This is a genomic window from Streptomyces flavusporus (assembly GCF_046267975.1).
GTDB classification, from domain to species: domain Bacteria; phylum Actinomycetota; class Actinomycetes; order Streptomycetales; family Streptomycetaceae; genus Streptomyces; species Streptomyces flavusporus.
The window spans coordinates 7,267,643-7,325,313 of sequence record NZ_CP176503.1 but is presented as its reverse complement, the minus strand read 5'-3'; the positions used below and the strand labels follow the sequence as shown (position 1 = coordinate 7,325,313).

Below are 57,671 nucleotides of genomic sequence, written 5' to 3'. Positions count from 1 at the left end.
GACGTCAACGTCCGCCATGGGGAGCACTGTTGCCGTTCACTCTGAGTCACGCGGCAGCCGTGCTGCCCGCGGTACGTACCGACGGTACCGGCCGTGGCCTGCTGGTGCCGGCCGTCCTTGTGGCGGGCTCCTTCGCGCCCGACATGACCTATTACGCGGCGAGTGTGCTGCCCGATGCGATGGAGTTCGGCGAGGTGACGCACTCCTTCCCGGGCGTGTTCACGGTCGACGTGCTGGTCGCCTGGGTGCTGGTGGGACTGTGGCTGCTCGTCCGCGAACCGCTGGTGGCTCTGCTGCCGCGGGGGTGGCGGCCACGGGTGGCCACGCTCCTGCGCTGCGGGGCGCCACGCACGCGCGTGCGGCCGGTTTCGGTGGCGTGGTGGTACGTGTCCGCGGCGCTCGGAGCGCTCACGCATGTCGTGTGGGACGCGTTCACCCATCTCGACCGGTGGGGGATGCGGCTGTTTCCCGTCCTGGGGCAGGAGGTGGCGGGGTCACCGCTGTACTGGTACCTGCAGTACGGGGGTTCGGCTCTGGCCGCGGCCGTCATCGCCGCGTTCGTGGCCTACTCGCTGCGGCGCGTGTCCGCGGCCCAGCCGGTGGGTGTGCCCTCGCTGTCGGTACGGGACCGCTGGTGGGCCGGTGCCGTGATCGGCGGCTGTGCGCTGGTCGCGGCAGTGCACCGGGCGGCGCGGTGGTGGCAGTACTGGGGATCCGTCGCCAAGCCGTGGGAACTGATTCCGACGCTGTGCTTCGGAGCCGGGGCGGGACTCGTCCTGGGGGTGCTGTTGTACGCCGTGGGGGTGCGGCTCCGGCGGCCGGCTCGGGTCGCCTCTAGTGTCTTGTGATCCTGTTCATGGAACCTGAGGCGTCTGTGATCGTTGAGTCTGGTATGGATCTCTCCTCTGAACAGATTGCTGAGCTGCGGGAGTTGGCGGGTTCGCGGCATGTGCCGGCTGTCGTGGCGCTTCGCGCGCGGGTCGTGTTGTGGTCGGCCGAAGGGCGGCGGCGAAAGGACATCGCCGAGCTCGCCGGTGTGGCACCGCTGACGGTGGACCGGTGCAAGTCCCGCTATGCCGAGCGTGGTGTTGCCGGGCTGGAGGACAAACGCCGGGGCGGGCCGCGAACTCAGGTGCCGCCTCGGGTGCGGGCGCGGGTGATCGCCTTGACGAGGATGTCCCCGCCGGCGGATTCCGGGCTCTCGCACTGGTCGACGCGATCGCTGGCCGACCACTTGAAGCGGCGCGAGGGCATCTCGGTGTCCTGGCACTACGTTGCCCGCATCTGGCGTGAGGAGAATCTGAAACCGCACCGCTCGGGCACCTTCAAGATCTCGAAAGACCCGGCGTTCGCGGAGAAGGTCGCCGACATCGTCGGCCTGTACCTGGCCCCGCCCGGTGGCGCCGTAGTGCTGTCGGTCGACGAGAAGACGCAGGTGCAGGCGCTGGACCGGACCCAGCCGGTGCTGCCGGTGGCCTTCGCGGCCACCGAGCAGCGCACCCATGACTACGTCCGGCACGGCACCACGAACCTGTTCGCCGCGCTGAACGTCGCGACCGGAGAAGTGCTGGGCGAGTGCAAGCCGAGCCGGAACGGCGCGAACTTCCTGGCGTTTTTGAAGAAGGCCGTCAAGCCGCACGCGGGGAAGGAGATCCATGTCGTCCTGGACAACCTCTCCACGCACACCACCCCGGGCGTGAAGGCGTGGCTGGCGAAAAACCCGCACGTCCACTTCCATTTCACTCCCGTCGGGTCCTCGTGGCTGAACCAGATCGTGCGACACGAAAGCCGCTTGAGAAGAGCGGACTCACCGAAGGAGGATCGACTGATGTCGAAGGTGTAGCTCCCGAGCCAGTGCACAGGGCTCGTTCCCGCCTCAGCGTGCGTCGTGAGTAATCGCGGGGTGCGAAGCCTGGGGAAATGCCCAAGGATCCTCGTTCCATCCGGGGGTTACAGGCTGGGAAATGCCGGACGGGTGAATGCGAATGAACCCTTGATGATGCCTCGTCATGAGCACTCTCGCCGATGGGTCGTTTCAGCGAGAGATAGGGACTGGCCGCTGGAAATCGGCAGGCGCCGACTGGGGAAATCTGGCCAGTCGGGAGTGCACCGCCGTCCCCGGGGTGCAGAGGGCCCCCTCACCGGCAGCATCTCTCTCATGCGGAACGTGACAACCCCGATGGAGTCCAGGCAATGCAATTCTGACCTGGTAAGCCAACCGCAAGGAAGGCCCAACTCTCCAGCGGGCGCAGGAAGACCCAGCAAGCGAATGCCGGTCGCCGAAAGGCAACAGGAAACCGGGAACCATGCGCTGACACCTCCGTCGGTGGTCCCCGCATAACTGGCCGGATAGGGGCCGATGTCCCGGCCTGAAAGGGCGCTGACGTGGGTCTGGTGAGCCCGTGAAGAAACGATGACCAAAGACACCTGAACCGAAGGGCAAGTTGGACGCCGTGACGACACACGTGGCTGGGGCGGCGCAAGCCGCTGCGACCGCAGCCGGCATGGCGAACGGACCGGAGGACGAGATCACCGACTGGCCGTCGATCGACTGGCGGACCGTCGAGGACGACGTACGGCGTCTGCGGCAACGCATCTTCACGGCATCGCAGGCAGGAGACCTGGCCAAGGTCAGGAATCTGCAGAAGTTGATGCTCCGCTCCCGCGCCAACACACTCGCGAGTGTGCGGCGGGTCACGGAAGTCAACGCTGGCCGCAAGACGGCGGGCATCGACGGGAAAGTCGTCCTGCTGCCCCAGGGAAAGGCCGAGTTGGCCGACTGGGTCCAGCATGGCGCGGCCCCGTGGAAGCCCAAGCCCGTCAAGCGGGTGTATATAGCCAAGGCGAATGGGAAGCAGCGCCCACTTGGAATTCCTGTGATCGCCGACAGATGCCTTCAAGCTCTGACGCTGAATGCACTGGAGCCCGAGTGGGAGGCACGGCTGGAACCGAAGGTCTACGGTTTCCGTCCAGGCCGTGGCTGTCATGACGCGATCGTTGCCATCCACACGACGGCGAGCGGCAAGAACGCCAAACGCTTGTGGGTGCTCGACGCGGACTTGAAAGCGGCATTCGACCGAATCGACCACGATCACCTGCTCGCGTCATTGGGCTCCTTTCCCGGGAGGGGAATGATCGCCGGATGGCTGAAGGCGGGTGTGGTCGAGAAAGGTTGGTTCACCCCCACGGTGGAGGGAACTCCCCAGGGCGGGGTGATCAGTCCCGCGTTGTTGAACATCGCCTTGCACGGCATGGGAAAGGCTGCTGGAGTCCGCTACCAGAATCTCGGCAGTGATGCCACGATTCTGGCGCGCGATTCTCCGGTTCTGGTCGTCTACGCCGACGACCTTCTCGCCCTGTGTCATTCTCGGGAACAGGCCGAGCAGGTCAAGGCGCGGCTGACTGTGTGGCTCGCGCCCCGGGGCCTGGCCTTCAACGAGGACAAGACGCGCATTGTCCACCTCGATGAGGGCTGCGACTTCCTGGGGTTCAACATCCGACGCTACCGCAGCAAGCTGCTGACCAAACCGAGCAACGCGGCCTTGCGGCGGATCCGGGAACGGCTTGCCGCCGAGGTGCTGGCCCTGCGAGGGGCCAACGCCGACGCGGTGATCGCCAAGCTCAACCCGATCATCAAGGGCTGGGCTGCCTACTACCGGATCGGGGTGTCCAAGCGGGCGTTCAACTCGCTGGACGCCTACGTGTGGAGACTGGTCTACAAGTGGGCCAAGTTCTCCCACCCGAACAAGCCGATGCGCTGGGTGACTGCCCGGTACTTCGCCATGTTCAACCCGTTCAGGCAGGACACATGGGTATTCGGGGACCGCACCAGCGGTTTCTACCTCTACAAGTTCGCCTGGACGCCGATCGTCCGGCACCGGATGGTGCCAGGGAGGGCGTCAACCGACGATCCCGCCCTGGCCGACTTCTGGGCCAAGCGGTGCCGCCGCGGCAAACTCCCGCTGGGCAAGGGCACCTTGCATCTGTTGCAGATGCAAGACGGCCGATGTCCGCTCTGCGGAGGGCTGCTGCTGCACGCCGACCACGAGCCGCAAACTCCCGACCAGTGGGAGCAGTGGCTCAAGGTCACCCGCATCGCGATCCGCAAACACGCGGTCACCGCCGAAGCGGGCAACGGCAAGCCGGACAAACCCGCCGCCTCACGCCTGATACACACCCACTGCCGGCGTCGGCTGGCCACTGGCCCCGGCCGGTGACCAGCACTTCTGTTCGCCCGCGAGCCCAAGGGGCTTGCTTGAGCCGGTTGCCTGGAAAGCGGGCACGGCCGGTTCTGAGGGGGGACCGCTGCAGCAATGCAGCGGTCCTACCCGACGAGATCTGGTTCGGGATCATCACCCGGCAGTCCATCCGCCGTGGCACGTTCTCCAGCGTCAACGTCCTGGTCAAACAGATCCGCGACTACATCAACTCCTGGAACGAGAACGCGAAACCCTTCACCTGGACCGCCACCGCCGACGAGATCCTCGCCAAGGTCCGCCTCGTCCAGACCAGCGTGAAGAAACTCGTCAACAACAACTCGAAGTAACACAATCAGGATCACGAGACACTAGTGATTCCAGAGGGGCCGGCAGGGAGCGGGACCGGAGCCGTCAGGGGGCTTGATGGCTGGGACGGTGGGGAGGGTCGCGGTGAACACGGTGAGTGTGTGCGTCGGGCGCGGCGGCCGGGGCAGCTGGGCGAGGAGCAGGGCCAGGTAGCCGCGGGCCAGGCCGGCCCACAGGCGCCAGACGGCGGTGTCTCTGGCGCGTACGACGGCGGGTTTCCGGAATTCCCGGTGAGCGAGGCGGCGGCGTAGCTCCGCGGCGGCGTGTCTCAGGGCCGTCACCGGGTCGGTGGGGATGCGGGCGGTGCTTGCGCCGACCGCGTGGGTCGGGGCCGGCGGGATCGCCGTCCGGCGGTTGAGCATGCGTATACCCATGGCCGCATCTTGACCGGCGGGGGCGGCGGGGGGCTTTTCCGCGGGGGCCACGCGGGTGACGGGTCCCTCCGGGGGTGGGCCGGGTGCCTCGCGTTTGCCTGGTCGCGGCGGGTCTTGGGGCTGCGGGTGGTCCGTGGCTGGTCGCTCCCCCACTCTCGGCTCCTCCCCCACTCTCGGCTTCGCTCGAGCGGGGGGATCCCCATGAGCGGGGGGATCCCCCATCGCGGCGGAGCCGCATATCGACGCAGCCCCGCGCCCCTGAGGGCGCTGCAGTCCCGCCCCGCAAAGCGCCACGGGATGCCGGGCCGGTTGGGAACCTGGCCCGGCATCGAGACGTGGCCCGCCCTGCGGCGGCTAGTGCGCTGCCGACTCCCAGTCGGGGCCCACGCCCACCGAGACGTCCAGGGGAGCCCTGAGGTGGACGGCGTCGGCCATTTCACGGCGGACGATCTCCTCGGCCGCCGTTCGCTCGCCGGGGGCGATCTCCAGGACGATTTCGTCGTGGACCTGGAGGAGCATGCGGGACTTGAGGTCCGCCTCCCGCAGGGCCCGGTCCACGTTCAGCATGGCGATCTTGACGATGTCCGCCGCCGTGCCCTGGATGGGTGCGTTGAGGGCCATGCGCTCGGCCGCCTCGCGGCGCTGGCGGTTGTCGCTGTTGAGGTCGGGGAGGTAGCGGCGGCGCCCGAAGAGCGTCGCCGTGTAGCCCGTCGCCCGGGCCTCGTCGACCGCCCGGCGCAGATACTCCCGTACGCCGCCGAAGCGCTCGAAGTACGCGTCCATCAGGGTGCGGGCCTCGGCCGCCTCGATGTTCAGCTGCTGGGACAGGCCGAACGCCGACAGCCCGTACGCCAGGCCGTACGACATCGCCTTGATCTTGCGGCGCATCTCGGCGTCCACCGCGGAGGGGGCGACACCGAACACCTGCGCGGCAGCCGTGGTGTGCAGGTCCTCGCCGGACGTGAACGCCTCGATCAGACCCGCGTCCTCGGAGAGGTGGGCCATGACGCGCAGCTCGATCTGGCTGTAGTCCGCCGTCATCAGCGACTCGAAGCCCTCGCCGACCACGAAGCCGCGGCGGATCCCCCGGCCCTCGTCGGTGCGGACCGGGATGTTCTGCAGGTTCGGGTCCGTGGAGGACAGGCGGCCGGTGGCGGCGACGGTCTGGTTGAAGGTGGTGTGGATACGGCCGTCCGTCGCGATGGTCTTGATCAGGCCCTCGACGGTGACCCGCAGCTTCGCCTGCTCGCGGTGGCGGAGCATGATCACGGGCAGTTCGTTGTCGGTCTGGGTGGCCAGCCACGCCAGGGCGTCGGCGTCGGTGGTGTAGCCGGTCTTGGTCTTCTTGGTCTTCGGCAGGGCCAGCTCACCGAAGAGGACTTCCTGCAGCTGCTTGGGCGAGCCCAGGTTGAACTCGTGCCCGGCGGCCGCATGGGCCTCCTTCACGGCCTGCTGCACGGCACCGGCGAACATCTGCTCCATGGCTTCGAGGTGGGCGCGGTCCGCCGCGATGCCGTGCCGCTCCATCCGGGCCAGCAGCGCCGACGTGGGCAGTTCCACATCCCGCAGCAGATCTGCGGCGCCGACCTCCTGCAGCCGGCCCTCGAAGGCCTGGCCCAGGTCGAGGATGGCGCGAGCCTGGATCATCAGCGCCTCGGCCTCGGCGCCGTCGTCCGCGCCGAAGGCCAGCTGTCCGTCGGCCGCGGCGGCGGGGGCGAGCTCGCGGTGCAGGTACTCCAGGGACAGCGCGTCCAGGTCGAAGGAGCGGCGGCCGGGCTTGACCAGGTACGCGGCGAGCGCGGTGTCCATGGTGACGCCGGCGACGGTCCAGCCGTGCTCGGCGAAGACCCGCATCGCGCCCTTGGCGTTGTGGAAGACCTTGGGCCGGGCGGCGTCGGCCAGCCAGGCCGCGAACGCCTTCTCATCGGCCTCGTCCAGCTGGGACGGGTCGAACCAGGCGGCCGGTCCCGACAGTGTGGCGAGCGCGACCTCGGCGACCGCGCCCGCGCCGAGCGCCCACGTGTCCACCGTGGCGACACCCAGCGGGCCCGCGCCGTGTTCGGCGAGCCAGGGCGCCAGCTCGCCCGTGCCCACCACCGTGCCGTCCAGCTCCACGCCGTCGGCCACGAGCGGGGTGACCTCGGCCTCCTCGGCGCCCGGGTCGACGCCGAAGAGCCGTTCGCGCAGCGAGGGGTTCCTGATCTCCAGGGTGTCCAGCACCATGGTGACGGCCTTGCGGTCGTACGGCGCGCGGGCCAGGTCGGCGACCGTCCTGGGCAGTTCCACCTGGCGCTCCAGCTCGGTGAGCCGGCGGTTCAGCTTCACCGCCTCCAGGTGGTCGCGCAGGTTCTGCCCGGCCTTGCCCTTGACCTCGTCGACACGCTCGACCAGGTCGGCGAACGAGCCGAACTGGTTGATCCACTTCGCGGCCGTCTTCTCGCCGACGCCCGGGATGCCCGGCAGGTTGTCCGACGGGTCGCCGCGCAGGGCAGCGAAGTCGGGGTACTGCGCGGGCGTCAACCCGTACTTCTCGAAAACCTTCTCCGGCGTGAACCGGGTCAGCTCCGAGACGCCCTTCGTGGGGTAGAGCACCGTGGTGTGCTCGGAGACCAGTTGGAAGGAGTCGCGGTCGCCGGTGACGATCAGCACCTCGAAGCCCTCGGCCTCGGCCTGCGTGGCGAGCGTGGCGATCACATCGTCCGCCTCGTACCCCTCGACCGCGAAGCGCTGGGCGTGCATCGCGTCGAGCAGCTCGCCGATCAGCTCCACCTGGCCCTTGAACTCGTCCGGAGTCTTGGAGCGGTTCGCCTTGTACTCCGTGAACTCCTGGGAACGCCAGGTCTTGCGGGAGACGTCGAAGGCCACCGCGAAGTGCGTGGGCTCCTCGTCGCGGAGCGTGTTGGCCAACATCGACGCGAAGCCGTAGATCGCGTTCGTCGGCTGGCCCGTCGCGGTCGTGAAGTTCTCCGCGGGCAGCGCGAAGAACGCGCGGTAGGCCAGCGAGTGCCCGTCCATGAGCATCAGGCGCGGACGGGTACCGCCGGGGGCGTTGTCGGTCTTCTTCGATGCTGTCTCTGCCACGCCCCCGATCCTGCCACGACCCACTGACAGTCAGCCCCGGGCGCCGTCCACGGTCCTCGGCGCAGGCATTGCTCACGCCCTCCACACGCCCGCACCGTCAACGTTGTCACCGGCACGTGCGAGGATCGGAGACGTATCTCACACACGCACTCGAAGGAGAGCGGGCGATGGCAACGAAGCCGCCCAACGCCGACCCGGTTCAGGACGCCCCTGAGGTCGCCGAGCCGCAGCACGCGGCGGCCGGGCTGCCGGCCATCGGGCACACCCTGCGCGTCGCCCAGCAGCAGATGGGCGTGAAGCGCACCGCGCTGACGCTGCTGCGGGTGAACCAGAAGGACGGCTTCGACTGCCCCGGCTGCGCCTGGCCGGAACCGGACCACCGGCACAAGGCGGAGTTCTGTGAGAACGGCGCGAAGGCGGTCGCAGAGGAGGCCACCCTGCGCCGGGTCACCCCGGAGTTCTTCGCCGCGCACCCGGTCGCCGACCTCGCCGGCCGCAGCGGCTACTGGCTCGGCCAGCAGGGGCGGCTGACGCACCCCATGTATCTGCCCGAGGGCGGCGAGCACTACGAGCCGGTCACCTGGGAGCGCGCCTTCGATCTCATCGCCGAGGAGATCAACGCCCTCGGCTCCCCCGACGAGGCCGTCTTCTACACCTCGGGGCGTACGAGCAACGAGGCCGCGTTCCTCTACCAGCTCTTCGCCCGCGAGCTCGGCACGAACAACCTGCCCGACTGCTCGAACATGTGCCACGAGTCGTCCGGCTCGGCGCTGTCCGAGACGATCGGCATCGGCAAGGGCAGCGTCCTGCTGGAGGACCTCCACAAGGCCGACCTGATCATCGTCGCCGGCCAGAACCCCGGCACGAACCACCCGCGGATGCTCTCCGCGCTGGAGAAGGCCAAGGCGGGCGGCGCGAAGATCATCAGCGTCAATCCGCTGCCCGAGGCCGGCCTGGAACGCTTCAAGAACCCGCAGACACCGAAGGGGCTGACCGCCGGGGCCTCGCTCACCGACCTGTTCCTGCAGATCCGCATCGGCGGCGACCAGGCCCTCTTCCGTCTCCTCAACAAGCTCGTCCTCGAGGCCGAGGGCGCCGTCGACGAGGACTTCGTGCGCGAGCACACCCACGGCTACGAGGAGTTCGCGGCGGCCGCCCGCGCCGCCGACTGGGACGAGACGCTCACCGCGACGGGCCTCACGCGCGCGGAGATCGAGCAGGCCCTGCGGATGGTCCTCGCCTCCGAGCGCACCATCGTCTGCTGGGCGATGGGCCTCACCCAGCACAAGCACTCCGTGCCGACCATCCGCGAGGTGGTCAACTTCCTCCTCCTGCGCGGCAACATCGGCCGCCCCGGCGCGGGCGTGTGCCCGGTGCGCGGCCACTCGAACGTGCAGGGCGACCGCACCATGGGCATCTTCGAACGGCCGGCACCCGCCTTCCTGGACGCCCTGGAGAAGGAGTTCGGCTTCGCGCCCCCGCGGGAGCACGGCTACGACGTCGTACGCGCCATCCGCGCCCTGCGGGACGGCGAGGCGAAGGTGTTCTTCGCGATGGGCGGCAACTTCGTCTCCGCGTCCCCCGACACGGACGTCACCGAGGCGGCGATGCGACGCGCCCGGCTCACCGTGCACGTGTCGACGAAGCTCAACCGCAGCCACGTCATCACCGGCGCGCGAGCACTGATCCTGCCCACCCTGGGCCGCACCGAGCGCGATCTTCAGGGCAGCGGCGAGCAGTTCGTGACCGTCGAGGACTCCATGGGCATGGTGCACGCCTCCCGCGGCCGACTGGAGCCCGCGAGCCCGCATCTGCTGTCCGAGCCGGCGATCGTCTGCCGTATGGCACGCCGCGTGCTCGGCGAGGACAGCACGGTGCCGTGGGAGGAGTTCGAGAAGGACTACGCCACCGTCCGCGACCGCATCGCGCGTGTGATCCCCGGCTTCGAGGACTTCAACGCGCGCGTGGCCCGGCCCGGCGGCTTCACGCTCCCTCACGCCCCGCGCGACGAGCGCCGCTTCCCCACGGCCACCGGCAAGGCCAACTTCACGGCGGCGCCCGTGGAGTACCCGAGGCTGCCCGAGGGGCGGCTGCTGCTGCAGACGCTGCGCTCGCACGACCAGTACAACACCACGATCTACGGCCTCGACGACCGCTACCGGGGCATCAAAAACGGCCGTCGGATCGTCCTCGTCAACCCCGAGGACGCGCGGGAGCTCAAGGTCGCGGACGGGTCGTACGTCGACCTGGTCAGCGAGTGGACGGACGGCGTGCAGCGGCGGGCGCCCGGTTTCCGGGTCGTGCACTACCCCACGGCACGGGGCTGTGCGGCCGCCTACTACCCGGAGACCAACGTCCTCGTCCCGCTGGACGCCACCGCCGACGTCAGCAACACCCCGGCCAGCAAGTCCGTCGTCGTCCGTCTGGAACAATCTGCGACCGACTGAGCGTTTGCTCAGCCAGATGCGTTCGAGTTCGACGAGACGACAACGAAACGGAGCCGGGCCACATGGGCGAGCAGCAGACCGTGAAGTTCCCGCAAGAGGTCATCGACGAGTACGCGGCGCTCGGCGTCGACCTGCCCGCCCTGTTCTCCGCCGGGCACCTCGGCACGCGCATGGGCGTGCAGATCGTTCAGGCCTCGGCGGACCGTGTCGTCGGCACGATGCCGGTCGAGGGCAACACCCAGCCGTACGGGCTGCTGCACGGCGGCGCGTCCGCGGTGCTCGCCGAGACGCTGGGCTCGATCGGCTCCATGCTGCACGGCGGCACCTCAAAGATCGCCGTGGGCGTCGACCTGAACTGCACCCACCACCGCGGCGTCCGCTCCGGCCTGGTGACCGGCGTGGCCACACCCGTGCACCGGGGCCGGTCCACGGCGACGTACGAGATCGTGATCAGCGACGAGCAGGACCGACGTGTGTGCACCGCCCGCCTGACCTGCCTGCTGCGGGATGTGAACCCGGGCGACGGGGACCACGTGCGCGCGGCGGGCTGATCCGGACACAGGGCCGGGCGCGCAGGGTGGTTGACCCGCGTCAGTCGCACCGCACCTCAGCCAGGACGGCGGGGCCCCGCGGTCCGGCCCCGCACGTCGCTTTTGCGGAAAAGTGCCACGGAACGACGCACTCTTTTTCCCGCCTGTAACTCTATGTAATACGCGCGCAATTGAGGACTCCACTTTCAGCCGGGATCCAGTGCAGGGGCGACGCCCCACAAGCAACACCAGGTAGCCTGCAGCAACCACTCCCCGCCATTACCAAAACCAAAAACACTGCTGATCACAGCAGGCGAATCCTGCGGGTCTCAACATACGGACAGGGCGAATCGGTTGGAATTCCGCGCTTCCACCCGCCTAGTACCGCTCTGCATTACGTCGTGTCATAACAAGAGCGTCACAGCCTTGGTCAGACACTCCTCCACGGTTCCCGCACACGCTTAGAGTCACGGCCAGTCACCGCTCCAACGGGAGTTCGGTACCAGCGCAGCACCCGCTATCCCCCCGCAGGGGGTGGCCGAGCCTGCCGAAAGGACTGATTGTGCGACAGCGTTCTTTGGTGATCCTTACCTCCGTCCTCACGACCGGAGCTCTGACGCTCACCGCCTGCGGCTCCCGAGACGACAACGGCGGCGGCGACAGCGGCGGCGGGGACACCACCACCCTGACCATCGGCGTGGACGCCCCGCTGTCCGGCGAGAACTCCCAGACCGGCCTCGGTATCCAGTACGGCGCCCAGATCGCCGCCGACGACGCCAACGAGAAGAACCTGGTCCCCGGCGTCAAGTTCAAGATCAAGGCCCTGGACGACAAGGCGCAGCCCGCCACCGGCCAGTCCAACGCCACCGACCTGACAGGTGACCAGAGCGTCGTCGGCGCCGTCGGCCCGCTGAACTCCGGTGTCGCCCAGTCGATGCTGCAGGTGTTCTCCGCGGCCAACATGGTCCAGATCTCCCCGGCCAACACCAACCCGGAGCTGACCCAGGGCAAGAACTGGCAGACGGACAAGAAGCGGCCGTACAAGACCTACTTCCGGACCTCCACCACCGACGAACTGCAGGGCAGCTACGCCGCCGACTACGCCTTCAACGGCCTCAAGAAGAAGGACGCCTTCGTCGTCGACGACAAGCAGACCTACGGCGCCGGCCTGGCGAAGATCTTCAACGAGCAGTACAAGAAGCTCGGCGGCAAGGTGGTCGGCACCGACCACGTCAACACCGGTGACAAGGACTTCGGTTCGCTCGTCACCAAGATCAAGAACTCCAAGGCCGACCTGCTCTACTACGGCGGCCAGTACGACGAGGCCCAGCTGATCACCAAGCAGCTCAAGGACGCCGGGGTCAAGATCCCGCTGTTCGCCGGTGACGGCACGTTCTCCACCACGTACATCGAGACGGCCGGCGCGGCCGCCGAGGGCGACCTCGTCACCGCGATCGGCGTCCCGGCGGACACCCTGCCCGCCGCCAAGGACTTCATCGCCGAGTACAAGGCCAAGGGCTACAAGGGCGACTACGGCGCCTACGGCACCTACGCCTACGACGCCACCACCGCCATCATCAACGCCGTGAAGGCCGTCGTGGACGCCAACGACGGCAAGCTGCCCGAGATGAACGAGCTGCGTCCGAAGGTCGTCGACGAGGTCCAGAAGTCCGACTTCGAAGGCCTCACCGGCAAGGTCTCCTTCGACGAGTACGGCGACACCACCAACAAGCAGCTGACGGTCTACCAGGTCGAAAAGGGCGAGTGGAAGGCCGTCAAGACCGGCACCGCCGACCTCGGCTGACCCAGGCCCCCCAAGCACGCCACACGGGCCGCGCGGAAGGAGGACCCCGACCGCGCGGCCCGTTTCCACACCCAGACCACCCCCCGGCACGCAACCAGTGCACACGACCACCAGCGACATGGAGGCCACGCGGTGAACACCCTGCCGCAGCAGCTGGCCAACGGGCTGCTCCTAGGCTCGATGTACGGGCTGATCGCCATCGGCTACACGATGGTGTACGGCATCGTCCAGCTCATCAACTTCGCGCACGGCGAGATCTTCATGACCGGGGCCTTCGGCGCCCTCACGGTCTACTTCTACATCCTGCCCGACGGCACCTCGATGGCGATCGCCGTCCCCCTGATGCTGCTCGGCGGCGCCATCGTCGCCATCCTCATCGCGGTCGGAGCGGAACGGTTCGCCTACCGACCACTGCGCGGAGCACCACGCCTGGCACCACTCATCACGGCCATCGGCCTCTCCCTGGCCCTCCAGGAAGTCGTCCGCAACTTCTACCCCGAGGCCGACGGCGCCCGCCCCTTCCCCGGCCTCGACACCACCCACGACATCGGCTCCGTCACCATCAAGGACGCCGACATCTTCCTGATCGTCGCCGCGATCCTCTGCATGTCCGCCCTCGCCTGGTTCGTCCGCAAGTCCCGCACCGGCCGCGCCATGCAGGCCACCGCCCAGGACCCCGACACCGCGCAGCTCATGGGCATCGACACCAACCGCATCATCGTCATCGCCTTCGCCATCGGCGGCTTCTTCGCCGCCGTCGCCGCACTCGCCTACGGCCTCAAGTACGGCAACGTCGACTACCGCATGGGCTTCCTCATGGGCCTCAAGGCCTTCACCGCGGCCGTCCTCGGCGGCATCGGCAACATCTACGGCGCCATGCTCGGCGGCATCGTCCTCGGCATCGCCGAAACGCTCGCCTCCGCCTACATCGACGAAATCCCCGGCATGCAGCAGCTCGGCGGCCAGAGCTGGGCCAACGTCTGGGCCTTCTGCCTCCTCATCCTCGTACTCCTCGTCCGGCCCCAAGGCCTGCTCGGCGAGCGTGTAGCGGACAGGGCGTGATCACGTGACCGACATCGACAAGACCACGCCGGCCACCCCGGCCGCCCCCGCCCCCGCGGCACGCGGCCTGCTGCCGCTGCCCGTCCCGGCCGCCCGCGCCCTCCTGCTCGCCGGCGGCATAGCCACCGCCGCCTCCGCCTTCCTCGCCTGGACCTGGACCGCAGAATTCCCCGGCGACCTCACCATCAACGGCTACCCCGGCGGCCTGCAGTGGCTGACCTTCACCGCCGGCGTCATCACCGCGCTGTTCGCCCTCGCGTCGTACGGCATCCGCGGCCTCGGCTGGCTGCTGCCCGCGGGCAACAACGCACCCCTCGTGCTGAGCGCCGTCAGCGGCTTCGCCACCACCTGGTTCACCATCATCGCGATCAGCGTCGAACTCGGCGGACTCGCCAACCTCGAACCCGGAGGCTGGATCGCGGCCGTCGCCGCCCTCCTCCCCCTCCTCGGCGCCCTCGCCCTCCCCGAGAAGAGCACCGGCGACGCCAAGGACACCCTCAAGGCCTACATCACCAAGGCCGACAAGATCCCCGCGCCGACCCCCGTCGCGCCCTGGGTCGAACGGCTCCTCCTCACCCTCATCACGATGATCGGCCTCGGTGTCTTCACCTACGGCATCGACACCGAGTACGGCGAACTCTTCATCGGCTACCTCATCGTGGTCGCCTTCACCGCCTGGACCCTGCACACCGCGGGACTCCTCGACCGGCTCTCCCGGCTCGTCGCCCACAACCGCAGCTTCACGCTCGCCATGGGCTTCGTCGCCGCCATCGCATTCCCCTTCACCCAGACCAACGACCACTACGCCAACATCGGCGTCAACATCCTGATCTTCGGAACCGTCGCCCTCGGCCTCAACATCGTCGTCGGCCTCGCCGGACTCCTCGACCTCGGATACGTCGCCTTCCTCGGCGTCGGCGCCTACACCGCCGCCCTGGTCTCCGGCTCCGAGTTCTCCCGGTTCTCCGGCGTCCAATTCCCCTTCTGGGCCTCCGCCCTGACCGGTGCCGCCGCATCGCTCGTCTTCGGTGTCCTCATCGGCGCCCCCACCCTGCGCCTGCGCGGCGACTACCTCGCCATCGTCACCCTGGGCTTCGGTGAGATCTTCCGCATCGCCATCAACAACATGGACGGCGACTCCGGACCCGACATCACCAACGGCCCCAACGGCATCGCGGCCATCCCCGACCTGAAGATCTTCGGGTTCAACCTCGGCGAGTCCCACGACATCGCCGGATTCACCCTCGGCCGCTTCGCCAACTACTACCTGCTGATGGTCCTCATCATGGCCATCGTCGTCCTCGTCTACACCCGCGCCGCCGACTCCCGAATCGGCCGCTCCTGGATCGCCATCCGCGAGGACGAGACCGCCGCCACCGCCATGGGCATCAACGGCTTCCGCGTCAAGCTCATCGCCTTCGCCCTCGGCGCCGCCCTCGCCGGTCTCGCCGGCACCGTCAGCGCCCACGTCACCTACAGCGTCGTACCGACGCCATACCAGTTCGCCGGATCCACCGCGCCCAACTCGGCCTTCCTGCTGGCCGCCGTCGTCCTCGGCGGCATGGGCACGGTCGCCGGCCCGCTCCTCGGCGCGGCACTGCTCTACCTCATCCCGGAGAAGCTCGTCTTCCTCCAGGAGAAGCAGCTCCTCGCCTTCGGTATCGCGCTCATCCTGCTGATGCGCTTCCGCCCCGAGGGCATCATCGCCAACCGCCGCCGCCAGCTCGAATTCCACGAGACCGGCCAGACCGACGTACCAGAACAAGCAACGCTGACCGACGAACCGGCGGCCGTCACCAAGGCGGGTGCGTGACCACCATGACGACACCAGTACTCCAAGCCCGCAACGTCACCATGCGCTTCGGCGGCCTCACCGCCGTACGCTCCGTGGACTTCACCGTCAACGAGGGCGAGATCGTCGGCCTCATCGGCCCCAACGGCGCCGGCAAGACAACCTTCTTCAACTGCCTGACAGGCCTCTACATCCCCACCGAGGGCACGGTCTCGTACAAGGGCACCGTCCTGCCGCCCAAGCCGCACCTGGTGACCAAAGCGGGCATCGCCCGTACGTTCCAGAACATCCGGCTCTTCGCCAACATGACAGTCCTCGAAAACGTCCTCGTCGGCCGCCACACCCGCACCAAGGAAGGCCTCTGGTCCGCCCTGCTGCGCGGCCCCGGCTTCAAGAAGGCGGAGAAGGCCAGCGAGGAACGAGCCATGGAACTCCTGGAGTTCATCGGCCTCGCCCACAAACGCGACCACCTCGCCCGCAACCTGCCCTACGGCGAGCAGCGCAAGCTCGAGATCGCGCGGGCGCTGGCGAGCGAGCCGGGACTGCTCCTGCTGGACGAGCCCACAGCCGGTATGAACCCCCAGGAGACGCGAGCCACCGAGGAACTGGTCTTCGCCATCCGCGACAAGGGCATCGCCGTACTCGTCATCGAGCACGACATGCGCTTCATCTTCAACCTGTGCGACCGCGTCGCCGTCCTCGTCCAGGGCGAGAAGCTCGTCGAAGGCACCTCGGAAGTCGTCCAGGCCGACGAACGCGTCATCGCGGCCTACCTCGGCGAACCCTTCGAGGGCGACCCCGGCGAGGCGGAGGTCGCGGAGGTGGAGGCCGCCGAGGCTCACGCCGACGCCGCACAGAGCACCACCAGCACCAAGGGAGACGCCCAGTGACCGCACTGCTCGAGGTCGAGGACCTCCGAGTCGCCTACGGCAAGATCGAAGCCGTCAAAGGCATCTCCTTCAGCGTCGAAGCCGGCCAGGTCGTCACCCTCATCGGCACCAACGGCGCCGGCAAGACGACCACGCTGCGCACGCTTTCCGGCCTGCTGAAGCCGACATCCGGGAAAATCGTCTTCGACGGCAAGCCGCTCACCGGCGTCGCCGCCCACAAGATCGTCGCCCTGGGCCTGGCCCACTCCCCCGAGGGCCGGCACATCTTCCCGCGCCTGACCATCTTCGAAAACCTCCAACTCGGCGCCTTCCTCAGGAAGGACAAGGAAGGCATCGAGAAGGACATCCAGCGAGCGTACGACCTGTTCCCCATCCTCGGAGAGCGCCGCAACCAGGCCGCAGGCACCCTCTCCGGCGGAGAGCAGCAGATGCTCGCCATGGGCCGGGCGCTGATGTCCCAGCCCAAGCTGCTGATGCTGGACGAGCCCTCCATGGGCCTGTCCCCCATCATGATGCAGAAGATCATGGCGACGATCGCCGAGCTCAAGTCGCAGGGCACCACAATTCTGCTCGTCGAACAGAACGCCCAGGCGGCCCTGTCACTCGCCGACCAGGGACACGTCATGGAGGTCGGCAACATCGTCCTCTCCGGCACCGGCCAGGACCTGCTCCACGACGAGTCCGTCCGCAAGGCGTACCTCGGCGAGGACTGAGCACCTTCGCAGCTACGACGAGGCCCGCGTCCCCTGCTACCAGGGGACGCGGGCCTCGTCTTGCTCCCGGGGGACTCAGCCCTTGTCGGAGGCCTTGCCCGCCTTCTTCTCGGCCGCATCCTGAATAACGGCCTCGGCCACCTGCTGCATGGACAGACGCCGGTCCATCGAAGTCTTCTGAATCCACCGGAACGCAGCCGGCTCCGTCAGCCCGTACTCCGTCTGCAGAATCGACTTCGCCCGGTCCACCAGCTTCCGCGTCTCCAGCCGCTGGGAGAGGTCCGCGACCTCCTTCTCTAGCTCCTTGAGCTGCGTGTACCGCGACACGGCCATCTCGATCGCCGGGACGACGTCACTCTTGCTGAACGGCTTCACCAGATACGCCATCGCACCGGCGTCCCGAGCCCGCTCCACGAGGTCGCGCTGCGAGAACGCGGTCAGCATCAGCACCGGCGCGATCGACTCCTCGGTGATCTTCTCCGCCGCGGAGATGCCGTCCAGCTTGGGCATCTTCACGTCGAGGATCACGAGATCGGGCTTGTGCTCGCGGGCCAGCTCGACGGCCTGCTCACCGTCACCGGCCTCACCGACGACCGTGTACCCCTCTTCCTCGAGCATCTCCTTGAGGTCGAGCCGGATCAGTGCCTCGTCCTCGGCGATGACGACACGGGTCGTCAGCGGAGGCACGTGCGACTTGTCGTCGTCGGGCGCGTCTACGGGCTGGGGCGACTCGGGGGCGGTCACGGGGGCTCCTTGTTCGGGGCAGGGGTGCTGCTCCACAGAGCCTACCTAGCTCCTGTATGTTTGAGGCACCGAGGGGCTACACTGACCTTCGGTTCGAAGATGCTCCGGTAGTCCAATCGGCAGAGACGATGCCCTCAAAAGGCATTCAGTGTGGGTTCGAGTCCCACCCGGGGCACTTAACCTTCGATTCGAAGGAACCCAATCAAAAGCGGATGTCCACGTTCTCGTGAACATCCGCTTTTTGCTGCACGGGGTCACGATCAGTGACGCAGAGTGTTCGCATGTACGACATGGGTACACGCAAGCGAGCGCTGGCTCTCGTGGCTCAGGGGCGCAGCCTGAACTCCGTCAGCAAAGAGACCGGCATCTCTCGGGCAGCGATCCGCTCCTGGATAACACGGATCGAGCCGCTCCACCGGGCAACTCCCTGCGTGCGGTGCCGCGATGCCCCGGGGAAGCCCGACGAACCTGCTACCTACGCCTACCTTCTGGGCCTGTACCTCGGCGACGGCTGCATCAGCCTCCTCCAGCGAGGCGTGTTCTTCCTCCGCATCGCGTGCGCCGACGCCTGGCCCGGTCTGATCGATGCCTGCGCCGAGGCCATGCAGGTCCTCCGCCCCGCCAACAAGGTCTTCCGCGTTCAGCGCAAGGGCTGCCAGAACGTCACCTGCTACAGCAAACACTGGCCCTGCCTCTTCCCCCAGCACGGCCCCGGCAAAAAGCACCAGCGCACCATCGCCCTCGAACCCTGGCAGCAGGAAATCGTCGACGCCCACCCCTGGGACTTCATCCGCGGCCTCATCCACTCCGACGGCTGCCGCATCACCAACTGGACGACCCGCATGGTCGGCGGCGAGCGCAAGCGCTACGAATACCCCCGGTACTTCTTCACGAACACGTCGACCGACATCGTCCGGCTCTTCACCGACACCCTCGACAAGGTCGGCGTCGAGTGGAAAACGCTCAACCAGAGCCGCGCAGCCGTCACCGTCTCCATCGCCCGCAAAGCCTCCGTCGCCCTCATGGACACCCACGTAGGCCCCAAACACTGAAAAACCGCTTCCTACCTCGTGCTCTCCCCAATGTGATGCACCCGCACCAGGTTCGTCGTCCCCGGCATCCCAGGCGGCGAGCCCGCGGTGATGATCACCGTGTCGCCCTTCTCGCAGCGGCCGTACCTCGTGAGGAGTTCGTCGACCTGGCCGACCATGGCGTCGGTGGAGTCGACGTGCGGCCCCAGGAACGTCTCCACGCCCCACGTCGCGCTGAGCTGGGAGCGTGTCGCCGGCTCCGGGGTGAAGGCCAGCAGCGGGATCGGCGAGCGGTAGCGGGAGAGGCGGCGGGCTGTGTCGCCGGACTGGGTGAAGGCGACCAGGAACTTGGCGCCGAGGAAGTCGCCCATTTCCGCGGCCGCGCGGGCGACGGCGCCGCCCTGGGTGCGGGGCTTGTTGCGTTCGGTCAGGGGTGGGAGGCCCTTGGCGAGGATGTCCTCCTCCGCCGCTTCGACGATTTTCGCCATCGTTCTGACCGTCTCGATGGGGTGCTTTCCGACGCTTGTCTCGCCGGAGAGCATCACGGCGTCCGTGCCGTCGATGACGGCGTTGGCGACGTCGCTGGCCTCGGCGCGAGTCGGGCGGGAGTTCTCGATCATCGAGTCCAGCATCTGCGTCGCCACGATCACCGGCTTGGCATTGCGCTTCGCGAGCTTGATCGCGCGCTTCTGGACGATCGGGACCTGTTCCAGGGGCATTTCGACGCCCAGGTCTCCGCGCGCCACCATGATGCCGTCGAAGGCGGCCACGATGTCGTCGATCGCGTCGACGGCCTGTGGTTTCTCGATCTTGGCGATGACCGGGAGGCGGCGGCCTTCTTCGTCCATGATGCGGTGGACGTCCTTGATGTCGCGTCCGCTGCGGACGAAGGAGAGGGCGATGATGTCGAAGCCGGTGCGCAGGGCCCAGCGGAGGTCGGCTTCGTCCTTGTCGGAGAGGGCGGGGACGGAGACGGCGACGCCGGGGAGGTTGAGGCCTTTGTTGTCGGAGATGACGCCGCCTTCGATGACGGTCGTGTGGACGCGGGGGCCGTCGACCTTGGTGACTTCGAGGCATACCTTGCCGTCGTCGACGAGGATGCGTTCGCCGGTGGTGACGTCGGCTGCGAGTCCGGCGTAGGTGGTACCGCAGGTTTCGCGGTCGCCGGGGGTGCCTTCTTCGACGGTGATGGTGAAGGTGTCGCCGCGTTCAAGGAGTACGGGGCCTTCGGTGAAGCGGCCGAGTCGGATCTTCGGGCCTTGAAGGTCGGCGAGGAGTCCGACGCTGCGGCCGGTTTCGTCGGAGGCCTTGCGTACGCGTTGGTAGCGCTCCTCGTGCTCGGCGTAGCCGCCGTGGCTGAGGTTGAATCGGGCGACGTCCATTCCGGCGTCGACCAGTGCCTTGATCTGGTCGTATGAGTCGGTGGCGGGGCCCAGTGTGCAGACGATCTTTGCTCGGCGCATGGTTTGAGCCTAGGCCTTACCGGCCGGTAGAGAATTGGTCGGGCGCGACTGCTCAACAACCGTTGGGTGAAGGAGCGTTGACAACTGTTGAATTGTGCGGATGGCTGCTCTGATGAGCAATAGCACTCCTGTCACGCATTTGGAGCCGTGCATTCACACTGGCGGATTGTTGAATGTGCGGTCAAAGGCGGGGCGGTGCCATCGTGAATCGGGCGTTGACCTGGGCGTGGACGTGTTGTCGTTGGGGTTCGAGGTCGAGGGGTGCGGCGGTGGCGTCCTCGGCGGAGGCGGCGTGAGCGATGGAGCGCATGCGGCCGCCGGGTGCCTGGGGGTAGGGCAGGGGGTTCTCGGCGCCGGTGTCGGCGAGTTCGACGAGGGCGGTGAGGGTGGTGCCGAGGGCGTCGGCGTATTCGCGGGCGCGTTGGACGGCTTCGTGGACGGCTTGTTGGCGGGCTTGGCGGTGGGCGGGTGAGTCGGGGCGTAGGGCCCACCAGGGGCCGTCGACGCGGGTGAGGTCGAGGTCGGCGAGTCGGGTGGTGAGTTCGCCGAGGGCGGTGAAGTCGGTGAGTTCGGCGGTGATGTGGACGCGGCCGTGGTAGGTGCGGATGCGTTCGGCGCGGCCGTGTTTGGTGAGTTCGGGGGTGATGGAGATGGCGCCGGTTTCGAGGCGTTCGACGGCGTCGCCGTAGGTTTTGATGAGGTCGAGGGCGGTGGTGTTGCGGCGGGTGAGGTCGTCGAGGGCGGTGCGGCGGTCGCGGCCGCGGGCGGTGACGGTGATGCCGATGCGGGCGATTTCGGGGTCGACTTCGAGGTGGGCTTGGCCGTGGACGGCGATGCGGGGGGCGTCGGGGGTGCCGTAGGGGAGGGCGGGTGGTTGGGGTTCGTGGCCGGTGGGTGTGGTCATGGGCCCACTGTGTCAGTTCTCGGTGTGCTGTCACCCGCTTGGTCGGCAGGTTGGGTCATCAGATCGAAACCTGGTGGGTCTGTTGCGGGCGGTCATGTCCGGGTCAGAATCTACGCGCGTTATCTACGCGCGTCATTGGCCGTGGCTGGAGGAGAGCACGAGATGCCGTTGAACCGCCGGAAGTTTCTGAAGAAGTCCGCCGTGACCGGGGCGGGGGTGGCGCTCGCCGGCGCGGCGTCGGCTCCGGCGGCTCAGGCCGCGGAGGTGAGGAAGGGCCCGAGGCCGGCGAAGCGGTACTCGCTGACGGTGATGGGTACGACGGACCTGCACGGGCACATCTTCAACTGGGACTATTTCAAGAACGCGGAGTACACGGACGCGAAGGGCAATGCGCAGGGTCTGGCCCGTATCTCGACGCTGGTCGAACAGGTCCGTGCGGAGAAGGGCCGCCGCAACACGCTGCTGCTGGATGCGGGCGACACGATTCAGGGCACCCCGTTGACGTACTACTACGCGAAGGTCGACCCGATCACGGCCGAGGGCGGGCCGGTGCACCCGATGGCGCAGGCGATGAACGAGATCGGGTATGACGCGGTGGCGCTGGGGAACCACGAGTTCAACTACGGCATCGATACGCTGCGGAAGTTCGAGGAGCAGTGCGACTTCCCGCTGCTGGGTGCGAACGCGCTGGACGCGAAGACGCTGAAGCCCGCGTTCCCGCCGTACTTCATCAAGAAGTTCCATGTGAAGGGCGCCCCACCGGTCAAGGTCGCGGTTCTCGGTCTGACGAATCCCGGTATCGCGATCTGGGACAAGGCGTATGTGCAGGGCAGGATGACGTTCCCCGGTCTGGAGAAGCAGGCGGCGAAGTGGGTGCCCAGGCTGCGTTCGATGGGTGCGGACGTGGTGGTTGTGTCGGCGCACTCCGGGTCGTCCGGCACTTCCTCGTACGGTGACCAGCTGCCGTATATCGAGAACTCGGCGGCGTTGGTGGCGCAGCAGGTGCCGGGGATCGACGCGATTCTGGTGGGTCATGCGCACACGGAGATCGCCGAGTTGAAGGTGACGAACGAGAAGACCGGTAGGACGGTGGTGTTGTCGGAGCCGTTGGCGTATGCGGAGCGGCTGTCGCTGTTCGACTTCGAGTTGGTTTTCGCGAAGGGCCGGTGGAGGGTGGAGTCGGTCGCGGCGACGGTGCGCGACTCGAAGACGGTCGCCGACGACCCGAGGATCACCAAGCTGCTGCAGGACGAGCACGATGTCGTCGTGGCGTATGTCAACCAGGTCGTCGGCACTGCGACGGAGACCCTGACGACCGTCGAGGCGCGTTACAAGGACGCTCCGATCATCGATCTGATCACCAAGGTGCAGGAGGACGTGGTCAAGGCGGCGCTGGCGGGCACGGAGTACGCGTCGTTGCCGGTGATCTCGCAGGCTTCGCCGTTCTCGCGGACTTCGGAGATCCCGGCGGGCGATGTGACCATCCGGGATCTGTCGAGTCTGTATGTGTACGACAACACGCTGGTCGCGAAGCTGATGACGGGCGCGCAGGTCAAGGCGTATCTGGAGTATTCGGCGGAGTATTTCGTGCAGACGGCGGCGGGTGCGGCGGTCGATGTGGAGAAGTTGACCAATGCGGGTGGTCGCCCGGACTACAACTACGACTATGTGTCGGGGTTGTCGTACGAGATCGACATCGCCCGGGCGGCGGGTTCGCGGATCAGGAACCTGACCTACAACGGAGCCGTGCTGGATGACGCCCAGCAGTTCGTGTTCGCGGTGAACAACTACCGCGCGAACGGTGGTGGCGCGTTTCCGCATGTGGCGTCGGCGCAGGAGTTGTGGTCGGAGTCGACGGAGATTCGTACCCGGATCGCGGAGTGGGTGACGGCGAAGGGTGTGCTGGATCCGGAGGATTTCGCGTCGGTGGGCTGGAAGCTGACGCGGGAGGGCACGCCCGTCTTCTGACCGTCTGGGCTGGGGTCTTCAGTTCCCGTCCGTGAGGGGTGTGAGTGTCTTCGGGTGGCGCGCGGGCGGGAGCTGGGACTGGTGTGGTTGCAGGCCGAAGGTGGTGAATGCGGTGCGGTGGGGCAGTGGGTAGGGCTCCTTGCCGGTCAGGGAGTTGAGGATGGTGGCGCTGCGCCAGGCGGCGAGGCCGAGGTCGGGGGTGCCGACGCCGTGGGTGTGGGGTGCGGCGTTCTGGATGTGGATCGCTCCGGTGATGGCGGGGTCGAGGAGGAGGCGGTATTCGTCGTCGATGCGGGGGCGGTTCTGGCTGTCGCGGCGTAGGTGGGGGTCGAGGCCGGCGAGGAGGCGGGTGAGGGGGCGTTCGCGGTAGCCGGTGGCGAGGACGACGGCGTCGGTGGTGAGCCGGGAGCGGGTGTTCTGCTGGGTGTGTTCCAGGTGGAGTTCGATTCTGCTGGTGGCGATACGGCCGGCGGTGCGGACGTGGACGCCGGGGGTGAGGACGGCGTCGGGCCAGCCGCCGTGCAGGGTGCGGCGGTAGAGCTCGTCGTGGATGGCGGCGATGGTGTGGGTGTCGATGCCTTTGTGGAGTTGCCACTGTGCGGCGATGAGGTTGTCGCGGACGGGTTCGGGCAGGGCGTGGAAGTAGCGGGTGTAGTCGGGGGTGAAGTGTTCCAGGCCGAGCTTGGAGTACTCCATGGGGGCGAAGGCTTCGGTGCGGCCGATCCAGTGCAGTTTTTCGCGGCCGGCGGGGCGGTGGCGCAGTAGGTCGAGGAAGACTTCGGCCCCTGACTGTCCGGAGCCGACGACGGTGATGTGGTCGACGGTGAGGAGGGTGTCGCGGTGGTCGAGGTAGTCGGCGGCGTGGATGACGGGTACGCCGGGTGTGTCGACGAGGGGGCGGAGCGGGTCGGGGATGTGGGGTTCGGTGCCGATGCCGAGGACGATGTTCCTGGTGTAGGTGCGGCCGAGGGATGGGGCTTCTGAGTCGGTGTCGAGCTGGGTGAAGTCGACTTCGAAGAGGTCGCGTTCGGGGTTCCAGCGGACGGCGTCGACCTGGTGGCGGAAGTGGAGTCCGGGGAGGTTGTCGGCGACCCAGCGGCAGTAGGCGTCGTATTCGGCCCGTTGGATGTGGAAGTGCTCGGCGAAGTAGAAGGGGAAGAGCCGGTCACGGGTTTTGAGGTAGTTGAGGAAGGTCCAGGGGCTGGTGGGGTCGGCGAGGGTGACCAGGTCGGCGAGGAACGGTACTTGGATGGTGGCGCCGTCGATGAGCAGGCCGGGGTGCCAGTCGAAGGTGGGGCGTTGTTCGTAGAAGACGGCGTCGAGTTCGGCGAGGGGGTGGGCGAGGGCGGCGAGGGAGAGGTTGAAGGGGCCGATGCCGATGCCGACCAGGTCGCGGGGGGCTTGGGCTGTGTGGTGCGGGGTGTGGGGGTTGGTGGGGCGGGTCATCGGGGGGTGTTTCCTTCCACCAGTGTGAGGAGGGCGGCCAGGTCCTGGGGTGTGGTGTGGGGGTTGAGGAGGGTGGCTTTGAGCCAGAGGCGGTCGTCCAGCCGGGCTCGGCCGAGGACGGCGCGGCCGTCGGTGAGGAGGTTTCTGCGTACGGCGGCCACTGTGTCGTCGGTGGCGTTGGTGGGCCGGAACAGGACGGTGCTGATGGTGGGCCGGTCGTGGAGTTCGAGGGCGGGGTGGGTGTCGATGAGGTCGGCGAGGTCGTGGGCGTGTGCGCATACCTGGTCGACGAGTGCGCCGAGCCCGCTGCGGCCCAGGGTTCTGAGGGTGACGGCGATCTTGAGGATGTCGGGTCTGCGGGTGGTGCGCAGGGAGCGGCCGAGGAGGTCGGGGAGGCCGGCTTCGGTGTCGTCGTCGGCGTTGAGGTAGTCGGCGCGCTGGTGGAGGGCGGCGAGGTCGCGGGGGTCGGTGACGGTGAGGAGGCCGGCGGCGATGGGCTGCCAGCCGAGTTTGTGCAGGTCGAGGGTGACGGTGTCGGCGGCTTCCAGGCCGGTGAGTTTGATGCGGTGGCGTTCGCTGAACAGGAGTGCGCCGCCGTATGCGGCGTCGATGTGCAGGCGGGCGCCGTGGGCGCGGCAGCGGGCGGCGATGTCGGGCAGCGGGTCGATGAGTCCGGCGTCGGTGGTGCCGGCGGTGGCTGCGACGAGGAGGGGGCCGCGCAGGCCGGTGAGGGCTTTGTCGAGGGTGGCGGGGTCGAGGGTGCCGGTGGGGGCGGGCAGGACGACGGGGTCGGGCAGGCCCAGCAGCCAGGCGGCGCGGCTGAGGGAGTGGTGGGCGTTCGTGGCGTGGACGAGCTGGATGCGGGGGCCGTGGGTCTCGCGGGCGAGCAGCAGGGCGAGGTGGTTGGATTCGGTGCCGCCGGTGGTGACGAGGGCGTCGGCGGCGCCGACTTCGTGGGCGAGCGCCTGTGTCACGAGGGTTTCCAGGGTGGAGGCGGCCGGGGCCTGGTCCCAGGAGTCGAGGGAGGGGTTGAGGGCGCTGGCGGCGAGGTCGGCGGCGGTGGCGACGGCGAGGGGTGGGCAGTGCAGGTGGGCGGCGCACAGGGGGTGCGCCGGGTCGGCGGAGCCTGCGGCGAGGGTGTGTACGAGGACGTGCAGGGCGTCCGGGTGGCCTTCGTCGGGCAGTACGTCGCCCACCGCGGCCCGGACCTGCGCGGCGACGGCGTCCGGGCCGCCGGCGGGCAGTGGCCCGCCGCGCGCTCGGGTGCCGTCCTGGAGGGCGTGGAGCACGGTGTCGAGCAACGGCCGTAGCGCGCCCGGGCCTTCGGGGCCTGAGGCGAGGGGCGGCGTGGGCATGCTTCCAGCTTGTACGCGGATGGGGCGACGCGCCTGAAACGCCCAGGGATCGGTACCCGAAAGGGGTACGAGGTGGCGTCGGGTGGCGGGCGCGGGCCCGCCACCCCTGTGCCGCGTTGCGGGCCCGCCAACCCTGTGCCGCATTGCGGGCCCCGCCGCCCGGTGCCGCGTTGCGGTGGCGTGCCGGGCGCCGCGGCTGCGGCGTGATCCGCCGGACGGGGCCCTACGCCTTCCGCAGGATCCGCCGGACAGGCCCTACGCCTTCCGCAGGATCCGCCGGACGATCCTACGCCTGCCGTACTCGCAAGGCTCGGGCCAGATCGTCCAGTTGGTCGGCCAGCTTGCGGCGCAGGGCCGGGATGGGGTCGGCGTCGCGCAGGCACTCCTCGCCGAGGCGCAGGGTGTCGGTGTCGACGGCGTGGGTGGGGAAGGCCCAGCGGCCGGCGGCATCGGCGATGGCGGGGCCGCGGCGGGCGGCTACGGCGACGGCGTCCTCGTAGTAGCGCGGCACGTACTCCCGTACGAGGTCGGCCTGTTCGGGCTGCCAGAAGCCCTGGGCGGTGGCGGTGAACAGGTAGTTGGACAGGTCGTCCGTGGCGAACATGGCCTCCCAGGCGGTGTGCTTGGCCGCCGGGTCGGGCAGGGCGGCCCGGCAGCGGGCGGCGCCCTCCTGGCCGGTGGCGCTGGGGTCGCGGTCCAGCTCGGCCGCTATGGCCGTCTCGTCGGTGGCGCCGAGGACGGCGAGGCGGGCGAGGACGCGCCAGCGCAGCTCGGGGTCGAGTTCCGGTCCGCCGGGGACGGTGCCGTCGGCCAGCCAGGCGGCGATGGTGTCGGGCTGGGCGGCGACGTCGATGAAGTGGCGTACGGCGAGCAGACGCAGGCCGGGGTTGTCGCCGTCCTCGGTGCGGCGCAGCAGGTCGCGGCAGAGGGAGGAGATGGTGGTCAGGGCGGCGGGACGGTCCTGGGGGGTGAGGTAGCGGTCAGTGATCTGGGTGGTGGCGAAGCCGAGGACGCCTTGGACGAGGGCGAGGTCCGTCTCGCGCGGGAGGTGGGCGCGGGCGGTCTCCAGGTAGGTGTGGGGCGGGAGTTCGCCGTCGCGGACGGCGTCCCTGAGGGCGTTCCACACGACCGCGCGGGTGAGGGGTTCGGGCAGGCCGGACAGTCCGTCGCGCACGGCGCGGAAGGACTCCGGGTCGAAGCGGACCTTCGCGTAGGTGAGGTCGCTGTCGTTGAGCAGCAGCAGCGCGGGGCGCTTGCCGATGGGCCGGCCGTCGGTCTGCGGGATGTCGAGGTCGAGGCGTTCGCGCAGGGTGAGGCGGCCTTCGTCGGTGAGGTCGGGGTCGTAGAGGCCGACAGCGATGCGGTGCGGGCGGCTGCCGGTGTGTTCGACGGTGAGGGTGTAGGTGCCGTTGTCGCCGGTGACGCGGGGGGTGAGGGTGTCGACGCCGGTGGTGCGCAGCCAGGCGTCGGCCCAGGCGTGGACGTCGCGTTCGGTGGCGGCGGCGAGGGAGTCGATGAAGTCGGCGAGGGTGGCGTTGCCGAACCGGTGCCGGGTGAAGTGGGTGTTGATGCCGGCGAGGAAGTCCTTCTCGCCGAGCCAGGCCACCAGCTGGCGTAGCGCGGAGGCGCCCTTGGCGTAGGAGATGCCGTCGAAGTTGAGCAGGGCGGAGGCGGTGTCGTTGACGGCTTCGGGGGCGACGGGGTGGGTGGAGGGGCGCTGGTCGGCGTCGTAGCCCCAGCCCTTGCGGACGACGCCGAAGTCGGTCCAGGTGTCGGTGAAGCGGGTGGCCTCGGTGAGGGTCTGGTAGCCCATGTACTCGGCGAAGGACTCGTTGAGCCAGATGTCGTCCCACCACTTGAGGGTGACGAGGTCGCCGAACCACATGTGGGCCATCTCGTGGGCGATGACCATGGCGCGGGTCTGCCGCTCGGTGTCGGTGACGGCGGAGCGGTAGACGAACTCGTCGCGGAAGGTGACCAGTCCGGGGTTCTCCATGGCGCCGGCGTTGAACTCGGGGACGAACGCCTGGTCGTAGGAGTCGAAGGGGTACGGTTCCTCGAACTTCTCGTGGTAGCGGTCGTAGCACGCGCGCGTGACGTCGAGGATTTCGTCGGCGTCGGCGTCCAGGTAGGGCGCGAGCGAGCGGCGGCAGTGGATGCCGAAGGGCAGGCCGCGGTGCTCGGTGCGCACCGAGTGCCAGGGGCCGGCGGCGACGGCGACGAGGTAGGTGGAGATCAGCGGGGTGGGCGCGGCCTTCCATACGCCGTCGGTGTGCTCGGTGATGCCGTTGGCGAGGACGGTCCAGCCGTCGGGTGCCTTCACCGACAGTTCGAAGACGGCCTTGAGGTCGGGCTGGTCGAAGGCGGCGAAGACCCGCTGGACGTCGTCCATGAACAGCTGGGTGTAGACGTAGGTCTCGCCGTCGGTGGGGTCGGTGAAGCGGTGCATGCCCTCGCCGGTGTGCGAGTAGCGCATGGCGGCGTCGACGCGCAGTTCGTGGTCGCCGGGTGTGAGGTTCTTCAGGGGCAGGCGGTTCTCGTCCAGGGTCTCCGGGTCGAGGGGCTGTCCGTCGAGGGTGACCGAGCGCAGCTCGGCGGGCTTGAGCTCGACGAAGGTGTCCGTGACGTCCTGGTCCGCGCGGACGGTGAACCTGATCACGGTACGGGAGTCGAAGGTCTCGCCCCCGGTGGTCAGATCTAGGTCGATCGTGTAGCGGCGGACGTCGAGGAGCTGGGCACGGGTCTGCGCTTCGTCGCGCGTGAGTACGGACATGGAGGACATGCTGCCTGATGGCACTGACAGGAGGACAGGGGCGGAGGGGTATACGGGTCTGTGTAGGGGTCCAGCGTCGGTGGCGCGGCCCAGCCGGTGGCCTGGACGACCAAACCGCGCCCGGGCCGCTGACGGGGAGTGCTCGCCGGCTGACGTGGAGTGCACGGCGCGCCGTGCCCGCGTGGGTCCCTGTCCCGTCCTGGGTGAGGTCGGCCGAGGTCAGTCGGCCGGCGACGCGGTTGCGTTCTCGGTGTCCTCGGCGATTCTCTCGTGATGCCGGATGACCTCGGCAATGATGAAGCTGAGGAATTTCTCAGCAAACCCCGGGTCCAGCTTGGCGCTCTCCGCGAGGGCGCGCAGCCGGGCGATCTGCCGTCCCTCGCGGTCCGGGTCGGCGGGCGGCAGCCGGTGCACGGCCTTGAGGTGTCCGACCTGCTGGGTGCACTTGAAGCGCTCGGCGAGCATGTGGACGACGGCCGCGTCGATGTTGTCGATGCTCTCACGCAGCCGGGCGAGCTCCTCGCGGACGGCCGGATCGACGTCACCGGTGGTGGTGTTGCTGGTGGTCATGGGCTCCCACCCTACGGGGCGGCGTCGCGGGCCGCGCCGATCACCTTGGGGAAGGCCACCTCCTCATGCCCGCCGGGCACGCCGGGCACGCGTCCCGTCTCACGGAAGCCGTGCCTGAAGCAGAGGTCGGTTTTCCGGCGGAGCCGCACACCGCGCGGGCGGCTCCGCCGTACGGTGGCTCGCCCTACAGTGCGGACGCCGCCCGGGCTATGTCCTTCGCGAAGTGGCTGACCTCGGTGTAGACACCGGGAACGCCGGTGCGGGCGCAGCCGTCACCCCAGCTGACGATGCCGACCTGGACCCACTTGCCCGCGTCGTCCTTGCGGAACATGGGGCCGCCGGAGTCGCCCTGGCAGGTGTCGACGCTGCCGCTCTGGTAGCCGGCGCACAGTTCCTCCGAGGGCACCAGGCGGTTGCCGTAGTGCCACTTGCACGCGCGGTCGCTGACGAACGGCACGGTGGCCTTCTGGAGCTTGGTCGTGCCGGTCCCCGCGCCCTCCTTCGTGTCGCCCCAGCCGGCGATGGTGAACATGCCGCGGTTGTAGCGGTTGGTGGTGGCGATCTTCAGCGTGGGCTTGTCGATGGGCCGGGCCAGCTTGATCAGCGCCCAGTCCTTGCCCGTGCCGTCGTAGCCCGGTGCCACCTTGACCTTGGTCGACTTGACCTTGATCGCGGCGGAGGAGTTGAGGTCGGCGACACCCGCGGTGACGGTGATGCGGGTGTTGTTGCCGGAGCCCTCCATGCAGTGGGCGGCGGTCAGGACGATGTCCTTCTTGTACAGCGCCCCGCCACAGCCCATGGAGAGGTGGACCATGAAGGGGAACTCGTTCTGTGCGGCGGGCTTTCCGCCGATGACGCGCGTGTCCGCGGCGTGCGCGCTGACCGGCTGGAGGCTGGCGACCGCGAGGGCGACGGCACCGGCTGCCGCGGCTCTCTTCGCCAGGGACAGGCCCGTTCTTCTCGTCGCGATATGGGTCAACGTACTTCCCATCGTGGGGGATTGGGCGGCTCGCAAGTATGAAGATCGGACGGCGTGCATGACAAGGACAGATCTCACGCCCCGGCGGAGGAACCCGACCAGCGAAAATCAGCTCTCACCCCCGTAGAGTGGAATCGGGTTCAAGGCGTCTTGGGGGTACGGGCGTGGCGAACGACGGACCGGTCGAGCACGGTTACCCACACCTGGAGACGGTGCGGGCCGCCATCACCGCGCTGTACAGGCGGCTGTCGTACGACACCGTCCAGACGTTCGCGACCAGCGTGGCCCCGGCCGACGTGGCCTTCTGCGACACCGACGACCTGTATCTGGGCGCCCAGCGGGTGGCCCGCGAGCTGGTGCGGCACTATCGGCTGCCGGACGCCCGCCTGATCGTCAGCTTCCGGGAGATGCAGCACGCGGCGAACGTCGAACTCGCCGCGGGCCCCGAGTACTTCGTGGAGTTGAACGACCGCTTCCGCACCCACCGCCGGGACATCGGCGCGGCGCTGGCGCACGAGGTGATGCATGTGTATCTGCACCGCCTGGGCCTGTCCTTCGACGGCACGCGGGACAACGAGATCCTCACGGACACGGCGACGACGTATCTGGGCGCCGGCTGGCTGCTGCTGGACGCGTACCGGGAGGACTCGGCGTCCAGTCAGAAGCTCGGCTATCTGACCCCGGAGGAGTTCGGGTACGTCCTGGCCAAACGCGCCATGGTGTTCGGGGAGGATCCGTCGACGTGGTTCACCAGCCCGCAGGCGTACACGGCGTTCGTGGAGGGCAGGTCCTTGGCCCGCCGGGACGAGCAGCAGCCTCCGCTCACGGCGGCGGGCTGGGCGGGCCGCCGGCGTTACGCCCGCGACCGGCGGCACGCTCAGGACCGGCACGCCCTGGTCGCGGCGCCGGGCGTGCCGTACGCCTTCACGCCGGACGCGCGCGGGCCGCTGCGGGTGTCGTTTCCCTGCCCGACGTGTCACCAGCGGATCCGGGTGCCGGTGGGGGGGCGTGTGCGGGCGCGCTGTGCGCTGTGCAGGACTGTGCTGGAGTGCGATACGTAGGTGTGGCGGTGGTCGGGTGTTGATGCCGAGGTCAATCCACCTGGCTCCCGTACACCGCCCCCGGAACCTCCGCGGCGTCCAGCAGCCCGCGTACCACACCATCCACTTCAGCCACCTCCCACCGCGCCCCCTTGTCGGTCTCGGGCCCCGCCCGCCACCCCTCCATCACGGCGATCCGGCCCCCTTCCACCTCGAAAACCCGCCCGGTGACCCCTGCACTCGCGGCCGAGCCGAGCCAGACGACGAGCGGGGAGACGTTCTCCGGGGCCATGGCGTCGAATCCGCCGTCCGGGGCAGCCATGGCCGTCGCGAACGTGCGATCCGTCATCCGTGTGCGCGCTGCCGGCGCAATCGCGTTGACCTGGACGCCGTACCGCCCGAGCTCTGCCGCCGCGACCAGGGTCAGCCCCACGATCCCGGCCTTCGCGGCGCTGTAGTTTCCCTGTCCGACGGATCCCAACAGGCCCGCTCCGCTGCTGGTGTTGACGATCCGGGCCGACGGTGTGCGGCTGGCCTTGGCCTCGGCCCGCCAGTGCGCGGCGGCATGTTTCAGCGGCAGGAAGTGGCCCTTGAGATGGACGCGTACGACGGCGTCCCAGTCGTCCTCCCCGAGGTTGACCAGCATCCGGTCGCGCAGGAAGCCGGCGTTGTTGACGAGGGTGTCGAGCCGGCCGTACGTCTCCAGCGCGACCCGGATCAGCGATGTCGCGCCCTCGGTCGTGGCGACGTCCCCGCCGTGCGCGACCGCTTCACCGCCGCGCGCCCGGATCTCCGCGACCACCCGCGCGGCCGGACTGTCGGCCGCGGGTGCCCCGTCCAGCCCGACCCCGAGGTCGTTGACGACGACCCGTGCGCCCTCGGCGGCGAAGGCGAGGGCGTGGGCCCTGCCGAGCCCCCGCCCGGCCCCGGTGACGACGACGACCCGCCCGTCGCAGATTCGGCTCATCTCACCCCTCCTTGTGGGCGGTCGAGGCATCCAGGAACGCGGGCCGCTCCCCGCCCCCGTGCACGAGCAGGCTCGCCCCGCTGATGTACGAGGCGGCGTCGGAGGCGAGGAACACGGTGGCCGCACCGATGTCGGACGGTTCCGCGAGCCGTCCGAGCGGAACCGTGCGCGACACCGCCGCGATCCCGTCCTTGCCCCCGTAGTGGAGGTGGGACTGCTCCGTTCGCACCATCCCGACCACCAGCGTGTTGACCCGCACATCCGGCGCCCACTCGACGGCCATGGAGCGGGCGAGGCTCTCCAGTCCCGCCTTGGCGGCGCCGTACGCGGCCGAGCCGGGGGACGGGCGGCTGCCGCTGACGCTGCCGATCATCACCACACACCCCTTGGCCCGTACGAGGTGCTCGTACGCGGCGAGCGAGGCGGTGAGCGGGGCGACGAGGTTCAGTTCGACGACGCGGGCATGCCGCTCGGCGTCGACATCGGTCAGCAGCCGGTGCGGAGTGCCGCCCGCGTTGTTGACGAGGACGTCGAGGCGGGGCAGCGCGGCGAAGAAGTCCCGTACGGCGCTCTGGTCGCGCAGGTCGACGGGCACGAACCGGCAGCCGTCGAGCGGAATGTCGGCCGGTCTGCGCGCACAGGTGACGACGTCGGCGCCCGCGTCGACGAAGGCCCGCGCGATCCCGGCGCCGACTCCTCGGGTGCCGCCGGTGACGACGACGGTCCGGCCGGCCAGGCTCGGGCGCCGTGAGTTTTCCACAAGGGGTGCTTTGTCCACAGGGGCTCCCACTGCCGAACGGCGGCTGCTAGCTTCGAAGCCTCACACCTAACAAATGTTTGGTGGAAAGGTAGCTGATGTGCCCATGGGTGTCTCCACCTCGTCCCCGGGAAAGGGGATTTCCGTCGTCACGGTCGACCATCCGCCGGTGAACGCCCTGCCGGTGGCCGGCTGGTACGCCCTCGCGGACGCGGTGCGCGCGGCCGGCCGGGACGCCGAGGTCCGCTGTGTCGTCCTGGCCGCCGAGGGGCGGGGCTTCAACGCGGGTGTGGACATCAAGGAGATACAGGCGCGGGGCGACAGCGCCCTGCTCGGCGCCAACTCCGGCTGTGCCGAGGCGTTCGCGGCGGTGTACGAGTGCGAGGTTCCCGTCGTGGCGGCGGTGCAGGGCTTCTGCCTGGGCGGCGGCATCGGCCTGGTGGGGAACGCGGACGCGATCGTGGCGAGCGAGGACGCTGTCTTCGGCCTGCCCGAGCTGGACCGGGGCGCCCTCGGCGCGGCCACGCACCTGGCCCGCCTGGTCCCCCAGCACCTCATGCGCACGCTGTACTACACCTCGCGCACGGTGAGCGCGGCCGAGCTGCACGCGCACGGCTCGGTGTGGCGGGTGGTGCCACGGGAGGAACTGCGGGCGGCGGCCCTGGAGTTGGCCCGCGAGATCGCCGCCAAGGACGGTCGGCTGCTGCGCCTGGCCAAGGCCGCCATCAACGGTATCGACCCGGTCGACGTGCGCCGCAGCTACCGCTTCGAGCAGGGCTTCACCTTCGAGGCGGGTCTCAGCGGGGTGGCCGGCCGCGTCCGCAGCGGCTTCGGAAAGGACGTTCCCCAGTGACCGACACAGTGACCGACAAGACGATGACCGCCGACGAGGCCGTCTCCCGGCTTCGGAGCGGTATGACCCTCGGCATCGGCGGCTGGGGCTCGCGCCGCAAACCGATGGCCCTGGTGAGAGCACTGCTCCGCACCGAGATCACCGATCTCACCGTCGTCTCGTACGGCGGTCCGGACGTCGGCATGCTGGCCGCCGCCGGCCGGATCCGGAAGCTGGTCGCCGCCTTCGCCACCCTCGACTCGATCCCGCTCGAACCGCACTACCGGGCGGCGCGCGAACGCGGGGCGTTCGAGCTGATGGAGATCGACGAGGCGATGTTCCTGTGGGGACTGCAGGCCGCCGCGAACAGGCTCCCGTTTCTCCCGGTCCGGGCCGGCCTCGGTTCGGACGTGATGCGGGTGAACCCCGCGCTGCGCACGGTGACGTCCCCGTACGAGGACGGCGAGACGCTCGTGGCCATGCCGGCCCTGCGCCTGGACGCGGCCCTGGTCCATGTGAACCGCGCGGACCGGCGGGGCAACGGGCAGTATCTGGGCCCCGACCCGTACTTCGACGACCTGTTCTGCGCGGCGGCCGAGCGGGCGTACGTCTCCTGCGAGCGGATCGTGGACACGGCCGAGCTGACGAAGGAGGCCGCACCGCAGACGCTCCTCATCCAGCGGCACACGGTGGCCGGCGTCGTCGAGGCCCCGAACGGCGCCCACTTCACCTCCTGCGCACCCGACTACGGGCGCGACGAGGCCTTTCAGAAGCACTACGCCGGCACGCCCTGGCCACAGTTCGCCGAGCAGTTCCTCGGCGGCGACGAGCCCGCATACCGGTCCGCCGTCCAGGCCTGGCACAAGGAGCGGCATGAGCACTGAGGCGTCCGCACCCACCCGCGCCGAGTACTGCGTGATCGGCTGCGCCGAGGCCTGGCGCGGGGCCGGCGAGATCCTGGCGAGCCCCATGGGCCTGATCCCTTCCATCGGCGCCCGGCTCGCCCGCCGCACCTTCGCCCCCGACCTGCTGCTGACCGACGGCGAGGCGACGCTGGTGGACGTCGACGGCACGCCCGAGGGCTGGCTGCCGTACCGCCGGCACCTCACCCTGGTCACCGGTGGCCGACGGCATGTGATGATGGGCGCGAGCCAGATCGACCGCTACGGCAACCAGAACATCTCCTGCATCGGCGACTGGACGAAACCCGTCCGGCAACTGCTCGGCGTGCGCGGAGCGCCGGTCAACACGCTGAACAATCCGACGAGTTACTGGATCCCCCGGCATTCCCGGCGGGTGTTCGTCGAACGCGTCGACATGGTGTGCGGGATCGGGTACGACCGCGCCGCCGCGCACCCGGAGACGGCACGCTTCCACCACCTGGCCCGGGTCGTCTCCGACCTCGGCGTCTTCAACTTCGCCACGCAGGACCACACGATGCGGGTGGCGTCACTGCACCCGGGGGTGAGCGTCGAGGAGGTGCGGGAAGCGACGGGCTTTGCGCTGACGATCCCGCCCGAGGTGCCGCCGACCCGCGCGCCCACGACCGAGGAACTGCGCCTGATCCGCGAGGTGATCGACCCGGCGAACACCCGGGACCGGGAGGTGCGGACCTGATGGAGACGGCGCTCACCAGACTGGTCGGCGTGCGGCACCCCGTCGTGCAGACCGCGATGGGCTGGGTGGCGGGCCCCCGCCTGGTCTCGGCGACGGCGAACGCGGGGGCGCTCGGCATCCTGGCATCGGCGACAATGACGCTCGACCAGCTGCGCGAGGCGATACGCGAAGTCGCATCGCGGACGACCGCACCCTTCGGCGTCAATCTGCGGGCCGACGCGGGCGACGCGGCCGACCGGGTCCAGATCATGATCGACGAGGGTGTCCGGGTCGCCTCCTTCGCCCTCGCCCCCTCCCCCGAACTGATCGGCGCCCTCAAGGAGTCGGGCACGGTGGTCATCCCGTCCGTCGGGGCGCGGCGCCATGCCGAGAAGGTCGCGGGGTGGGGCGCGGACGCGGTGATCGTGCAGGGCGGCGAGGGCGGCGGCCACACCGGCGAGGTGGCGACGACGGTGCTGCTGCCCCAGGTCGTGGACGCCGTGGACATCCCGGTCGTGGCGGCGGGCGGCTTCTTCGACGGGCGGGGCCTGGTCGCGGCGCTGGCGTACGGCGCGGCGGGCGTCGCCATGGGCACGCGGTTCCTGCTGACGTCGGATTCTGCGGTGCCGGACGCGGTGAAGGCGAGGTATCTGGCGGCGACGGTCAGGGACGTCACGGTCACGACGGCCATCGACGGCCTGCCGCACCGCATGCTGCGCACGGAACTGGTCGACGCGCTGGAGAGATCCGGCCGTACGACGACCCTGTTCCGGGCCATACGCAGGGCGGCCGGGTTCCGGAAGCTGTCCGGCCGCACCTGGCGCGGCATGATCCAGGACGGCCTCGCGATGAAGCACGGCAAGGACCTGACCTGGAGCCAGGTCCTGCTGGCCGCCAACACGCCGATGCTGCTGAAGGCGTCCATGGTGGACGGTCGTACGGACGTCGGGGTCATGGCGTCCGGGCAGGTCGCCGGGGTCATCGAGGACCTGCCGTCGTGCGCGGAGCTGGTGGAGCGGGTGATGGCGCAGGCCGAGGGAATCATCGGCGCGCTGACGGAGCGGGGTGCTCCGCGGACAAACCCAGCCGTCCCGCTCAGACCCGCTCGATGATCGTGACGTTCGCCTGGCCTCCGCCCTCGCACATCGTCTGGAGTCCGAATCGCCCGCCGGTGCGCTCCAGTTCGTGCAGCAGGGTCGTCATCAGCTTCGCCCCGGTCGCGCCGAGCGGGTGGCCCAGGGCTATCGCGCCGCCGTTGACGTTGACCTTCTCGGGGTCGGCGCCGGTCTCCTTCAGCCAGGCCAGGACGACCGGCGCGAAGGCCTCGTTGATTTCGACGAGGTCGATGTCGTCGATGGTCAGACCGGTCTTCTTCAGGGCGTGGGCGGTGGCGGGTATCGGGGCCGTGAGCATGCGGATCGGGTCCTCGCCGCGCACCGAGAGGTGGTGGACGCGGGCGCGCGGCGTCAGCCCGTGCTCGCGCACCGCCCGCTCGGAGGCCAGCAGCAGGGCCGCCGCGCCGTCGGAGACCTGCGAGGAGCAGGCGGCCGTGATCGTGCCACCGTCGATGACCGGCTTCAGCGCGGCCATCTTCTCCAGGGAGGTGTCCCGCCGTGGCCCCTCGTCGGCGGCGACGTCCCCGTACGGCACGGTCTCCCGCGCGAACCGCCCCTCGTCGATCGCCCGCACCGCCCGCCGGTGCGAGCCGAGCGCGAACTCCTCCTGCTCCGGCCGGCCGATCCCCCACTTGGCGGCGATCATCTCGGCGCCGGCGAACTGGTTCACCGCCCGGTCCCCGTACCGCGCGCGCCACCCCTCGCTCCCTGCGTAGGGCCCCTGGGTGAAGCCCAGCGGCTCGGCGGCCTGCCGGGTCGCGTAGGCGATGGGGATCTGCGACATGTTCTGTACGCCCCCGGCGACCACCAGGTCCTGCGTCCCGGACAGCACGCCTTGCGCCGCGAAGTGCACGGCCTGCTGCGAGGACCCGCACTGACGGTCCACGGTCACCCCGGGCACCTCCTCGGGCAGCCCGGCCGCCAGCCAGCAGGTCCGCGCGATGTCCCCGGCCTGCGGTCCGACGGTGTCCAGGCATCCGAAGACGACGTCCTCGACGGCGGCCGGATCGACCCCGGCCCGCTGGATCAGCGCCTTGAGCACATGGGCACCCAGGTCGGCCGGGTGGACCCCGCTCAGTCCTCCTCCGCGCCGCCCCACGGGCGTGCGGACCGCTTCGACGATGTAGGCCTCGGCCATGTCAACTCCCTCACGGAAAAGGGCTATTCACGTACGGCGATCCCGTCCAGCACCATCGACAGGTACTGCCGGGCGATCTCCTCCGGACTGTGCTGCCCGCCGGGCCGGTACCAGGACGCGGCGACCCACACCGTGTCCCGCACGAACCGGTAGGTGAGCCGGACGTCGAGGTCGTCCCGGAAGACCCGGTCCGCGACGCCGCGCTCCAGCGTGGTCAGCCACGCCTTCTCGAACTTGCTCTGGGACTCGGCGAGGAAGGCGAACCGCTCCTGCGCCGCCAGCTGCCGGGACTCCTTCTGGTAGATCGCGACGGCGGCGCGGTGCCGGTCGATCTCCTTGAACGACTCGGTGACCAGGGCCTGGAGCGTCCCGCGCGGCCCGAGCCCGGCCTCCAGGACGGCGTCGTAGCCGTCCCAGAGCTCGTCCAGGAAGGTGTGCAGGATCTCCTCCAGCATCGACTCCTTGGAGTCGAAGTGGTAGTAGAGGCTGCCCGCGAGCATGCCCGCCTGGTCGGCGATGGTCCGTACGGTTGTTGCGTTGTAGCCCTGCTCGGCGAAGACCTCTGCGGCGGTGCGCAGGAGTTCGCGGCGGCGCGCCGGCGCGGCGCCGGTCACCTGGGGCTTCTTCTTGGTCGGCACGTGACCCATTGTGGTCTGCACCCGCGCTCAGGGATGCCGGCTGCTGACGGACACGACCTCTCCGGTCATGTACGAGGAGTAGCCGGACGCCAGGAACACGATCACGTTGGCCACCTCCCAGGGTTCGGCGTACCGCCCGAAGGCCTCGCGGGCGGTGAGCTCGGCGAGCAGTTCGGGCGTCGTCACCTTCACCAGGTGCGGATGCATGGCGAGGCTCGGCGCGACGGCGTTGACCCGCACTCCGTACTCGGCGGCTTCCAGCGCCGCGCACCGGGTCAGCGCCATCACGCCCGCCTTCGCCGCGGCGTAGTGCGCCTGGCCGGCCTGGGCGCGCCAGCCGACGACGGACGCGTTGTTGACGATCACTCCGCCGCCGGTCTCGCGCATCGCCCGCAGGGCCGCCCGGGTGCACCGGAAGGTGCCGTTCAGCGTCACGTCCAGCACGCGGGACCACTGCTCGTCGCTCATGTCGACCAGGTCGGCCGTCCCGCCGAGGCCCGCGTTGTTGACGACGATGTCCAGCCGCCCGTGCTCCCGTACGGCCGCCGTGAAGAGCGCCCGCACCTGGGCGTCGTCGGTGACGTCACAGGGGACGGCCGCCACCGCGCCCGCGAACTGACGCCCCAGCTCTGCCTCGTACTCCTTCAGCCGCCGCACATGCGCGTCGCTGATCAGCACGCGCGCGCCCTCCTCCAGGAACCGGCGGGCGGTGGCGCCGCCGATCCCCGCCCCGGCCGCCGCGGTGACGACGGCGGTGCGCCCGGCGAGCAGTCCGTGCCCGGGGACGTATGCCGGAGCCTCGACGTCTGTCATGGTGCCACGCTAACCTACCAAACACTTGTTAGGGAAGGGAGCGGGCACCCGTGGACCTGGACGAGTCGGCCGAGGAGCAGGCGTTCCGCGCACAGGCCCGGCAGTGGCTGCGGGCCCACGTGCCCGCCGAGCCGCCGGCCTCACTGGAGACGGAGGAGGGCTTCGCCGAGCACCGGGCGTGGGAGGCGCGGCTGTATGCGGACCGCTGGTCGGTGGTCTCCTGGCCCAAGGAGTACGGCGGCCGGGGCGTGGACCTCGTCAAGTGGCTGATCTTCGAGGAGGAGTACTACGCGGCGGGCGCTCCGGGCCGGGTCTCGCAGAACGGCATCAGTCTGCTGGCCCCCACCCTCTTCGACCACGGCAGCAGGGAGCAGCAGGCCCGGATTCTGCCGCCGATGGCGAGCGGCGAGGTGATCTGGGCGCAGGCGTGGTCGGAGCCGGAGGCGGGCTCGGACCTGGCGTCCCTGACATCCCGGGCCGTCCGCACCGACGGTGGCTGGCTGCTGTCGGGCCAGAAGACCTGGTCCTCCCGCGCGGCCTTCGCCGACCGCGCCTTCGGCCTGTTCCGCGGCGAGCCGGGCACCCCGAAACCCCACCAGGGCCTGACGTATGTGATGTTCGACCTGCACGCCCCCGGTGTCACGGTCCGCCCCATCGCCCGGCTGGACGGCAAGCCCGCCTTCGCCGAACTGTTCCTGGACGACGTCTTCGTCCCGGACGAGGACGTCATCGGCGAGCCCGGCCAGGGCTGGCGGATCGCGATGTCGACGGCCGCCAACGAGCGCGGCCTGACGCTGCGCTCCCCCGGCCGCTTCCTCGCCGCCGCCGGCCGGCTGCACGAACTCTGGCAGGCACAGGGAAGTCCGGAATCCGCACGCCGGAGAGTGGCCGATGCCCTCATCGGCTCCCGCGCCTACCAGCTCTTCACCTACGCGGCCGCCGCCCGTTTCCTCGAGGGCGAACCGCTCGGCGCTCAGTCCAGCCTGAACAAGGTCTTCTGGTCCGAGTACGACATCGCGCTGCACGAGACCGCCCTCGACGTCCTCGGGCCGGAGGGCGAGTGCGCGGACACGGAGTGGTCCGAGCCCTACGTCTTCTCCCTCGCCGGCCCCATCTACGCCGGCACGAACGAGATCCAGCGCGACCTCGTCGCCGAACACCTGCTGGGCCTGCCGAAGGGACGCCGCTGATGCGCTTCCTCCTCGACTCCGATCAGCGTGCCTTCGCCGCCTCCCTGGACGCGATGCTGAGGTCCGCCGAGACGCCTGCCGTCATACGGGACTGGAGCCGCGGCGAGCACACGAGCGGCCGCAAGCTGTGGTCCCGTATCGCCGAGGCGGGGGTGTTCGCGCTGGCGGTACCCGAGGCATACGACGGAGTGGGCCCTCGTCCCGTCGAAGTCGCCGTCGCTTTTGTGGAGTTGGGGCGGCATGCGGTGCCGGGGCCGTTGGCGGAGACGGTCGCGGCGGCCGTACTGCTCACCGAGCCGGACGCTCTCGCCGAACGCTTCCTCCCCCGGCTGGCAGCAGGCGAGTCGATGGTGACGCTGGCGCCCGAAGGGTCGTACGCGCTCGACGGCGACGCGGCGACCACCCAGCTCTCCCTCACACCCGACGGTCTGCGTCTCGCCCCCGGCCACGCGCCCGCGCGCCCCTCCCTCGACCCCGCCCGCCGCCTCACCCCCCTCCTCCCCGGCGGTGAACTCCTCTCCCCCGCCCCGCCGGCCGACCGCGCCCTCACCTGGGCCCGGCTCGCCACCGCCGCCCAGGCCCTCGGTGTGGGGCTCGCGCTGCTGGACCGGACGGTCGCGTACGTCAGGCAGCGCACGCAGTTCGGGGTCCCCGTCGGCTCGTTCCAGGCGGTCAAGCACCGGCTGGCCGACGCGAAGATCGCCCTGGAGTTCGCGCGGCCGCTGGTCTTCGGTGCCGCGCTGACGATGAGCCCGGCCGACGTGGCCGCCGCGAAGACGGCGACCTGCGAGGCGGCGTACAGCACGGCCCGTACTGCCCTCCAACTGCACGGCGCGATCGGCTACACCGCGGAGTACGACCTGTCCCTCTGGCTGACCAAGGCCCGCGCCCTGCGCACCGCGTGGGGAGGCCCCGACGAGTGCCGGAGCGTCGTCCTCAATGCCCGTGCCCGCCCCCGCGGGTGATCTCCCGGTACTCCTCCGGGGTCGGCTTCGGTATGTGGCTGTCGGGCCCGAACATGGCCCGGGACAGCCGGGCCCGCACCCGCTGGGAGACGGTGACCGAACGGCGCACACCGTTGGCGTCGACGCGCGGGCCGATCTCGTACGGCGCCGGCTGCTCGTGCTGGGTGAGGGTGAACCGCTGGTCCTGGGCGAGGGGTTCGTGGAGCTCGATGTACTCGCCGTGCGGCAGCCGCTTGATGGTGCCGGTCTCCCGGCCGTGCAGCACCTTCTCCCGGTCGCGGCGTTGCAGGCCCAGACAGATCCGCTTGGTCACGATGAACGCCAGCACCGGGGCGACGAAGAACGCGATCCGCACGAACCAGGTGATGGCGTTGATCGACAGATGCAGATGCGTCGCGACGATGTCGTTGCCGCCGCCGATCAGGCACACCGCGTACAGCGTGAGCCAGGCGACGCCGAGCCCCGTGCGGACGGGGGCGTTGCGCGGCCGGTCCAGGATGTGGTGCTCGCGTTTGTCGCCGGTGATCCACGCCTCGATGAAGGGGTAGACCCCGATGGCGGCCAGGATCAGCGGGAACAGCGCGAACGGGATGAAGACGCCCAGGACCAGGGTGTGGCCGAAGGCGCTGATCTCCCATCCCGGCATCACCCGGATCAGGCCCTCGGAGAAGCCGAGATACCAGTCGGGCTGGGCGCCGGTGGTGACGAGGTCGGGGCGGTAGGGGCCGAAGGCCCACACGGGGTTGATCTGCGCGAGGCCGCCCATGATCGTGAGCACGCCGAAGACCAGGAAGAAGAAGCCGCCCGCCTTGGCCATGTAGACCGGCATGAAGGGCATGCCGACGACCGACTTCTGGTCGCGGCCGGGGCCGGGGTACTGGGTGTGCTTGTGGTAGAAGACCAGGATCAGATGGGCCACGACCAGACCCAGCATGATCCCGGGCAGCAGCAGGATGTGGATCGGGTACAGCCGCGCGATGATGTCGTGCCCGGGGAACTCCCCGCCGAACAGGAAGAACGACAGATACGTGCCCACGATCGGGATCGACAGGATCGCGCCTTGGGCGAAGCGGATGCCGGTGCCGGACAGCAGGTCGTCGGGGAGCGAGTAGCCGGTGAGGCCGGTGATGATGCCGAGCATCAGCAGCGTCCAGCCGAACACCCAGTTGATCTCGCGCGGTTTGCGGTAGGCGCCGGTGAAGAACACCCGCATCATGTGCACGAGCATGCCGGTGACGAAGACCAGCGCCGCCCAGTGGTGGATCTGCCGGATCAGCAGCCCGCCGCGCACATCGAAGCTGATGTCGAGGGTGGACTCGAACGCCTTGGTCATCACGACGCCGTTGAGCGGTGTGTAGGACCCTTCGTAGACCACCTCGGCGCTGCTCGGCTCGAAGAACAGCGTGAGGTAGATGCCGGTGAGGATCAGCACGAGGAAGCTGTAGAGGCAGACCTCGCCCAGCATGAACGACCAGTGGTCCGGAAACACCTTGCGCATATTGGCCTTGGCCAGCGCGTACAGGCCGAGCCGTCCGTCGGCCCAGTCGGCCACTCGCTCGCCGCGCGGGGCCGTGGCGGCCCGTGCGTTCCCCGATCGTGCGCCGTCACCCATGAGCTGCGTCGCCTCCCCGTCGGATCAACCTCAGGGTGACACGGAGTCCCGTTCTAGCCAACAGTGCGGCAGGCGGCTCAGGTTCGTACGATCCCCTGTGCCCGCGCGGCCGCCAGCCACTGCGGGAAGTCGTCCACCAGTCGGTCGTACAGCTCGGCGTCGGACAGCGCCCGCGGATCCGCACCGGCGTGGAAGAACCCCGCGTTGTCGACGACCCGCTTGTCCGGTACCGGCAGCTCGTCGAGCCTGCGCAGGAACTCGAACTGCCGGCTGTTCGGATCGCCGAAGCCGATGAACTGCCAGAACAGCGGCAGCCGAGCCGCCTTGCACAGATAGCGCTCCGCGGCGAGCTTGTTGATCGGCCCGCCGTCGGTCTGGAAGACGACCAGGGCGGGATCCGTGGAGCCGCTGTCGAGATAGTGGTCGATGACGGCGTCCATCGCCAGGTGGTAGCTGGTCTTCCCCATGTGCCCGAGTCCGGCCACGATCCGCTCGATGCGCCCCCGATGGTCGGCGAGTGCGATGTCGGTCTCCGCGTCGACGTCCGTCGAGAAGAACACCACCGGCACCCGGCCGTCGTCGTCGAGGTGCGCGGACAGCCCGAGCACCCGGTCGGCCAGCACCTGCACGCTGCCGTCCCTGTAGTACTGCCTCATCGAGCCGGAGTAGTCGACCACCAGGTAGACGGCGGCCCGCTGCCCGTCCAGCCCGTGCCTGGCGAGCGACACCCCGGCGCTCTTGTAGAGACTGACCAGTGCGGGTGCGGTTTCCTCGACCTTGCTGAGACTGATCGCCGCCATGCGGGCTCCTCCTTCGCTCACCTGGACTGACGCCGAGGCTACGGCACCGCGGCCCCACCTCTCCCGCCGTCCACAGGCGTTCGCTATTTTGATCGCCGCCGCCCCGCCGGCTCGCCGTCCGTCCCACCCCATTCGAGGAGCCGGCTGTGGAACCCGAGTCCGCCGTCACCACCTGCTATCGCCATCCCAAGGTCGAGTGCCACGTCCGCTGCATCCGCTGCGACCGCTACATCTGCCCCGACTGCATGCGGGAGGCGGCCGTCGGCCACCAGTGCCCGGAGTGTGTGAAGGAGGGCGCCCGCTCGGTGCGCCAGGCGCGGACCGCGTTCGGGGGCCGGATCACGGCGGTGCCCCTGGTGACGTACGTGCTGATCGCGCTCAACGTCCTCGCCTATGTCGGCGAGTTGGTGCGCCCGGAGATCGTGGACCGGTTCGGGATGCTGGGCGCCTGGCTCGTCGGGCCGGACGGTGGCCACTATGTGTGGCAGGCGGTGTACCCGCCGGGCTTCGCGGCCGAGGGCCTCGTCGAGGGTGAGTGGTGGCGCCTGCTGACCGGCGCGTTCCTGCATCTGCCGCCCACCGAGGGCACGTTCGGGATCCTGCACATCGTGATGAACATGGCGGCGCTGTGGAACCTCGGCCGTCTGATCGAGTCCCAGCTCGGGCGGATCCGCTATGTCGCCCTCTACCTGCTGTCGGCGCTCGGCGGCTCGGTCCTCGTCCTGCTGCTCGCCCCCGAGGCCCTCACCGTCGGCGCGTCCGGCGCGATCTTCGGCCTGGGCGCCGCGTACTACGTGATGTCCCGCCGCCTCGGCTACGACATGAACGCCGTCAACCGTTTCATGGCGGGCCTGCTGCTGTGGCTGCTGATCTCCGCGGCCTTCACCTCCTGGGAGGGGCACCTGGGCGGGCTGCTGGCGGGTGGGCTGGTGACGCTGGCGTTCGCGTACGCGCCGCGGGAACGGCGGTCGCTGGTGCAGGCGGGGGCGTGTGTGGCACTGCTGGTGCTGCTGGCGGTCCTGACGGTCGGGAAGGTCACCGCCCTGACGTGAGGAAAAGGCGACGGCGCCTGCCCAGTCGTCCGGTCGGGGACAAGAGGCAGGCGCCGTCTGTGTTCCGTACGCCTTTGTACGGGACGTCTTGTGAGGTGTCGTTCTCCGGAACCGTCAGACCATCAGCGCGCGGTCCGTCGGACGGATCGGCGCCGGCAGGTCGCTGGCGCCGGTCAGGAAGCGGTCGCAGCCGCGGGCGGCCGAGCGGCCCTCCGCGATCGCCCACACGATGAGCGACTGGCCGCGGCCGGCGTCACCGGCGACGAACACGCCCGGCACGTTCGTCTGGAAGTCGGCGTCGCGGGCGATGTTGCCGCGCTCGTCGAGCTCCAGGCCGAACTGGTCGACCAGTCCGTTCTCCCGGTCGGTGCCGGTGAAGCCCATGGCGAGGGTGACCAGCTGGGCGGGGATCTTGCGCTCCGTGCCCGGCTTCGGGGTCAGCTTGCCGTCGATGAACTCCACCTCGGTGAGGTGCAGCCACTGGACGTTGCCGTCCTCGTCGCCCTCGAAGTGGATGGTGGAGACGGAGTAGACCCGCTCACCGCCCTCCTCGTGCGCCGAGGTGACCTTGTAGAGCATCGGGAAGGTCGGCCACGGCTGGGCGACCGGGTTCCGCTCCTCGTTCGGGCGCGGCATGATCTCCAGCTGCGTCACGGAGGCCGCGCCCTGACGGTGGGCGGTGCCCACGCAGTCGGCGCCCGTGTCGCCGCCGCCGATGACGACGACGTGCTTGCCCTCGGCCGAGATCGGCGGGGTGACGTAGTCGCCCTCCTGGACCTTGTTGGCCAGGGGCAGGTACTCCATCGCCTGGTAGATGCCCTTGAGCTCGCGGCCGGGGACCGGGAGGTCACGAGCCGTGGTGGCACCGGCGGCGATGACGACCGCGTCGTACCGCTTCCTCAGGTCCGTGGCCTTCAGGTCGCGGCCGATCTCGATGCCGGTGCGGAAGCGGGTGCCCTCCGCGCGCATCTGCTCGATACGGCGGTTGATGTGCCGCTTCTCCATCTTGAACTCGGGGATGCCGTACCGGAGGAGGCCTCCGATGCGGTCCGCGCGCTCGTAGACGGCGACCGTGTGGCCGGCCCGGGTGAGCTGCTGGGCGGCGGCCAGGCCCGCCGGGCCCGAGCCGATGACCGCGACCGTCTTGCCGGACAGGCGCTCGGGGATCTGCGGCTCGACGTCACCGGTCTCCCACGCCTTGTCGATGATCGAGACCTCGACGTTCTTGATGGTGACGGCCGGCTGGTTGATGCCGAGCACACACGCCGACTCGCAGGGAGCCGGGCACAGGCGGCCCGTGAACTCCGGGAAGTTGTTCGTGGCGTGCAGGCGCTCGGAGGCGGCCGCCCAGTCCTCGCGGTAGGCGTAGTCGTTCCACTCGGGGATCAGGTTCCCCAGCGGACAGCCGTTGTGGCAGAACGGGATGCCGCAGTCCATGCACCGGCTGGCCTGCTTGCTGATGATCGGCAGCAGCGAGCCGGGGACGTAGACCTCGTTCCAGTCCTTGACGCGCTCCTCGACCGGGCGGGACTTGGCGACCTCACGGCCGTGGTTCAGAAAGCCCTTCGGGTCAGCCATTGATCGCCGCCTCCATCATCTTCTCGGTGATCTCGGACTCGGAGAGACCGGCTCGCTCGGCGGCGTCCTTGGCGGCGAGCACTGCCTTGTACGTGCTGGGGATGATCTTGCTGAAGCGCTCCACGGACACGGACCACTCCGCGAGCAGCTTCTCGGCGACCGTGGAACCGGTCTCCTCCGCGTGCCGGCGCACCACGTCGTGCAGCCACTGCTTGTCGGGGTCGTCGAGCGCCTCGACCGACTCCACATTGCCGACGTTGACGTTGTCGCGGTCGAGGTCGATGACGTACGCGATACCGCCGGACATACCGGCCGCGAAGTTGCGGCCCGTCTCGCCGAGCACCACCGCGTGACCGCCGGTCATGTACTCGCAGCCGTGGTCGCCCACGCCCTCGGAGACGACCAGCGCGCCGGAGTTGCGGACGCAGAAGCGCTCGCCGACCTTGCCGCGCAGGAACATCTCGCCGCCGGTCGCGCCGTACGCGAGAGTGTTGCCCGCGATGACGCTGTACTCGGCGAGATGGTCGGCGCCCCGGTCCGGGCGGACGATGATCCGGCCACCGGACAGGCCCTTGCCGACGTAGTCGTTGGCGTCGCCCTCGAGGCGCAGTGTGACACCGCGCGGGACGAAGGCGCCGAACGACTGGCCCGCGGACCCGGTGAAGGTGATGTCGATGGTGTCGTCGGGCAGACCGGCGCCGCCGAACTTCTTCGTCACCTCGTGGCCGAGCATGGTGCCGACCGTGCGGTTGATGTTGCGGATGGCGACCTGGGCGCGGACCGGCTGGGCGTCGTTCGCCGAGTCCACGGCGAGCGCGTCGGCGGCGAGCTTGATCAGCTCGTTGTCGAGCGCCTTCTCCAGGCCGTGGTCCTGCTCGATCACCTGGTGGCGCACCGCACCCTCGGGCAGCTCGGGCACGTGGAACAGCGGGGCCAGGTCCAGGCCCTGCGCCTTCCAGTGGTCGACGGCCCGCGTGACGTCGAGGGCCTCGGCGTGGCCGACGGCCTCCTCGATGGAGCGGAAGCCCAGCTCGGCGAGGATCTCGCGGACCTCTTCGGCGATGTACTGGAAGAAGTTGACGACGTACTCGGCCTTGCCGGAGAACCGCTCGCGCAGGGTCGGGTTCTGGGTGGCGATGCCGACCGGGCAGGTGTCCAGGTGGCAGACGCGCATCATGACGCAGCCGGAGACGACGAGCGGCGCGGTCGCGAAACCGAACTCCTCGGCGCCGAGCAGCGCGGCGATGACCACGTCACGGCCGGTCTTCAGCTGGCCGTCGGTCTGGACGACGATCCGGTCGCGCAGGCCGTTGAGCAGCAGCGTCTGCTGGGTCTCGGCGAGGCCGAGCTCCCAGGGACCGCCCGCGTGCTTCAGCGACGTCAGCGGCGAGGCACCCGTACCACCGTCGTGACCGGAGATGAGCACCACGTCCGCGTGCGCCTTGGACACACCGGCGGCGACCGTGCCGACGCCGACCTCCGAGACCAGCTTCACGTGAATCCGCGCCTGCGGGTTCGCGTTCTTCAGGTCGTGGATCAGCTGGGCCAGGTCCTCGATGGAGTAGATGTCGTGGTGCGGCGGCGGGGAGATGAGCCCCACGCCCGGCGTCGAGTGCCGGGTCTTGGCCACCCACGGGTACACCTTGTGGCCGGGCAGCTGGCCGCCCTCGCCGGGCTTGGCGCCCTGGGCCATCTTGATCTGGATGTCGTCGGAGTTGACCAGGTACTCGGAGGTCACACCGAAACGGCCCGACGCCACCTGCTTGATCGACGACCGGCGAGCGGGGTCGTAGAGACGCTCCGGGTCCTCGCCGCCCTCACCGGTGTTGGACTTGCCGCCCAGCTGGTTCATGGCGATGGCGAGGGTTTCGTGCGCCTCCTTGGAGATGGAGCCGTACGACATGGCGCCCGTCGAGAAGCGCTTGACGATCTCGGAGACCGGCTCGACCTCGTCGATGGAGATCGGCTGCCGGTCGGACTTGAAGCCGAACAGACCGCGCAGCGTCATCAGCCGCTCGGACTGCTCGTTCACGCGCTCCGTGTACTTCTTGAAGATGTCGTAGCGGCCCGTACGGGTCGAGTGCTGGAGGCGGAAGACCGTCTCCGGGTCGAACAGGTGCGGCTCGCCCTCGCGGCGCCACTGGTACTCGCCGCCGATCTCGAGCGCGCGGTGCGCCGGGGCGATGCCGGAGGCGGGGTACGCCTTGGCGTGCCGGGCGGCGACCTCCTTGGCGATGACGTCGATACCGACGCCGCCGATCTTGGTGGCGGTGCCGTTGAAGTACTTCTCCACGAAGGCCTCGTCGAGACCGACGGCCTCGAAGACCTGGGCGCCGCGGTAGGAGGCGACGGTGGAGATGCCCATCTTGGACATGACCTTCAGGACGCCCTTGCCGAGGGCGTAGATCAGGTTGCGGATGGCCTTCTCGGGGTCGATGCCGGGCAGGAAGGTACCCGCGCGGACCAGGTCCTCCACGGACTCCATGGCCAGGTACGGGTTGACCGCGGCGGCGCCGTAGCCGATGAGCAGGGCGACGTGGTGGACCTCGCGGACGTCACCGGCCTCGACCAGCAGGCCCACCTGGGTGCGCTGCTTGGTGCGGATGAGGTGGTGGTGGACGGCCGCGGTGAGCAGCAGCGACGGGATCGGCGCGTGCTCGGCGTCCGAGTGCCGGTCGGAGAGGACGATCAGGCGGGCGCCGTTCTCTATCGCGGCGTCGGCCTCGGCGCAGATCTCCTCGATGCGCGCGGCGAGGGCGTCGCCGCCGCCGCTGACCCGGTAGAGGCCGGAGAGGGTCGCGGCCTTCATGCCGGGCATGTCGCCGTCGGCGTTGATGTGGATGAGCTTGGCCAGCTCGTCGTTGTCGATCACCGGGAAGGGCAGCACGACGCTACGACAGGAGGCGGCCGTCGGCTCCAGCAGGTTGCCCTGCGGGCCCAGCGACGAGCGCAGGGAGGTGACCAGCTCCTCGCGGATCGCGTCCAGCGGCGGGTTGGTGACCTGCGCGAACAGCTGGGTGAAGTAGTCGAAGAGGAGACGCGGACGGTCGGACAGCGCGGCGATCGGCGAGTCCGTACCCATCGAACCGATCGGCTCCGCACCGGCCTTGGCCATCGGGGCGAGGATGACGCGCAGCTCCTCCTCGGTGTAGCCGAAGGTCTGCTGGCGGCGGGTGACCGAGGCGTGGGTGTGCACGATGTGCTCGCGCTCGGGCAGGTCGGAGAGCTCGATCTCGCCGGCCTCCAGCCACTCGGCGTACGGGTGCTCCGCCGCGAGCTGGGCCTTGATCTCGTCGTCCTCGATGATGCGGTGCTCGGCGGTGTCGACGAGGAACATGCGGCCCGGCTGCAGACGGCCCTTGCGGACGACCTTGGCGGGGTCGATGTCGAGGACGCCGACCTCGGAGCCGAGGACGACGAGGCCGTCGTCGGTGACCCAGTAGCGGCCCGGGCGCAGACCGTTGCGGTCGAGAACCGCGCCGACCTGGGTGCCGTCGGTGAAGGTGACGCAGGCGGGGCCGTCCCAGGGCTCCATCATCGTGGAGTGGTACTCGTAGAAGGCGCGCCGGGCCGGGTCCATGGAGTCGTGGTTCTCCCACGCCTCCGGGATCATCATCAGCACCGAGTGCGGAAGCGAACGTCCGCCGAGGTGCAGCAGTTCGAGGACCTCGTCGAAGGACGCCGAGTCGGAGGCGTCGGGCGTGCAGATCGGGAAGACCCGCTCCAGCTTCTCCGGGGAGCCGAACAGCTCGGAGTACAGCTGGGACTCGCGGGCCCGCATCCAGTTGCGGTTGCCCTTGACGGTGTTGATCTCACCGTTGTGCGCGACGAAGCGGTACGGGTGGGCCAGCGGCCACGACGGGAACGTGTTCGTCGAGAACCGGGAGTGCACGAGCGCGATCGCGGAGGCGAACCGGCGGTCGGACAGGTCCGGGAAGAAGGGCTCCAGCTGGCCGGTGGTCAGCATGCCCTTGTAGACGATGGTCCGCGCGGACAGCGACGGGAAGTAGACGCCGGCCTCGCGCTCGGCGCGCTTGCGCAAGCCGAAGGCCTTGCGGTCGAGCGCGATGCCCTTCGAGACGCCGTCGCTGACGAAGATCTGCCGGAAGGCGGGCATCGTCGAACGGGCGGTGGCACCGAGCAGTTCGGGGGCGACGGGGACCTCACGCCAGCCGAGGACGGTCAGGCCCTCGTCGGCGGCGATCGTCTCGATCTGTGAGACGGCGTCGTCGGTCCCGTCCTCCGGCAGGAAGGCGATGCCTACGGCGTAGGCGCCGGCCTCGGGCAGCTGAAATCCGGCCACCTCGCGGAGGAAGGCGTCGGGCACCTGCGCGAGGATGCCGGCGCCGTCCCCGGAGTCCGGCTCCGAGCCGGTGGCCCCGCGGTGCTCGAGGTTGCGCAGAACCGTGAGCGCCTGCTCGACCAGCGCATGGCTCGCCTCGCCGGTGAGGGTGGCCACAAAGCCGACGCCACAGGCGTCGTGCTCGTTGCGGGGGTCGTACATACCCTGCGCAGCAGGGCGAGCATCCATGAAGGACCAGTTCTGGCCATTCGTGGACTGCTGGGACGGCTGGCGCGGCGTACGCATCGGCTCTCCCGTCGTCGTCATGTGGCTTGAGGTCCTCCCAGGCCTTCGGCTCTGGGGGAAGGGGTACCGAGGGACGACGCTGGCCCTCTGCGTGAGATCTCCGATGAGATCAAAATTTCGTGCAGGTTACATGATGGAGCGGTTCTCGGGAACCGGATACTCCGTTCCAACATGCGGACGCCGCGGGTGACGGCGGGGTACCGCGCACGGGCGGCGGAGGTATGGGGGCCGAAGCGGACAGATCGGTGTCCGACGACCCGAAAGATCAGGGAAGCAGCGTCGCCACCCCGAGGGTGCGCCGCAGGCCTCATTGCCCACAGCGCTTACGGCTCATGCCCCGCGGTTAAGCATTCGAAACCAGCGAGTAACGGCTACTTATGCGGCCCAACGCATAAGTCCGAGCCGCTTTATCCTACGGCCGTTCCGAACAAGCTGCCCAGGGCGTACGTCACACCGGCCGCCGCTGCACCCAGGGCGAGCTGCCTGAGTCCGCTGTACCACCAGGTCCGCGCGGTCACCTTGGCCACTACGGCACCGCACCCGAAGAGCCCGAGCAGCGCGAGCAGCACAGCGGGCCACAGCGCGGTCGCCCCCAGCAGATACGGCAGTACGGGGAGCAGGGCGCCCAGCGCGAAGGAGCCGAAGCTCGACACGGCGGCGACCAGCGGCGACGGCAGGTCCCCGGGGTCGATGCCGAGCTCCTCGCGGGCGTGAATCTCCAGCGCCTGCTCAGGATCCTTCGACAACTGCCGGGCGACCTCCCGGGCCAGCCCCGGCTGGACGCCTCTCGCCTCGTAGAGCGCCGCGAGCTCGGCCTCCTCGTCCTTCGGGTGCTTGCGCAGCTCGCGCCGCTCCACGTCCAGTTCGGCCTCGACGAGCTCGCGCTGCGAGGCGACGGAGGTGTACTCACCGGCGGCCATCGAGAAGGCACCGGCAGCGAGGCCCGCGAGTCCGGTCAGGACGATGGTCTGCTGACTCACCGCGCCGCCCGCGACACCGGTCATCAGGGCGAGGTTGGAGACCAGGCCGTCCATCGCGCCGAAGACGGCGGGGCGCAGCCAGCCGCCGTTCACGTCCCGGTGCGTGTGGTTGTCGCGGTGCGCCTCGTGCAGCGCCGCCTCGGTCTCGATGATGGCCATACCGGTCCCCCTGAAGATTCTTTGGACGAGTTCTACTTTTCGACAACACCCAGACTACGTCGCAAATTTCCCGCCCACCAGCAAGGAAAGGCTGGGCTAACCTGCGGTTTTACCGTTTCTTGCTCATCCGTTCGAAGTTCCGCTCAGATGTCGACCGGGTGACGCTGAGGCCCGAGAGGCTGCGCCGCACACCGCACCGGGGACAGATCCGCAAAGAGAGGAGGCCGCGATGGCATCGATCGCCTGCATTCCCTCGGTCCCGGCCCGCGAGGACACCGCCGGACTCCGCGACCGGGCCCGCGGCGCCCTGCTCGGCCTCGCCGTCGGCGACGCCCTCGGCGCACCCGCGGAGAACCTGAAGCCCTCCGAGATCCGCGCCCGCTGGGGCCGCATCACCGGTTACGTCGCCGACCAGCCGTCGGGCACGGACGACACCGAGTACGCGATCTTCTCCGGCCTGCTGCTCGCCCGGCACGGCTCCGCCCTCACCCCCGCCCACGCCGAGGCGGCCTGGCACGCCTGGATCGCCGACCGCGCCGAGGGCCCCTTCCGCGGCGCCGGCTTCAGCGAACGCGGCACGCTGGAGAACCTCCGCCGCGGCCTCGCCGCACCCATCTCCGCCCAGCACCGCCACGCCTGGAGCGACGGCCTCGCCATGCGGGCGGCACCCTTCGGGGTGTTCGCCGCGGGCCGCCCCGCCGAGGCGGCCCGGCTGGTCGCGATCGACGGCTCGGTCAGCCATGACGGCGAGGGCATCTACGGCGGGCAGGCGGTCGCGGCCGGGGTCGCGGCGGCGATGGCGGGCGCCCCGACGGTCGCCGTCGTGGCCGCTGCCCTGGCCGTCGTCCCGGACGACTCCTGGACGGCCCGCTCACTGCGCCGGGCCGTGGCCGTCGCCCACCGCGGCGAACGCGCGGTCCGCTCCGCCGTCGTGATCGGCGGCTACCCGTGGACCGATCTCGCGCCCGAGGCGGTCGCCCTGGCTTTCGGCGCGTACGCCGCGGCCGACGGTGACTTCAAGGGGGCCGTCCTCACCGCCGTCAACATGGGCCGCGACGCCGACACCACGGCCGCGGTCGCCGGCGCCCTGGCCGGTGCTACGCAGGGCGCCGACGCCATCCCGGCCGAGTGGGCGGCGGCCATCGGCCCGGCCCGGGGCACCTGTCTGCCGTCGATGGCGGGCCACCACGTGCTGGACGTGGCGGATCTGCTGACGCCTCCAGAGGCGGACGTCGTGGAGAACGGGGACCCCGTACCGCACGACGATCCCGCGGAAGACCCCGGTCTCGTACAGGACACCGCTCCCCTGCCCGCCGACGCCGCCCCGCCGCCCGGCCCCGCCGCCTACGTCCTCGCCGCCGACGAGGACGAGGTGCGGCCGTGAGCCGCCGGGTCGAGGGGCTGCTGCTGGGCCTCGCCGCCGGTGACGCCGCCGGCTGGCCGGCCGCCCGGCACCGGGCCGCCCGGATGCCCGAGTGGACCCGGCGCCTCACCCGCGAGCTGGACACCTTCGCCGAGCACAACGCGACCACCACCCTCCCCGTCCCCATCGCCCTCAACCAGCCCCCGGAGCCCCTCCGCCTCGGCCCCTCCGACGACGCGGAGTGGGCGGTGTTCGCGGCGGAGGCGGTGCTGCGGGCCGGCGACGACAGCACGCTCGGCGATCTCAGCCGGGACCGCCGGATACGCGCCGCCATCGACCTGACCTGGACCGCCGTGGCGAGCGAAGTGGCGGCGGCCGCCGAACGCGCCCCCGAGATCGAGTCCGCCGTACTGCCGCTGCGCGCCCGTATCTCCGTCCGGGCCGGCCTCGGCAACCTCGCCGCCGGCCTGCGCCCGCCCGCCACCGGCCACGACAACCCGCACTACTTCGACGACGCGGCCTGCGTCCGGGCCTGCGTCCTCGCCGTGGCCCACCCCGGCGACCCCATACTCGCCGCCTCCCTCGCCGAGTTCGACGCCCGCTACACCCAGGACGGCGACGGTGTGCACGGCGCCCGCGCGATGGCCGCCGCGGTGGCGCTCGCCCTGGCCGGTGCGGACCCGGCCGCGTGCGTGAGCGCCGCGCTCGCCGAACTGCCCGAGGAGACGGAGATCGGCCGCAACACCCGCCACGCGCTGATGCTGGCGGCGGACGCCGAGAGCGCCTTCGCCCTGATCCCCCTCCTGGAACACCAGATCGTCGACCACGTCTACAGCTACGGCATCGCCGCCGCAGAGACGGTCCCGGTCGCCCTCGCCCTCGCCACCGCCTCCGCCGGCCGCATCCGGGATGCGGTGCCCACGGCGGCCTGTCTGTCCCGGGTCGCGGACTCGGCCCCGGCCCTGGCGGGCGCCCTGACCGGCGCGCTGGGCGGCGGCGCGGCGATCCCGGCGTCCTGGCGCGACACCTGCCGCACCCTGTCCGGCTGTGTCCTGCCCCGCCTCAACGGCACCGACCTGGTGGAACTCGCCGAACTCCTGGAAGCCGCACAACCGGCCCCACCAGGAGGATGATTCGGGGCATGACGCCCAAAGGAGAAGAAAGCCGAGCACACAGTCCGCATTCACTCGACGACCGGATCGCCGGCGCCCTGGTCGGCGCGGCCGTCGGCGACGCCCTCGGCGGCCCCGTCGAGGGCTACTCCCCCGACCGGATCGTCGAACGCCACGGCGGCCGCGTCCACGGCATCGTCGGCCCCTGGAACGGCGCCGACTGGCGCATCGCCCGCCCCATCGCCCCGTACCACAAGGGCGACGGCCACGTCACCGACGACACCCTGCTGACGCACGCGCTGGTACGGGTCTACGCGCAGGTCCGCGACCACCTCGACGCCTACGCGATCGCCGACCACCTGGTCCCCGACCTGATGACGACCCCGCGCTGGATCCCGGAGCTGGAGACGGAGGCACTCCCCCTGCACCGGATCTTCCTGGCGGAGAAGTGGCTCGTGACGAGGCTCCACTACGGCCATGTGGACCCGCGAGAGGCAGGCGTCGGCAACATCGTCAACTGCGGTGCCGCGATGTACATGGCCCCGGTCGGCCTGGTCAACGCGGCCAACCCGGCGGGCGCCTACGCCGAGGCGCTCGACCTCGCGGGCGCCCACCAGTCGTCGTACGGCCGCGAGGCGGCGGGCGTCTTCGCGGCGGCGGTGGCCGCGGCGTGCACACCGGGGGCGACGCCGGACTCGGTGGTGACCGCGTGCCTGGAGCTGGCGAAGGACGGCACACGGGCGGCGATCGAGCAGGTCTGCGAAGTGGCGCGCCACCACAGGGACTTCGAGTCGGCCCTGACACCGCTGCGCGACGCGGTGGCCCCGTACGACACCGTGGGCCCCGACTACCGCGCCCCGTCCCTGGGCGCCCGCCGCCCCTCCCGCCTCCACTCGATCGAGGAACTGCCCGTCGCCCTGGGCATGTTGGTCGTGTCGGGCGGCGACTACCGGCAGGCGGTCCTGGGTTCGGTGAACTACGGCCGCGACTGCGACTCGATCGCCACGATGGCCGGCGCGCTGGCCGGCGCCCTGGGCTCACCGGTCCCGGAGGACTGGTCGAAGACGGTAGCCGAGGCCAGCCGCCTGGACCTCTGGGAACCGGCCCGCACTCTGACCGAAGTCACCCGGGAGATCTTCAAACGGGACGTACGCCGGCGCCGTACCCACGAGCAGATGTTCACTGCGCTGGGAGGCACCGCATGCTCCGACTGACCTGGGTCCAACCGGAGGACCTGATCGGCCACGAGATCCGCCAGGCACACCAGGACGGCCGCGAACCGACAGCGATCGCGAAGCGCTGGGAGGCAGCGGGCGGCCCGAAGTCCCCCCTCCGCTCAGGCGCCTCCCCACAACCGGCATCACGCTACCTGCGCCAACTGGCAGAAGACCTCCTGGACGAACTGGCGGACCTGCCAAGCAGGTTGACGGAATCAGAGCCAACGGACCTGCCAAAGATCAAAGCCCTGTGCCGGGCTTGGCCCAAGCCGCGGGCAGTCGTGCCTCCCCCAGTTCCTGAACGGCCTGGGGGGACCCCCAGGGCGGCACGGGTGGGCGCGGGCGGCACCCCGCCGGCGCCGGGCTGCGCGCCCCACCTCCGCCCAGCCCCCACCCAGGCCGGCCTGGAAGCCGCGTGGCTCGGCAGAGCCGTCGGCTGCCTCCTGGGCAAGCCGGTCGAAAAACTCCCCCTCATCGCCATCCGCCAGCTGGCCCAGGCAACCGGCAACTGGCCCCTCACCACTTACTTCACCGCCCAGGGAGTCCCCTCCGAGCTCCTGTCGACATACCCCTGGAACCGCCGCTCGGCCAAATCCTCCCTCGCCGAGAACATCGACGGCATGCCCGAGGACGACGACCTCAACTACCCCCTCCTCAACCTCCTCCTGCTCCAACGCCACGGCAAATCCTTCACCACCACCGACGTAGCAACCCTCTGGCTGGACGAACTCCCCGCCGGCCGCACCTTCACCGCCGAACGCATCGCCTACCGCAACCTCCTCACCGGCATCGAACCCCCGCACACCGCCCGCCACCGCAACCCCTTCCGCGAATGGATCGGCGCCCTGATCCGCGCCGACATCCACGGCTGGACCAACCCCGGCGACCCGGCCGCCGCTGCCGAACAGGCCCACCGGGACGCCACCCTCACCCACACCGCCAACGGCGTCTACGCGGCGATGTTCACCGCCGCCACCATCGCCACCGCGGCCACCGGAACCACGGACATCCACACCAGCCTGCGCACCGGCCTCTCCGTCGTCCCCCCGCACGCCCGCCTGGCCGAAGCCGTCCACCATGCCATCCAACTGGCCGAATCCCACGAGGACTTCGACACGGTCGTGGACGAACTCCACGCCCGCCACGCCGCCCACCACTGGGTTCACGCCATCCCCAACACCGCCCTGATCGCCGCCGCCCTCACCCACGCGGACGGCGACTTCACGGGCTCCATCTGTCGTGCGGTGTCCGGTGGTTGGGACACCGACTCGAACGGCGCGACAGCCGGCAGCATCGCCGCTCTCCTCGCCGGCACCCCCACCGCTCTCCCCGACCGCTGGACCACCCCGCTGAAGAACCGCCTGTCCACCTCCGTCGGCGACTTCAACGGCACCGGCTTCGACACCCTGGCCCACCTGACCCACCTGGAGGCCCTCCGCCCATGACCCCCATGAGCACCCCACCCCTGACCGGTCTCCGCGTCCTCGACATGGCCACCCTCTTCGCCGGTCCCCTCGCCGCCACCATGCTCGGCGACTTCGGCGCGGAGGTCGTCAAGATCGAGCACCCCACCAGGCCCGACCCCTCCCGAGGCCACGGCCCTGCCAAGGACGACATCGGACTGTGGTGGAAAATCCTCGGCCGCAACAAGCGCACCATCACCCTCGA

The 57,671-nt window shown here is 69.7% G+C and carries 46 protein-coding genes and 1 tRNA gene (1 of these 47 cut by a window edge); 27 read left to right on the top strand and 20 right to left on the bottom strand.

Going from position 1 to position 57,671, the window contains the following annotated elements:
- Positions 1-29: 29 nt before the first annotated feature.
- The 4 genes from ACKTSN_RS34545 (at position 30) to ACKTSN_RS34530 (ending at position 4,546) form a co-directional block, all read left to right on the top strand.
- Positions 30-848, top strand: a complete 819-nt coding sequence (locus ACKTSN_RS34545; protein ID WP_409472707.1) for a DUF4184 family protein — start codon at positions 30-32, stop codon at positions 846-848.
- Between the two features lie 44 nt (positions 849-892).
- Positions 893-1,843 carry an IS630 family transposase gene (locus ACKTSN_RS34540; RefSeq protein WP_409472706.1) on the top strand — a complete coding sequence of 317 codons (951 nt, stop codon included), beginning with the start codon at positions 893-895 and terminating at the stop codon, positions 1,841-1,843.
- Positions 1,844-2,504: 661 nt separating this feature from the next.
- Entirely contained in the window at positions 2,505-4,217 is a 1,713-nt protein-coding gene (ltrA, locus tag ACKTSN_RS34535; protein WP_409467920.1) for a group II intron reverse transcriptase/maturase, read from the top strand.
- 38 nt (positions 4,218-4,255) lie between these two features.
- Positions 4,256-4,546, top strand: coding sequence for a hypothetical protein (locus ACKTSN_RS34530; protein WP_409467919.1), 291 nt, complete (start codon positions 4,256-4,258; stop codon positions 4,544-4,546).
- A gap of 21 nt (positions 4,547-4,567) precedes the next feature.
- On the opposite strand, the gene ACKTSN_RS34525 is transcribed toward ACKTSN_RS34530, so the two are convergent.
- Together ACKTSN_RS34525 and polA are read right to left on the bottom strand one after the other, a co-directional pair.
- Entirely contained in the window at positions 4,568-4,939 is a 372-nt protein-coding gene (locus tag ACKTSN_RS34525) for a hypothetical protein (RefSeq protein ID WP_409472705.1), read from the bottom strand.
- Between the two features lie 354 nt (positions 4,940-5,293).
- Positions 5,294-8,020 (bottom strand): DNA polymerase I, encoded by a 2,727-nt coding sequence (gene polA / locus ACKTSN_RS34520; RefSeq protein WP_409472704.1) that lies wholly within the window; start codon positions 8,018-8,020, stop codon positions 5,294-5,296.
- Positions 8,021-8,187: 167 nt separating this feature from the next.
- On the opposite strand from polA, the gene ACKTSN_RS34515 reads away from it, so the two are divergent.
- The 7 genes from ACKTSN_RS34515 to ACKTSN_RS34485 all read left to right on the top strand — a co-directional run bounded on the left by ACKTSN_RS34515 (position 8,188) and on the right by ACKTSN_RS34485 (position 17,258).
- Positions 8,188-10,467 (top strand): FdhF/YdeP family oxidoreductase, encoded by a 2,280-nt coding sequence (locus ACKTSN_RS34515; RefSeq protein WP_409472703.1) that lies wholly within the window; start codon positions 8,188-8,190, stop codon positions 10,465-10,467.
- A gap of 62 nt (positions 10,468-10,529) precedes the next feature.
- Complete coding sequence (locus ACKTSN_RS34510) at positions 10,530-11,018, top strand: hotdog fold thioesterase (protein WP_409472702.1); 489 nt, start codon at positions 10,530-10,532, stop codon at positions 11,016-11,018.
- A gap of 556 nt (positions 11,019-11,574) precedes the next feature.
- Positions 11,575-12,801, top strand: coding sequence for a branched-chain amino acid ABC transporter substrate-binding protein (locus ACKTSN_RS34505; RefSeq protein ID WP_409474992.1), 1,227 nt, complete (start codon positions 11,575-11,577; stop codon positions 12,799-12,801).
- Positions 12,802-12,933: 132 nt separating this feature from the next.
- Positions 12,934-13,863, top strand: a complete 930-nt coding sequence (locus tag ACKTSN_RS34500) for a branched-chain amino acid ABC transporter permease (RefSeq protein ID WP_409472701.1) — start codon at positions 12,934-12,936, stop codon at positions 13,861-13,863.
- Between the two features lie 4 nt (positions 13,864-13,867).
- A complete protein-coding gene (locus tag ACKTSN_RS34495) occupies positions 13,868-15,676 on the top strand; it encodes a branched-chain amino acid ABC transporter permease (protein ID WP_409472700.1) in 1,809 nt (602 codons plus the stop codon).
- A 5-nt stretch (positions 15,677-15,681) separates the two neighbouring features.
- Positions 15,682-16,545, top strand: coding sequence for an ABC transporter ATP-binding protein (locus ACKTSN_RS34490; protein WP_409472699.1), 864 nt, complete (start codon positions 15,682-15,684; stop codon positions 16,543-16,545).
- Entirely contained in the window at positions 16,542-17,258 is a 717-nt protein-coding gene (locus ACKTSN_RS34485) for an ABC transporter ATP-binding protein (protein ID WP_409472698.1), read from the top strand. The genes ACKTSN_RS34490 and ACKTSN_RS34485 overlap by 4 nt, the downstream gene beginning before the upstream one ends.
- 75 nt (positions 17,259-17,333) lie before the next feature.
- Here ACKTSN_RS34485 and ACKTSN_RS34480 read toward each other — a convergent pair whose 3' ends face one another.
- Positions 17,334-18,002, bottom strand: coding sequence for an ANTAR domain-containing response regulator (locus tag ACKTSN_RS34480; protein WP_224738312.1), 669 nt, complete (start codon positions 18,000-18,002; stop codon positions 17,334-17,336).
- A gap of 101 nt (positions 18,003-18,103) precedes the next feature.
- On the opposite strand from ACKTSN_RS34480, the gene ACKTSN_RS34475 reads away from it, so the two are divergent.
- A tRNA-Leu gene (locus ACKTSN_RS34475) sits at positions 18,104-18,177 on the top strand.
- Positions 18,178-18,283: 106 nt separating this feature from the next.
- Positions 18,284-19,054: a helix-turn-helix domain-containing protein gene (locus tag ACKTSN_RS34470; RefSeq protein ID WP_409472697.1), complete on the top strand. Its 771-nt coding sequence runs from the start codon at positions 18,284-18,286 to the stop codon at positions 19,052-19,054.
- A gap of 11 nt (positions 19,055-19,065) precedes the next feature.
- On the opposite strand, the gene pyk is transcribed toward ACKTSN_RS34470, so the two are convergent.
- Both pyk and ACKTSN_RS34460 read right to left on the bottom strand, forming a co-directional pair.
- Positions 19,066-20,496 carry a pyruvate kinase gene (gene pyk / locus ACKTSN_RS34465; protein WP_409472696.1) on the bottom strand — a complete coding sequence of 477 codons (1,431 nt, stop codon included), beginning with the start codon at positions 20,494-20,496 and terminating at the stop codon, positions 19,066-19,068.
- Between the two features lie 181 nt (positions 20,497-20,677).
- Entirely contained in the window at positions 20,678-21,400 is a 723-nt protein-coding gene (locus tag ACKTSN_RS34460) for an SIMPL domain-containing protein (RefSeq protein WP_409472695.1), read from the bottom strand.
- A gap of 162 nt (positions 21,401-21,562) precedes the next feature.
- Here ACKTSN_RS34460 and ACKTSN_RS34455 point away from each other — a divergent pair, with 162 nt between their 5' ends.
- Positions 21,563-23,368 (top strand): bifunctional metallophosphatase/5'-nucleotidase, encoded by a 1,806-nt coding sequence (locus tag ACKTSN_RS34455; protein WP_409472694.1) that lies wholly within the window; start codon positions 21,563-21,565, stop codon positions 23,366-23,368.
- A gap of 18 nt (positions 23,369-23,386) precedes the next feature.
- Here ACKTSN_RS34455 and ACKTSN_RS34450 read toward each other — a convergent pair whose 3' ends face one another.
- The 5 genes from ACKTSN_RS34450 to ACKTSN_RS34430 form a co-directional block, all read right to left on the bottom strand.
- The gene (locus ACKTSN_RS34450) at positions 23,387-24,814 is read right to left on the bottom strand and encodes a lysine N(6)-hydroxylase/L-ornithine N(5)-oxygenase family protein (protein ID WP_409472693.1); all 1,428 of its coding nucleotides are present in this window, start codon (positions 24,812-24,814) and stop codon (positions 23,387-23,389) included.
- A complete protein-coding gene (locus tag ACKTSN_RS34445; protein WP_409472692.1) occupies positions 24,811-26,169 on the bottom strand; it encodes a pyridoxal phosphate-dependent decarboxylase family protein in 1,359 nt (452 codons plus the stop codon). Before ACKTSN_RS34445 ends, ACKTSN_RS34450 begins: the two co-directional genes overlap by 4 nt.
- Before the next feature lie 286 nt (positions 26,170-26,455).
- The gene (gene pepN, locus ACKTSN_RS34440) at positions 26,456-28,942 is read right to left on the bottom strand and encodes an aminopeptidase N (RefSeq protein ID WP_409472691.1); all 2,487 of its coding nucleotides are present in this window, start codon (positions 28,940-28,942) and stop codon (positions 26,456-26,458) included.
- 219 nt (positions 28,943-29,161) lie between these two features.
- Positions 29,162-29,512 carry a chorismate mutase gene (locus ACKTSN_RS34435; protein WP_409472690.1) on the bottom strand — a complete coding sequence of 117 codons (351 nt, stop codon included), beginning with the start codon at positions 29,510-29,512 and terminating at the stop codon, positions 29,162-29,164.
- 184 nt (positions 29,513-29,696) lie between these two features.
- Positions 29,697-30,503, bottom strand: coding sequence for a S1 family peptidase (locus ACKTSN_RS34430; protein WP_409472689.1), 807 nt, complete (start codon positions 30,501-30,503; stop codon positions 29,697-29,699).
- Between the two features lie 152 nt (positions 30,504-30,655).
- On the opposite strand from ACKTSN_RS34430, the gene ACKTSN_RS34425 reads away from it, so the two are divergent.
- Complete coding sequence (locus tag ACKTSN_RS34425) at positions 30,656-31,552, top strand: hypothetical protein (protein WP_409472688.1); 897 nt, start codon at positions 30,656-30,658, stop codon at positions 31,550-31,552.
- A 31-nt stretch (positions 31,553-31,583) separates the two neighbouring features.
- Here the strand turns inward: ACKTSN_RS34425 and ACKTSN_RS34420 are convergent, their stop codons facing one another.
- Positions 31,584-32,498 carry an SDR family oxidoreductase gene (locus ACKTSN_RS34420; protein WP_409472687.1) on the bottom strand — a complete coding sequence of 305 codons (915 nt, stop codon included), beginning with the start codon at positions 32,496-32,498 and terminating at the stop codon, positions 31,584-31,586.
- A 1-nt stretch (position 32,499) separates the two neighbouring features.
- Positions 32,500-33,258, bottom strand: coding sequence for an SDR family oxidoreductase (locus ACKTSN_RS34415; protein ID WP_409472686.1), 759 nt, complete (start codon positions 33,256-33,258; stop codon positions 32,500-32,502).
- Positions 33,259-33,361: 103 nt separating this feature from the next.
- Between ACKTSN_RS34415 and ACKTSN_RS34410 the strand changes: the two genes are divergently transcribed.
- The 4 genes from ACKTSN_RS34410 to ACKTSN_RS34395 are packed head-to-tail and all read left to right on the top strand — an operon-like array spanning position 33,362 to position 36,795.
- The gene (locus ACKTSN_RS34410) at positions 33,362-34,108 is read left to right on the top strand and encodes an enoyl-CoA hydratase family protein (protein WP_409472685.1); all 747 of its coding nucleotides are present in this window, start codon (positions 33,362-33,364) and stop codon (positions 34,106-34,108) included.
- An 8-nt stretch (positions 34,109-34,116) separates the two neighbouring features.
- A complete protein-coding gene (locus ACKTSN_RS34405; protein WP_409474991.1) occupies positions 34,117-34,971 on the top strand; it encodes a CoA transferase subunit A in 855 nt (284 codons plus the stop codon).
- Positions 34,961-35,704, top strand: coding sequence for a CoA-transferase subunit beta (locus ACKTSN_RS34400; protein ID WP_409472684.1), 744 nt, complete (start codon positions 34,961-34,963; stop codon positions 35,702-35,704). The genes ACKTSN_RS34405 and ACKTSN_RS34400 overlap by 11 nt, the downstream gene beginning before the upstream one ends.
- Positions 35,704-36,795 (top strand): NAD(P)H-dependent flavin oxidoreductase, encoded by a 1,092-nt coding sequence (locus tag ACKTSN_RS34395; protein WP_409472683.1) that lies wholly within the window; start codon positions 35,704-35,706, stop codon positions 36,793-36,795. Before ACKTSN_RS34400 ends, ACKTSN_RS34395 begins: the two co-directional genes overlap by 1 nt.
- Here ACKTSN_RS34395 and ACKTSN_RS34390 read toward each other — a convergent pair.
- Genes ACKTSN_RS34390 through ACKTSN_RS34380 form a run of 3 tightly spaced genes read right to left on the bottom strand, consistent with a single transcriptional unit; the run spans position 36,779 to position 39,387 of the window.
- Entirely contained in the window at positions 36,779-37,936 is a 1,158-nt protein-coding gene (locus ACKTSN_RS34390; RefSeq protein WP_409472682.1) for an acetyl-CoA C-acetyltransferase, read from the bottom strand. The genes ACKTSN_RS34395 and ACKTSN_RS34390 overlap by 17 nt on opposite strands.
- A 23-nt stretch (positions 37,937-37,959) precedes the next feature.
- Positions 37,960-38,574 (bottom strand): TetR/AcrR family transcriptional regulator, encoded by a 615-nt coding sequence (locus ACKTSN_RS34385; RefSeq protein WP_409472681.1) that lies wholly within the window; start codon positions 38,572-38,574, stop codon positions 37,960-37,962.
- 27 nt (positions 38,575-38,601) lie between these two features.
- On the bottom strand, positions 38,602-39,387 hold the full coding sequence (locus ACKTSN_RS34380; protein WP_409472680.1) for an SDR family oxidoreductase: 786 nt from the start codon (positions 39,385-39,387) through the stop codon (positions 38,602-38,604).
- A 50-nt stretch (positions 39,388-39,437) separates the two neighbouring features.
- Here ACKTSN_RS34380 and ACKTSN_RS34375 point away from each other — a divergent pair, with 50 nt between their 5' ends.
- A complete protein-coding gene (locus tag ACKTSN_RS34375) occupies positions 39,438-40,577 on the top strand; it encodes an acyl-CoA dehydrogenase family protein (RefSeq protein WP_409472679.1) in 1,140 nt (379 codons plus the stop codon).
- Positions 40,577-41,542: an acyl-CoA dehydrogenase family protein gene (locus ACKTSN_RS34370; RefSeq protein ID WP_409472678.1), complete on the top strand. Its 966-nt coding sequence runs from the start codon at positions 40,577-40,579 to the stop codon at positions 41,540-41,542. Before ACKTSN_RS34375 ends, ACKTSN_RS34370 begins: the two co-directional genes overlap by 1 nt.
- On the opposite strand, the gene qcrB is transcribed toward ACKTSN_RS34370, so the two are convergent.
- A complete protein-coding gene (gene qcrB / locus ACKTSN_RS34365) occupies positions 41,514-43,154 on the bottom strand; it encodes a cytochrome bc1 complex cytochrome b subunit (protein ID WP_409472677.1) in 1,641 nt (546 codons plus the stop codon). The two genes, ACKTSN_RS34370 and qcrB, sit on opposite strands and share 29 nt — an antisense overlap.
- A 77-nt stretch (positions 43,155-43,231) precedes the next feature.
- Complete coding sequence (locus ACKTSN_RS34360) at positions 43,232-43,954, bottom strand: vWA domain-containing protein (protein WP_409472676.1); 723 nt, start codon at positions 43,952-43,954, stop codon at positions 43,232-43,234.
- A 146-nt stretch (positions 43,955-44,100) separates the two neighbouring features.
- On the opposite strand from ACKTSN_RS34360, the gene ACKTSN_RS34355 reads away from it, so the two are divergent.
- Positions 44,101-45,006 carry a rhomboid family intramembrane serine protease gene (locus ACKTSN_RS34355; RefSeq protein ID WP_409472675.1) on the top strand — a complete coding sequence of 302 codons (906 nt, stop codon included), beginning with the start codon at positions 44,101-44,103 and terminating at the stop codon, positions 45,004-45,006.
- A 114-nt stretch (positions 45,007-45,120) separates the two neighbouring features.
- Here the strand turns inward: ACKTSN_RS34355 and ACKTSN_RS34350 are convergent, their stop codons facing one another.
- The 3 genes from ACKTSN_RS34350 to ACKTSN_RS34340 all read right to left on the bottom strand — a co-directional run bounded on the left by ACKTSN_RS34350 (position 45,121) and on the right by ACKTSN_RS34340 (position 52,311).
- Entirely contained in the window at positions 45,121-46,584 is a 1,464-nt protein-coding gene (locus ACKTSN_RS34350; RefSeq protein ID WP_409472674.1) for a glutamate synthase subunit beta, read from the bottom strand.
- Complete coding sequence (gene gltB, locus ACKTSN_RS34345) at positions 46,577-51,172, bottom strand: glutamate synthase large subunit (RefSeq protein WP_409474990.1); 4,596 nt, start codon at positions 51,170-51,172, stop codon at positions 46,577-46,579. The genes ACKTSN_RS34350 and gltB overlap by 8 nt, the downstream gene beginning before the upstream one ends.
- A 407-nt stretch (positions 51,173-51,579) precedes the next feature.
- Complete coding sequence (locus tag ACKTSN_RS34340) at positions 51,580-52,311, bottom strand: VIT1/CCC1 transporter family protein (RefSeq protein WP_409472673.1); 732 nt, start codon at positions 52,309-52,311, stop codon at positions 51,580-51,582.
- Between the two features lie 229 nt (positions 52,312-52,540).
- Here ACKTSN_RS34340 and ACKTSN_RS34335 point away from each other — a divergent pair, with 229 nt between their 5' ends.
- The 5 genes in view from ACKTSN_RS34335 to ACKTSN_RS34315 are tightly spaced (at most 8 nt apart) and all read left to right on the top strand, a layout consistent with a single transcriptional unit that may run on beyond the window.
- A complete protein-coding gene (locus ACKTSN_RS34335; protein ID WP_409472672.1) occupies positions 52,541-53,695 on the top strand; it encodes an ADP-ribosylglycohydrolase family protein in 1,155 nt (384 codons plus the stop codon).
- A complete protein-coding gene (locus tag ACKTSN_RS34330; protein WP_409472671.1) occupies positions 53,692-54,807 on the top strand; it encodes an ADP-ribosylglycohydrolase family protein in 1,116 nt (371 codons plus the stop codon). Before ACKTSN_RS34335 ends, ACKTSN_RS34330 begins: the two co-directional genes overlap by 4 nt.
- Before the next feature lie 8 nt (positions 54,808-54,815).
- Positions 54,816-56,000, top strand: coding sequence for an ADP-ribosylglycohydrolase family protein (locus tag ACKTSN_RS34325; protein WP_409472670.1), 1,185 nt, complete (start codon positions 54,816-54,818; stop codon positions 55,998-56,000).
- Positions 55,988-57,448 carry an ADP-ribosylglycohydrolase family protein gene (locus tag ACKTSN_RS34320; protein ID WP_409472669.1) on the top strand — a complete coding sequence of 487 codons (1,461 nt, stop codon included), beginning with the start codon at positions 55,988-55,990 and terminating at the stop codon, positions 57,446-57,448. The genes ACKTSN_RS34325 and ACKTSN_RS34320 overlap by 13 nt, the downstream gene beginning before the upstream one ends.
- Before the next feature lie 5 nt (positions 57,449-57,453).
- Positions 57,454-57,671, top strand: partial view of a CaiB/BaiF CoA transferase family protein gene (locus tag ACKTSN_RS34315; protein WP_409472668.1) — the beginning only. Its footprint extends 973 nt past the window's final position; 218 of the gene's 1,191 nt are visible here — the first part of the coding sequence; its start codon is at positions 57,454-57,456; its stop codon lies beyond the right edge, outside the window.

Bases quoted from the DNA above. Each gene is read 5' to 3' on its own strand.
- ACKTSN_RS34540 (WP_409472706.1), top strand. From the start codon at position 893: ATGGATCTCTCCTCTGAACAGATTGCTGAGCTGCGGGAGTTGGCGGGT.
- ltrA (WP_409467920.1), top strand. From the start codon at position 2,505: ATGGCGAACGGACCGGAGGACGAGATCACCGACTGGCCGTCGATCGAC.
- ACKTSN_RS34525 (WP_409472705.1), bottom strand. From the start codon at position 4,939: ATGGGTATACGCATGCTCAACCGCCGGACGGCGATCCCGCCGGCCCCG.
- ACKTSN_RS34515 (WP_409472703.1), top strand. From the start codon at position 8,188: ATGGCAACGAAGCCGCCCAACGCCGACCCGGTTCAGGACGCCCCTGAG.
- ACKTSN_RS34510 (WP_409472702.1), top strand. From the start codon at position 10,530: ATGGGCGAGCAGCAGACCGTGAAGTTCCCGCAAGAGGTCATCGACGAG.
- ACKTSN_RS34490 (WP_409472699.1), top strand. From the start codon at position 15,682: ATGACGACACCAGTACTCCAAGCCCGCAACGTCACCATGCGCTTCGGC.
- ACKTSN_RS34470 (WP_409472697.1), top strand. From the start codon at position 18,284: ATGTACGACATGGGTACACGCAAGCGAGCGCTGGCTCTCGTGGCTCAG.
- pyk (WP_409472696.1), bottom strand. From the start codon at position 20,496: ATGCGCCGAGCAAAGATCGTCTGCACACTGGGCCCCGCCACCGACTCA.
- ACKTSN_RS34460 (WP_409472695.1), bottom strand. From the start codon at position 21,400: ATGACCACACCCACCGGCCACGAACCCCAACCACCCGCCCTCCCCTAC.
- ACKTSN_RS34455 (WP_409472694.1), top strand. From the start codon at position 21,563: ATGCCGTTGAACCGCCGGAAGTTTCTGAAGAAGTCCGCCGTGACCGGG.
- ACKTSN_RS34450 (WP_409472693.1), bottom strand. From the start codon at position 24,814: ATGACCCGCCCCACCAACCCCCACACCCCGCACCACACAGCCCAAGCC.
- ACKTSN_RS34445 (WP_409472692.1), bottom strand. From the start codon at position 26,169: ATGCCCACGCCGCCCCTCGCCTCAGGCCCCGAAGGCCCGGGCGCGCTA.
- pepN (WP_409472691.1), bottom strand. From the start codon at position 28,942: ATGTCCGTACTCACGCGCGACGAAGCGCAGACCCGTGCCCAGCTCCTC.
- ACKTSN_RS34435 (WP_409472690.1), bottom strand. From the start codon at position 29,512: ATGACCACCAGCAACACCACCACCGGTGACGTCGATCCGGCCGTCCGC.
- ACKTSN_RS34430 (WP_409472689.1), bottom strand. From the start codon at position 30,503: ATGGGAAGTACGTTGACCCATATCGCGACGAGAAGAACGGGCCTGTCC.
- ACKTSN_RS34420 (WP_409472687.1), bottom strand. From the start codon at position 32,498: ATGAGCCGAATCTGCGACGGGCGGGTCGTCGTCGTCACCGGGGCCGGG.
- ACKTSN_RS34410 (WP_409472685.1), top strand. From the start codon at position 33,362: ATGGGTGTCTCCACCTCGTCCCCGGGAAAGGGGATTTCCGTCGTCACG.
- ACKTSN_RS34400 (WP_409472684.1), top strand. From the start codon at position 34,961: ATGAGCACTGAGGCGTCCGCACCCACCCGCGCCGAGTACTGCGTGATC.
- ACKTSN_RS34395 (WP_409472683.1), top strand. From the start codon at position 35,704: ATGGAGACGGCGCTCACCAGACTGGTCGGCGTGCGGCACCCCGTCGTG.
- ACKTSN_RS34390 (WP_409472682.1), bottom strand. From the start codon at position 37,936: ATGGCCGAGGCCTACATCGTCGAAGCGGTCCGCACGCCCGTGGGGCGG.
- ACKTSN_RS34380 (WP_409472680.1), bottom strand. From the start codon at position 39,387: ATGACAGACGTCGAGGCTCCGGCATACGTCCCCGGGCACGGACTGCTC.
- ACKTSN_RS34370 (WP_409472678.1), top strand. From the start codon at position 40,577: ATGCGCTTCCTCCTCGACTCCGATCAGCGTGCCTTCGCCGCCTCCCTG.
- qcrB (WP_409472677.1), bottom strand. From the start codon at position 43,154: ATGGGTGACGGCGCACGATCGGGGAACGCACGGGCCGCCACGGCCCCG.
- ACKTSN_RS34360 (WP_409472676.1), bottom strand. From the start codon at position 43,954: ATGGCGGCGATCAGTCTCAGCAAGGTCGAGGAAACCGCACCCGCACTG.
- ACKTSN_RS34350 (WP_409472674.1), bottom strand. From the start codon at position 46,584: ATGGCTGACCCGAAGGGCTTTCTGAACCACGGCCGTGAGGTCGCCAAG.
- gltB (WP_409474990.1), bottom strand. From the start codon at position 51,172: ATGCGTACGCCGCGCCAGCCGTCCCAGCAGTCCACGAATGGCCAGAAC.
- ACKTSN_RS34340 (WP_409472673.1), bottom strand. From the start codon at position 52,311: ATGGCCATCATCGAGACCGAGGCGGCGCTGCACGAGGCGCACCGCGAC.
- ACKTSN_RS34335 (WP_409472672.1), top strand. From the start codon at position 52,541: ATGGCATCGATCGCCTGCATTCCCTCGGTCCCGGCCCGCGAGGACACC.
- ACKTSN_RS34325 (WP_409472670.1), top strand. From the start codon at position 54,816: ATGACGCCCAAAGGAGAAGAAAGCCGAGCACACAGTCCGCATTCACTC.
- ACKTSN_RS34320 (WP_409472669.1), top strand. From the start codon at position 55,988: ATGCTCCGACTGACCTGGGTCCAACCGGAGGACCTGATCGGCCACGAG.